The organism is Paenibacillus sp. MDV22-iso6, from assembly GCF_058408365.1.
Genome location: NZ_JBZVDZ010000014.1, coordinates 57672 through 115342, shown reverse-complemented (window position 1 = coordinate 115342; position 57671 = coordinate 57672). Strand labels below are relative to the sequence as shown.

At 46.2% G+C, this 57671-nt stretch carries 49 protein-coding genes (2 of these 49 cut by a window edge); 11 read left to right on the top strand and 38 right to left on the bottom strand.

Annotation, left to right across the window (positions count from 1 at the left end; all coding sequences use genetic code 11):
- The 5 genes from AC4PM4_RS28620 to AC4PM4_RS28600 all read right to left on the bottom strand — a co-directional run.
- Window positions 1–1385, bottom strand: partial view of a histidine kinase N-terminal 7TM domain-containing diguanylate cyclase gene (locus AC4PM4_RS28620; RefSeq protein ID WP_491615133.1) — the 5' portion only. Its footprint begins 310 nt before the window's first position; only the first 1385 of its 1695 coding nucleotides appear in the window; it begins with the start codon at window positions 1383–1385; its stop codon lies beyond the left edge, outside the window.
- Window positions 1386–1716: 331 nt separating this feature from the next.
- Window positions 1717–2490 carry an AAC(3) family N-acetyltransferase gene (locus tag AC4PM4_RS28615; protein ID WP_063565795.1) on the bottom strand — a complete coding sequence of 258 codons (774 nt, stop codon included), beginning with the start codon at window positions 2488–2490 and terminating at the stop codon, window positions 1717–1719.
- A gap of 190 nt (window positions 2491–2680) precedes the next feature.
- A complete protein-coding gene (gene araA, locus AC4PM4_RS28610) occupies window positions 2681–4105 on the bottom strand; it encodes an L-arabinose isomerase (protein ID WP_491615132.1) in 1425 nt (474 codons plus the stop codon).
- 271 nt (window positions 4106–4376) lie between these two features.
- Window positions 4377–5072 (bottom strand): L-ribulose-5-phosphate 4-epimerase, encoded by a 696-nt coding sequence (locus AC4PM4_RS28605; protein ID WP_063565793.1) that lies wholly within the window; start codon window positions 5070–5072, stop codon window positions 4377–4379.
- A gap of 175 nt (window positions 5073–5247) precedes the next feature.
- A complete protein-coding gene (locus AC4PM4_RS28600) occupies window positions 5248–6873 on the bottom strand; it encodes a xylulokinase (RefSeq protein ID WP_491615130.1) in 1626 nt (541 codons plus the stop codon).
- A gap of 395 nt (window positions 6874–7268) precedes the next feature.
- Between AC4PM4_RS28600 and AC4PM4_RS28595 the strand changes: the two genes are divergently transcribed.
- Complete coding sequence (locus AC4PM4_RS28595) at window positions 7269–8360, top strand: GntR family transcriptional regulator (protein WP_274570444.1); 1092 nt, start codon at window positions 7269–7271, stop codon at window positions 8358–8360.
- 97 nt (window positions 8361–8457) lie between these two features.
- On the opposite strand, the gene AC4PM4_RS28590 is transcribed toward AC4PM4_RS28595, so the two are convergent.
- Entirely contained in the window at window positions 8458–9219 is a 762-nt protein-coding gene (locus AC4PM4_RS28590; protein ID WP_491615128.1) for a leucine-rich repeat domain-containing protein, read from the bottom strand.
- Between the two features lie 223 nt (window positions 9220–9442).
- Between AC4PM4_RS28590 and AC4PM4_RS28585 the strand changes: the two genes are divergently transcribed.
- Window positions 9443–9652, top strand: coding sequence for a hypothetical protein (locus tag AC4PM4_RS28585; RefSeq protein WP_491615127.1), 210 nt, complete (start codon window positions 9443–9445; stop codon window positions 9650–9652).
- 113 nt (window positions 9653–9765) lie between these two features.
- On the opposite strand, the gene AC4PM4_RS28580 is transcribed toward AC4PM4_RS28585, so the two are convergent.
- From AC4PM4_RS28580 to AC4PM4_RS28570, 3 genes are all read right to left on the bottom strand, one after another.
- Window positions 9766–10575 carry a GNAT family N-acetyltransferase gene (locus tag AC4PM4_RS28580; RefSeq protein ID WP_491615126.1) on the bottom strand — a complete coding sequence of 270 codons (810 nt, stop codon included), beginning with the start codon at window positions 10573–10575 and terminating at the stop codon, window positions 9766–9768.
- A 17-nt stretch (window positions 10576–10592) separates the two neighbouring features.
- A complete protein-coding gene (locus AC4PM4_RS28575; protein WP_491615125.1) occupies window positions 10593–11804 on the bottom strand; it encodes an ATP-binding protein in 1212 nt (403 codons plus the stop codon).
- 293 nt (window positions 11805–12097) lie between these two features.
- On the bottom strand, window positions 12098–13237 hold the full coding sequence (locus AC4PM4_RS28570; protein WP_090809370.1) for a 5-methyltetrahydropteroyltriglutamate--homocysteine S-methyltransferase: 1140 nt from the start codon (window positions 13235–13237) through the stop codon (window positions 12098–12100).
- A gap of 241 nt (window positions 13238–13478) precedes the next feature.
- Between AC4PM4_RS28570 and AC4PM4_RS28565 the strand changes: the two genes are divergently transcribed.
- Both AC4PM4_RS28565 and AC4PM4_RS28560 read left to right on the top strand, forming a co-directional pair.
- Window positions 13479–13865, top strand: a complete 387-nt coding sequence (locus AC4PM4_RS28565; protein ID WP_072733908.1) for a MerR family transcriptional regulator — start codon at window positions 13479–13481, stop codon at window positions 13863–13865.
- A 16-nt stretch (window positions 13866–13881) separates the two neighbouring features.
- Window positions 13882–14643, top strand: a complete 762-nt coding sequence (locus AC4PM4_RS28560) for an SDR family oxidoreductase (RefSeq protein WP_491615124.1) — start codon at window positions 13882–13884, stop codon at window positions 14641–14643.
- Window positions 14644–14793: 150 nt separating this feature from the next.
- On the opposite strand, the gene AC4PM4_RS28555 is transcribed toward AC4PM4_RS28560, so the two are convergent.
- The 4 genes from AC4PM4_RS28555 to AC4PM4_RS28540 all read right to left on the bottom strand — a co-directional run bounded on the left by AC4PM4_RS28555 (window position 14794) and on the right by AC4PM4_RS28540 (window position 20813).
- Complete coding sequence (locus AC4PM4_RS28555; RefSeq protein ID WP_491615123.1) at window positions 14794–16647, bottom strand: hypothetical protein; 1854 nt, start codon at window positions 16645–16647, stop codon at window positions 14794–14796.
- Window positions 16648–16658: 11 nt separating this feature from the next.
- Window positions 16659–18950 carry a glycosyltransferase family 2 protein gene (locus AC4PM4_RS28550; RefSeq protein ID WP_491615121.1) on the bottom strand — a complete coding sequence of 764 codons (2292 nt, stop codon included), beginning with the start codon at window positions 18948–18950 and terminating at the stop codon, window positions 16659–16661.
- A complete protein-coding gene (locus AC4PM4_RS28545; protein ID WP_491615119.1) occupies window positions 18950–20047 on the bottom strand; it encodes a glycosyltransferase in 1098 nt (365 codons plus the stop codon). The genes AC4PM4_RS28550 and AC4PM4_RS28545 overlap by 1 nt, the downstream gene beginning before the upstream one ends.
- Before the next feature lie 232 nt (window positions 20048–20279).
- Window positions 20280–20813, bottom strand: a complete 534-nt coding sequence (locus AC4PM4_RS28540) for a YceI family protein (protein ID WP_090952605.1) — start codon at window positions 20811–20813, stop codon at window positions 20280–20282.
- 226 nt (window positions 20814–21039) lie between these two features.
- On the opposite strand from AC4PM4_RS28540, the gene AC4PM4_RS28535 reads away from it, so the two are divergent.
- Window positions 21040–21762: a YheC/YheD family protein gene (locus AC4PM4_RS28535; protein WP_491615117.1), complete on the top strand. Its 723-nt coding sequence runs from the start codon at window positions 21040–21042 to the stop codon at window positions 21760–21762.
- A 91-nt stretch (window positions 21763–21853) separates the two neighbouring features.
- Here the strand turns inward: AC4PM4_RS28535 and AC4PM4_RS28530 are convergent, their stop codons facing one another.
- Both AC4PM4_RS28530 and AC4PM4_RS28525 read right to left on the bottom strand, forming a co-directional pair.
- Complete coding sequence (locus AC4PM4_RS28530) at window positions 21854–22192, bottom strand: hypothetical protein (protein WP_491615116.1); 339 nt, start codon at window positions 22190–22192, stop codon at window positions 21854–21856.
- Window positions 22193–22387: 195 nt separating this feature from the next.
- Window positions 22388–24511, bottom strand: a complete 2124-nt coding sequence (locus AC4PM4_RS28525; protein WP_491615115.1) for a 5'-nucleotidase C-terminal domain-containing protein — start codon at window positions 24509–24511, stop codon at window positions 22388–22390.
- A gap of 257 nt (window positions 24512–24768) precedes the next feature.
- Here AC4PM4_RS28525 and AC4PM4_RS28520 point away from each other — a divergent pair, with 257 nt between their 5' ends.
- The 5 genes from AC4PM4_RS28520 to AC4PM4_RS28500 all read left to right on the top strand — a co-directional run bounded on the left by AC4PM4_RS28520 (window position 24769) and on the right by AC4PM4_RS28500 (window position 29587).
- Window positions 24769–25512: a GntR family transcriptional regulator gene (locus AC4PM4_RS28520; RefSeq protein WP_063565776.1), complete on the top strand. Its 744-nt coding sequence runs from the start codon at window positions 24769–24771 to the stop codon at window positions 25510–25512.
- Between the two features lie 209 nt (window positions 25513–25721).
- Window positions 25722–26438: a purine-nucleoside phosphorylase gene (gene deoD, locus AC4PM4_RS28515; RefSeq protein WP_063565775.1), complete on the top strand. Its 717-nt coding sequence runs from the start codon at window positions 25722–25724 to the stop codon at window positions 26436–26438.
- A 29-nt stretch (window positions 26439–26467) separates the two neighbouring features.
- Window positions 26468–27805: an MFS transporter gene (locus AC4PM4_RS28510; protein ID WP_064641472.1), complete on the top strand. Its 1338-nt coding sequence runs from the start codon at window positions 26468–26470 to the stop codon at window positions 27803–27805.
- 214 nt (window positions 27806–28019) lie between these two features.
- Complete coding sequence (locus tag AC4PM4_RS28505) at window positions 28020–28823, top strand: AAC(3) family N-acetyltransferase (RefSeq protein WP_488731726.1); 804 nt, start codon at window positions 28020–28022, stop codon at window positions 28821–28823.
- A gap of 311 nt (window positions 28824–29134) precedes the next feature.
- Window positions 29135–29587, top strand: a complete 453-nt coding sequence (locus tag AC4PM4_RS28500; RefSeq protein WP_063565772.1) for a HEAT repeat domain-containing protein — start codon at window positions 29135–29137, stop codon at window positions 29585–29587.
- A 196-nt stretch (window positions 29588–29783) separates the two neighbouring features.
- Here AC4PM4_RS28500 and rlmH read toward each other — a convergent pair whose 3' ends face one another.
- The 4 genes from rlmH to AC4PM4_RS28480 form a co-directional block, all read right to left on the bottom strand.
- Window positions 29784–30263 carry a 23S rRNA (pseudouridine(1915)-N(3))-methyltransferase RlmH gene (gene rlmH / locus AC4PM4_RS28495; RefSeq protein ID WP_072733920.1) on the bottom strand — a complete coding sequence of 160 codons (480 nt, stop codon included), beginning with the start codon at window positions 30261–30263 and terminating at the stop codon, window positions 29784–29786.
- Window positions 30264–30559: 296 nt separating this feature from the next.
- Window positions 30560–30727 carry a CxxH/CxxC protein gene (locus AC4PM4_RS28490; RefSeq protein WP_063870633.1) on the bottom strand — a complete coding sequence of 56 codons (168 nt, stop codon included), beginning with the start codon at window positions 30725–30727 and terminating at the stop codon, window positions 30560–30562.
- 325 nt (window positions 30728–31052) lie between these two features.
- Window positions 31053–31574 carry a hypothetical protein gene (locus tag AC4PM4_RS28485; protein ID WP_244552137.1) on the bottom strand — a complete coding sequence of 174 codons (522 nt, stop codon included), beginning with the start codon at window positions 31572–31574 and terminating at the stop codon, window positions 31053–31055.
- Window positions 31575–31872: 298 nt separating this feature from the next.
- Window positions 31873–33150, bottom strand: coding sequence for a S1C family serine protease (locus AC4PM4_RS28480; RefSeq protein ID WP_063567361.1), 1278 nt, complete (start codon window positions 33148–33150; stop codon window positions 31873–31875).
- A 737-nt stretch (window positions 33151–33887) separates the two neighbouring features.
- Between AC4PM4_RS28480 and AC4PM4_RS28475 the strand changes: the two genes are divergently transcribed.
- Entirely contained in the window at window positions 33888–34100 is a 213-nt protein-coding gene (locus AC4PM4_RS28475; RefSeq protein ID WP_053781978.1) for a hypothetical protein, read from the top strand.
- On the opposite strand, the gene AC4PM4_RS28470 is transcribed toward AC4PM4_RS28475, so the two are convergent.
- From AC4PM4_RS28470 to AC4PM4_RS28380, 19 genes are all read right to left on the bottom strand, one after another.
- On the bottom strand, window positions 34069–34875 hold the full coding sequence (locus AC4PM4_RS28470; protein WP_062327768.1) for an MBL fold metallo-hydrolase: 807 nt from the start codon (window positions 34873–34875) through the stop codon (window positions 34069–34071). The two genes, AC4PM4_RS28475 and AC4PM4_RS28470, sit on opposite strands and share 32 nt — an antisense overlap.
- A gap of 6 nt (window positions 34876–34881) precedes the next feature.
- Window positions 34882–35625, bottom strand: coding sequence for a two-component system regulatory protein YycI (gene yycI / locus AC4PM4_RS28465; protein ID WP_063567362.1), 744 nt, complete (start codon window positions 35623–35625; stop codon window positions 34882–34884).
- Window positions 35626–35857: 232 nt separating this feature from the next.
- Complete coding sequence (locus AC4PM4_RS28460; RefSeq protein WP_491615110.1) at window positions 35858–37138, bottom strand: YycH family regulatory protein; 1281 nt, start codon at window positions 37136–37138, stop codon at window positions 35858–35860.
- Window positions 37122–38972, bottom strand: a complete 1851-nt coding sequence (gene walK, locus AC4PM4_RS28455) for a cell wall metabolism sensor histidine kinase WalK (RefSeq protein WP_063567364.1) — start codon at window positions 38970–38972, stop codon at window positions 37122–37124. Before walK ends, AC4PM4_RS28460 begins: the two co-directional genes overlap by 17 nt.
- Window positions 38972–39694 carry a response regulator YycF gene (gene yycF, locus AC4PM4_RS28450; RefSeq protein WP_062327757.1) on the bottom strand — a complete coding sequence of 241 codons (723 nt, stop codon included), beginning with the start codon at window positions 39692–39694 and terminating at the stop codon, window positions 38972–38974. The genes walK and yycF overlap by 1 nt, the downstream gene beginning before the upstream one ends.
- 263 nt (window positions 39695–39957) lie before the next feature.
- Window positions 39958–41490: a peptidoglycan DD-metalloendopeptidase family protein gene (locus AC4PM4_RS28445; RefSeq protein WP_491615109.1), complete on the bottom strand. Its 1533-nt coding sequence runs from the start codon at window positions 41488–41490 to the stop codon at window positions 39958–39960.
- 606 nt (window positions 41491–42096) lie between these two features.
- A complete protein-coding gene (locus tag AC4PM4_RS28440; protein ID WP_072733924.1) occupies window positions 42097–42882 on the bottom strand; it encodes a dermokine domain-containing protein in 786 nt (261 codons plus the stop codon).
- Window positions 42883–43107: 225 nt separating this feature from the next.
- Window positions 43108–44394: an adenylosuccinate synthase gene (locus AC4PM4_RS28435; protein ID WP_063567367.1), complete on the bottom strand. Its 1287-nt coding sequence runs from the start codon at window positions 44392–44394 to the stop codon at window positions 43108–43110.
- A gap of 444 nt (window positions 44395–44838) precedes the next feature.
- Window positions 44839–46200, bottom strand: a complete 1362-nt coding sequence (dnaB, locus tag AC4PM4_RS28430; RefSeq protein WP_024629551.1) for a replicative DNA helicase — start codon at window positions 46198–46200, stop codon at window positions 44839–44841.
- Between the two features lies 1 nt (window position 46201).
- Window positions 46202–46645 carry a 50S ribosomal protein L9 gene (gene rplI, locus AC4PM4_RS28425; protein ID WP_024629550.1) on the bottom strand — a complete coding sequence of 148 codons (444 nt, stop codon included), beginning with the start codon at window positions 46643–46645 and terminating at the stop codon, window positions 46202–46204.
- Complete coding sequence (locus AC4PM4_RS28420; protein ID WP_063567368.1) at window positions 46642–48630, bottom strand: DHH family phosphoesterase; 1989 nt, start codon at window positions 48628–48630, stop codon at window positions 46642–46644. The genes rplI and AC4PM4_RS28420 overlap by 4 nt, the downstream gene beginning before the upstream one ends.
- An 11-nt stretch (window positions 48631–48641) precedes the next feature.
- Window positions 48642–49562 carry a DUF2232 domain-containing protein gene (locus AC4PM4_RS28415; RefSeq protein ID WP_231952824.1) on the bottom strand — a complete coding sequence of 307 codons (921 nt, stop codon included), beginning with the start codon at window positions 49560–49562 and terminating at the stop codon, window positions 48642–48644.
- A complete protein-coding gene (locus AC4PM4_RS28410; protein WP_024629547.1) occupies window positions 49559–49861 on the bottom strand; it encodes a MazG-like family protein in 303 nt (100 codons plus the stop codon). Before AC4PM4_RS28410 ends, AC4PM4_RS28415 begins: the two co-directional genes overlap by 4 nt.
- Before the next feature lie 264 nt (window positions 49862–50125).
- Complete coding sequence (locus tag AC4PM4_RS28405) at window positions 50126–50551, bottom strand: CBS domain-containing protein (protein ID WP_063567369.1); 426 nt, start codon at window positions 50549–50551, stop codon at window positions 50126–50128.
- A gap of 185 nt (window positions 50552–50736) precedes the next feature.
- Entirely contained in the window at window positions 50737–51771 is a 1035-nt protein-coding gene (locus AC4PM4_RS28400; RefSeq protein ID WP_063567370.1) for an LCP family protein, read from the bottom strand.
- A gap of 299 nt (window positions 51772–52070) precedes the next feature.
- Window positions 52071–53684, bottom strand: coding sequence for an MFS transporter (locus tag AC4PM4_RS28395; protein ID WP_491615105.1), 1614 nt, complete (start codon window positions 53682–53684; stop codon window positions 52071–52073).
- 234 nt (window positions 53685–53918) lie between these two features.
- Window positions 53919–56339, bottom strand: coding sequence for a S9 family peptidase (locus AC4PM4_RS28390; RefSeq protein WP_491615159.1), 2421 nt, complete (start codon window positions 56337–56339; stop codon window positions 53919–53921).
- Between the two features lie 165 nt (window positions 56340–56504).
- Window positions 56505–57395: a D-alanyl-D-alanine carboxypeptidase family protein gene (locus tag AC4PM4_RS28385; RefSeq protein WP_090809400.1), complete on the bottom strand. Its 891-nt coding sequence runs from the start codon at window positions 57393–57395 to the stop codon at window positions 56505–56507.
- Between the two features lie 274 nt (window positions 57396–57669).
- Window positions 57670–57671 carry a 2-nt sliver of an MFS transporter gene (locus AC4PM4_RS28380; RefSeq protein ID WP_491615104.1) on the bottom strand. The gene runs 1252 nt beyond the window's last position, so only 2 of the gene's 1254 nt are visible here; its start codon lies beyond the right edge, outside the window — the gene reads right to left on this strand; only part of the stop codon is in view: it crosses the right edge, with 2 bases visible at window positions 57670–57671.

Here is a 57671-nt window from a genome sequence, read left to right as displayed (position 1 = left end):
CGGGTTAGAATATCGGTGCTCCGAATGGATTCTTTGACAGCCTGAGCCGTGCGATGCAGCACTTCATCCCCGATGACATGTCCGTAGCGATCATTGATCGCTTTGAAGTAATCAATATCCAACAGTATGAGTGAAAACGGCGTTTTATATTGAATGTTGGTGATAACCTCGTGATTCAGATGTTGGGTCAGATAACGACGGTTGTAGCAGTTCGTCAGACTGTCCGTCAGGGCGAGTTCTTCCAGCTTGCGATTGGCCTCGGACAACTCCAGACGAATGCGATCCAGGGCATGATTACGCTCCTGAAGCGTCTCATTCTGCCTATTCATTTCTTTGACATAGAAGCGCTCTTGAGAGACATCCTGGAACGTAAGGATATGACCCCTGGGTGCGCGCGCAGCATCCACAATGGGAGACGCTTGGAGGATATAATGACGGATGTCATCCCGCCCCACGAGTACTTCAATTTGAGACAAGGTATTGTCTTTTTGCTTATACTCCTCCAGGAACTTCTGGCGGCTACCCTCTACACGAACAAAACCCAGAAATGCCTCCATATCAAAAGAATCCCCCACATGCAGATCCATGAAGGATCGGGAGGCTTTGTTCAATTCAATAATCATCTCATTCTCATCCAGTACAAGGATGCCGTAAGGAATGGTATTGATTACATCCTCATGGGCGATGGAAACCAGATCAAACACATTGTACCTTTTTATGACATAGACGAAGAAAAGGTCGGACACGAAAATCCCCAGCGAAGTCAGTCCGGGAATGATGAACGGTAAATACGCTCTTAGAACCACATTAAGCAGAGCGTCGATTGTTGCAAAAGCAGCCAGCACGAATATGCCCCATAGCGTAACTTTCACCTGATTTTTAATCATGGAGGACGTTCGAGAAGAATAAAGTGCCCGGAACAAAATAAAGAGGGACGTTACAAAGTAACTCACGAGTATAGCCATGACAACCCAGAACCAGTGTCCATATTCCCGCTCGATATAACCGCCTTCCAGCGGAGTTACAAACCAGCCCCACGGGTTCAGGATCACGCCAACCGCTCCAATAACCGCAGGGATGAACAATAGTAAGGATTTTTTTTGGCCTATTCGCTCCGCTTCACCCGTAATGAAGATCGTAAGCAGCAACCAACCACTCCCTAGTAAGGAAACGGCGACAAAAGATAACGTAACATAGAACAACTGCAAGCCGGGGTCCTTCGTCAACGTACTCGCAAATTGACAGAATGGCCAGAGCATCATCAACCCATGAAACAAAAAGTAAACCTTATGTAAGTTCGTAATTCTAACCGTTGCAAAAACATATACGTATACACCAAACAATAGGACGAATAGAAAGAGATCATACCATACTAATGGGCTCACGAATCTTCTCCTTTTTGCATGCGACAACGAGGATAGTATTGAACTGGGTTATTCCTTAACGCTATGTGAATCTTCGATAAACCTATAAAAGATATTCCTATATTATTGCTATTGGTTAATTTAACCACATCTTATCACACCGCTAATGGGGTGAGTAGCCCATACAATGGCAAACCAACCAACCTCTGTTTGAATTTTGCGCAATTTTTGCGTTTTTGTGAATGAAATTGAACGTTTAGATGTAAACCGGGAGGAAAGAAGACCTTGTTAGCTGTCGTAAGAAGCAAGCAGGTACATATGTAGAGCCCTCCGTCACCGGACGGCCCTCTCCTCATTCGTGTACAGTAGTCAAAGGCAAATTGTCCGAGAACAAATCCGGATTATCTTGGAGCATGCTCGTGATTACTTCCGTCAACAAGGCCGCATCACACACTCTGACAACCGCATCGCCAAGCTGCCCCTTACGCATCGCACCTTTACGTTCAAGAACGTCATCCACTTTCCAAAAATGCTCCGACCACGACAATCCGCAATGTCTCCGAGAAGGCACCGAAATTTCGGTTCCATCGGGTAAAACCGTGCGTAACATCTCAGGCTCATCCGTTAATCTGCCTGGGATGTCGACCCATTCTTCGATACCATGGATAAACGTATTCCGTTTCAGATCAACGCCCACCAAAAGGATGGTTGCCTTCCGATCGAGCAGCTTCCCCCAGGCCGAGCCTCTAGCACAAGGTGTATCGAAAAGATGATCGTCCTTCGTAAATGCTTCGGCGTCGCGTCCCAGAGCAGCTACCGAATGTGTAGGGTGCCAAGAACGTACTACTTCAGGTCGTTTGCGAAATAGCTCAGGCAGAATACCGACACAGCATGGTGAGGATTCCACGTGGAACATCGGATTGTCCGCATTGATCGTGGACCATGTATGCGTTGGCAATACCAGCAGTCCGTCCTTCATATACTCGGTCAATGCATCCAACACCGTATCCGCACCGCCTTCGACTTCGCCCATGCTTTTCATGGAAGAGTGAACGAGCAGCGTCCCTTGATCGTCAATGCCAAGCTGGCGCAGTTGGTGGAGCAAACTTTCTTGGGTATGTATCATTAATAGATAACCTCCTTTGGGCTATTATAGCAAAATAGAACGTAGACGACGGTACTAACGTTATCCTTTGTATTGGAGAGAGCATGAGACCCGTTTCAGGCCATACACCATGCGCCTCACGGCAAGACAAAGGGCCGGGGAACCCCCCGGCCATAAGGAAAGAATTTGTATAAGTTCATGATTAACAAAACTATTTAATCACAACGTACTCCAGGTTCACCAATTTCGCATAGGTCACGATTTGATCCGTAGTCAGGTTCAAAGATACTACGGTATGGTGACCGCCGCCATTCTCGATCCAAGCTCTAACCCCATCCTGGAAGTTAGGCTTCACATTCCACAATACACGGGCTACCGGCAGATTAGGTGCTGGAACGGTCGGTTCAAATGCAGATACTTCGTTGATCAGCAGTTTGTAATGTGTACCGAAGTCTGCCATGGATACCACGACACCTTCGCCTGCTTTGCCATCAAATACAAGACGAGCCGGATCTTCGCGATCGCCAATACCCAGTGGGGACACAATGATTCTCGGTTTGGTGCTGGCAAGTGTCGGATCTACTTCAAGCATGTGAGATTGCAGGATCGCTTCCTGTCCAGCAGCCATCTCGTATGTGTAATCTTCCATGAAGCCCGTATTCTCGTTATGGGCCATGATTTTCAGTAAACGATCCAGCGCAGCTGTTTTCCAGTCACCCTCACCGGCAAATCCGTACCCTTGAGCCATCAGGCGTTGGACAGCCAGACCCGGAAGTTGCTTCATGCCATGCAGATCTTCGAAGTTCGTGGTGAAGGCACTGTATCCACCCTCGTCCAGGAAACGTTTGATCGCAATTTCATAACTTGCTTGTACACGTACGCTAGCTTCCCAAGCTTCTTTACTGTTCGTGCCATAATCGAATTCATACAACTCTGCATACTGAGCGATCAAATCATCGATTTCTTGCTCCGTTACGGCATTCACGTATTGCACGAGGTCGCCGATACCGAAATAATCGACAGTCCATCCGAATTGGATCTGTGCTTCTACTTTATCGCCTTCGGTTACGCCCACATTGCGCATGTTATCACCGAAGCGAGCAACTTTGATGTTAAAGCTTTCATTATAAGCTACCGCTACGTCCATCCAATCCGCAACCTGCTGCTGCACTTCTGGACGCTCCCAGTAGCCAACGACGATTTTATTTTGTTTTCTCAGGCGTGCATTGATGAAGCCATACTCACGGTCACCGTGAGCGGCTTGGTTCAAGTTCATGAAGTCCATGTCGATTGTCGCCCATGGAATACTTTCATTGAATTGTGTTGCGAGATGAAGCAACGGTTTTTGCAGTAATTTCGTACCCCGAATCCACATTTTTGCAGGCGAGAACGTATGCATCCAAGTGATTACACCCGCTACCTCGTCGCGATAGTTCACTTCTTTCATGATGCTCGTGATTTTATCTGCGCTTACCGCCAAATCCTGCAATACGAGCGGGTATGGCAGAACGCCGCTTGCATTGAGGGCATCCGTAATTTTCTGTGCGTTGGCTTTAACCTCACCCAGTGCTTCTTCCCCGTACAGATGCTGCGAACCTACGACGAACCAAAACTGTTTAGCTGCTGTTGCTGACATGTAATCATCCTCTTTTCATTTTTATAGTTGAACAAATGGGTTACACTTACCACTCCGATTGCAGTACCATCTTCCGATCGCTGGTTATCCCCGGATTTCTTTGATCAATTTTAATAAGGATGATATCCGGTTATAAAGGCGAGCGCTTCGCTTCTACAGATTGGTACTGCACTCTCCGTTATCGTGTAAAAGTTTGATACAACTTCATTGGTAGTAGTAACAAACAACTTATTCGCTTGAATTATTATCAACCGATCGCTACATAACCAAATTACTTCTGTCCGTAGTAGGCGTCTTTTCCGTGTTTCCGCAGATAGTGTTTATCCAAAATGCCTTGCGGCAGTTCTTTTGCAAAGTTATTCAATTGCCGCGCATACAGGTTCATTTTGCATACTTCCTCCAGCACGACGCTGTTTACAACCGCCGACTTGGCGTCTTTCCCCCATGTAAACGGTGCATGTCCATGAAGCAGAACTGCCGGGATTGCCATCACATCCAGCCCGCGCTGTTCAAATGTTTCAATAATGAGACGGCCCGTCTCCGCTTCGTATCCGCGATCAACTTCATCCTGGTTCAAGAAACGGGCACAAGGTACGGCACCATAGAAGGTGTCAGCATGCGTCGTCCCCATCACGGGTACGTCCAGACCAGCTTGCGCCCAGATGGTCGCCCAAGTGGAATGAGTATGCACAATGCCGCCGATTTCCGGGTAATGTTTGTATAGCACCGCATGTGTCGCAGTATCCGAAGAAGGCCTCATGTCCCCCTCTACTACATTGCCGTCCAAATCCACCACTACCATGTCGCTCGCTTTCATCTTGTCATAGCTGACACCGCTCGGTTTGATGACAAACAGACCACTTTCCCGATCCATCGCGCTGACATTACCCCATGTGAACTTCACAAGTCCGTGCTTCGGCAGCTCGAGATTCGCCTCATAGACCTCTTCTTTCAGTTGTTCTAACATGTTATTCCCTCCCGTTCTCTAATAGTGCGTGTTCAAAAAGTCGGTTTTCAGTACCGAGAAGATGGGATGAAGCTAGAAATGGAGTAGCGGAGCGTAGATAGAGCTACGTGAGCAACGGACATTTCGGCTGAATTCCATATTCGATGTTGATGATGCCACTAGGCATCCTTCGTAATCAAAAGCGGTCTTTTTGAACAACCTCTACCAGATGATCTACCGCCGCCTGCTCAATCGCGAGGCCCTTCCGATAGCGTTCGATAAATGCTTCAAACCCTTTGACATCCGATGCATCCGGTACAACTTCCTCACCCTGAACATCGCTGAAGACCTTCTGTTCCAGGAACACATCCAGACTCTCCCGCTGATCCTTGTTGATCATATACGAAGCCAGAAGCGCCATACCCCATGCGCCGCCTTCACCCGCTGTAGACATGACTGACACCGGCACGTTCATCGCTGCGGCTACAATCCGCTGACCGACGACAGGGGTCTTGAACAGACCACCATGAGCCAAAATGCTGTCAATCGCCACATGCTCGTTCTTCGTCAAAATGTCCATGCCAAGCTTGAGGGCACCAAAAGCTGTGAACAGATGTGTACGCATGAAGTTCGCCAGATTGAAGTTGCTTTCCGGTGAGCGGACGAACAATGGACGGCCTTTATCGATGCCCGTAATGTTTTCACCCGAGTAATAACCGTAACTCAGCAAACCGCCACCATCCGGGTCAGCCTCCAACGCCTTATTGAACATCACGCTGAACAATTTGCCGGTGTCGACTTCGTATCCCATCGCCTCGGAAAATTCACGGAATAATCCAAGCCAGGCGTTGATATCGCTGGAGCAGTTATTGGCATGCACCATGCCTACCGGACTACCGTCCGGCGTCGTAACCATATCGATCTCGGGATACACTTTGGACAATTCCTTCTCCAAAACGATCATCGCGAATACGGATGTGCCGACGGAGATGTTGCCCGTACGCTTCCTCACGCTATTCGTTGCTACCATGCCCGTTCCGGCATCGCCTTCTGGCGGACACAGTGGAATGCCTGACTGCAAATCATTCGAAGGGTCGAGTAGCTTGGCTCCCGCTTCGGTTAACTCACCAGCATTCTCACCAGCGAGGTAAACCTTGGGAAGAAGGTCCTCGACCTTCCACGGATAACCTTTACTTGCGATCAGTTCATCGAACTGCTTGATCATGGATGGGTGATAGTTATGCGTAGACTCGTCGATTGGGAAAATGCCCGAAGCATCGCCGATACCGATGGCTTTATTGCCCGTCAGCAGCAAGTGTATGTAACCAGCCAGAGTTGTCAGGTGATCGATGCGAGGCACATGGGTCTCTTCGTTCAAGATCGCTTGGTACAAATGAGCGATGCTCCAACGTTCCGGGATATTGAACTGTAGAAGATCCGTCAGCTCCCTCGCAGCCCTCCCGGTGGTCGCATTACGCCACGTCCGGAACGGTACCAGCAGTTCTCCCGCGCTATCCAAAGCGATATATCCATGCATCATGGCGGAGAATCCGATGGAACCTACCGTTTGCAACGTGATTCCGTATTTCCGCTCTACGTCTTGCTTCATCTCACGATACGCAGTCTGAAGACCTGTGATAATATCCTCTTGGTTGTACGTCCAATATCCGTCTTTCAGGAGGTTCTCCCATTCATAACTGCCTGACGCGATGGTCTCAAAACGTTCGTCAATCAGCACCGCCTTGATCCGCGTCGATCCAAATTCGATGCCTAGTGAAGTGGCTCCCTTGGTAATCGCTTCTTTCATATCCACATGACTCATGATCACGTAGTCCCCTCTCTGACCACATTAGGTAAAAGTAAAAATATAATTGGCTTAAAGATGATTGAATTGGATTCATATTTCGGTTTATTGAAAAGAATGCGCTTTCCTTTTCTGACAGCCTTAGTATATTTTTTGTACGTACATTTGTCAATAATATATAATAGTTATACTTACATTAGTTGAGATATAACGTCTAAACGATCTCATTTCTGTGCTTAAAAGGTTATTTTGTAGGGTACACATTTCTGTTTAAGGATGGGAATTGTACGGTTTATTTTGTAAAACTGGCTGTTACATAGCCATTCCATTCGAATCATGATAAAATATGTACGTACAACTATGAATATGACGATGTTTTTTATAGATAAGTAACGATGAAAGAAGTGGACTGTGTGAAGCCAAAGTATCAGGTCATCATTGACGATATCAAAAGCAATATCCTATCGGGAACCTATAGCGTAGGCGAACAAATCCCTACCGAATCCGCACTGCAGGACAGCTACAACGTGAGCCGCCAGACGGTGCGCAAGGCCATTTTGGAGCTATCGAACGAGGGCTTTTTGAGAAGTGAGAAAGGTTCCGGCACCTATGTAAGCAATCTGTATCGATCCAGAACCGGCGGGAACACGATGAAAAAAACAATCGGCGTCATCACGACGTATATCTCCGATTACATCTTCCCCTCCATTATCCGCGGTATTGAAGGCCGATTGAATGAGGACAATTATTCGTTGCTGTTAGCCAGCACCAATAACGATGTTGAACAAGAGAAAAAGGCGCTCGAGATGATGCTGTCCTACGGTGTGGATGGCCTGATCGTCGAACCGACCAAGAGCAACTTGTACAACCCCAACATAGCGTACTACCTTTCCTTTAAAGAGCAGGATGTACCGTTTACAATGATCAATGCCTTTTATGAAGAGCTGGAGGTGCCTTTCTTCTGTCTGGATGACGTGCAGTCCAGCTACCTAGCTACCCGGGAACTGATCGCCAAGGGACATAGCCAGATCGGCATTATCGCGAAAATGGATGATTTACAAGGGAAGTATCGGATGAAGGGATATATCAAAGCGCTGGGCGAAGCCAAGTTACGGTTTCATCCCGAGCAAGTGCTTTCGTTCGATACGGCATCGAAGCCAGACCTCTCCACCAATTTGGAGGTGTTCCTGGAGGAAAACAGAGATGCGCTGACATCCCTTGTCTGTTACAACGATGAGGTGGGGCTAGAAGTCGTACATGCATGTAGAAAGCTGGGGATTTCCATTCCTGACGAGTTATCCATTATCGGCCAGGACAATTCTTATATCGCCAAGAACGCAAACATCAAACTCACGACATTAACTCATCCCCAAGAACAAATGGGCCGTGACGCAGCGGATTGGGTCATCAAAAAGCTGCAAGGCAAAAAGGATCTGCCCACCAACACCTATTACCAGCCAGTGCTGGTTGAGGGCGAGACAGTAAAAGAGATTGAGTTGGAATAGTATTGGGACTAAGCATGAAAAAAGGGCCGTTGAATTATTCAACGGCCCTTTTTTATATATAAGTAATTAACTTACTCCCACCGAGTAGAAACCGAATCTACTTCGTTTCAGCTTCATCGTCATATTCCAAACTTACAATGACACCTTTCTTCTCCAGTTTTTTTATAACCTGCTCCGCCTGTTCATTCAACGGATTGCCGGCCAACGATACCTCTATTAAATGGGGTATGGTGTCGAGCACTGCAATATCTTGAATGAGGTTATCCTCCACATAAAGATACTCCAACGTCGGATGGTTCTTTAACGGACTTAAATCTTGAATTTTATTTCCACCCATAATAATCCACTCTAGATTTATTTTCTGAAGAGGACTTAGGTCTGCTACCTGATTGCCGCTGGCAAGCAAACTGGTCAACTTATGTAAATTTTTCAATGGTGTTAGATTTTTAATTTGATTACCACTAATCAAGAGACTTTCTAGATTACTTAACCCGGAGAGTGGGGATAGATCTGAGATCTGATTCCCTTCAAGAACTAAGAACTCTAGTTTTTTCAACTTGCTGAGCGATGTAATATTTTTTATTTTATGACCGGGCATAATTAGATCCACCAGGTTAACGGCATGTTCAAGTCCTTGCAAATTGGAAATCTTGTTTTTGGTATCCTCGGCATATAACGATTTTAATTTCTTCAGATCGCTCGTCTTGACTTCTTTTTTAGATGATATCTTCAATGTTGCCCGAATAACTTTTGCCAGAGCCACATCTTTAATAACAGGTGCAGCCGACATGGTTGTTGCCGGTAATAATATGAGAACCAAACAAAATACAATCATATTTTTTACGAATTGAGTAGGCATTTCAGTCTCCTTTAAGCATCTTAGATTATGTGTGATATGTATATATAAAATTTCCAGAAAAGTACATATTTTACGATGGTACTTCCTTTCTACAACTTTGTCCATGATGAAGAAATTTGAACCCAAAACGCTGGATAAGCTCCAGGATGCAATTGTGAACGGAAAAGACTAGAACAGCATTCTTCAAAGCTTCGCCAAAAATGTATCGACTAATCAGGACTGGTTGAAGGAATACAAAGAGGACGTAGCCAAATCTACGGGGAATATCGCTGGGGAGAACAGATTCGAAAAAGCCTCTACTTCCAGCTTGTCTGAGTTTGCCCAAGATATCAAGAACATGATCGCCCATACTGGATTAGAAAATAACGCTTTTCTTACAGACAATATAGAAGCATTTATGCGAACCTTGGCAATCCCGAAATCCAATGGATAATGGAGAAGATTCTCCAACATGAGTGATAAGCATGCCACTGAGAATCAAGATAAGAATGTTATACATACCTACAATTGATTCTCAGTGATGCCATGCTCTAGACCACTTTTCTCCTATTTGAATTTAATATCAGCCACTTGACCACTTTTAACAAAACCTATGTTTTGATAAACCTTATTCGCATCAGGGTTCTTCAAATCAGCATATAGCATCGGATCTAAACCCTCTGATATGAGGATAGAACATAATTCTGCTACAACTGCACTTGCATATCCTTTCTTACGAAAGGCAGATGGTGTATATACTGCATTAATTCTCGCATGTCTTGGAGAGCGATGTGCAATATTAGCCATGGACACAGGGTGACCATCTACCAGCCATAGATACAGATTACCTGTTTCTATAGCCGACTCTGCTGCTGAGAGTTGACTAGATGGTTCAACTTTAACTCCATAAGCCCCTTCTGAGAAACCAGCTAAAAATTCCGCAACTGTCTCCAAATGCTGTCTTGTAGCTAGGTGCAGTGTCCCTTCTACATGAACTGGTTTCCTTACCTCTGAACAAACGTAGGATTCCATCATCATATAAGGAACACATTGAACCTCGTTAGCCTCTGAGTATACCTCAGAAAAGTGTTCAACAGTCGCCTGATCTCCTGGTATCCCCGGAAGCTCATTTCCCTTGAGAAACTCTAAAAGTTCTTGCAAGAGCTTGTTCTTTGGTTCAGCTGCAAGTTCTTTGGAAATCCACAACCAAGCGTTGTGCCCTTCGGTCTGGGCAAAGATCATTGTTTCATTAGATGCTTTTAGACAGGTTGAACGCTCTGACTCGCATATACGATGAATAAGATTGTACTGGACTTCATGGGGCATAAACATATTCTGATGCAGCACTTGATCGTTTACACCAAACTTCTGCAACATACCCATTCCTCCTCTATTCATGTAGAAGACACAAAAGCCCCATCCGTAGCCAAGAAGCGTACCGTAACGGTCGTTCCAACACCTTTTATACTTTCATAATTAATTTCCCCGTCATATTTTTCTACAATATTAAAACAGATCATTAATCCTAGTCCGGTGCCATTACTTTTTAATGAATAAAACGGCGTCCCGAGCGACTTCACCTCATCCTCTGACATTCCGCTCCCTTCATCCATAATTTTGATCTCAATATAATGTTGATTCCTCTTGGCAATCACAGTGACGGGTTTCCCCATATTCGATGCTTCCAATGCGTTTTTAATTAAATTCATCATCAGCTGCTTAAACTCAATGGGATTAATAAAAATGAAGCAATCCTCTTCTGCCTCGATATGCATCTGATTATCAGATAACATCGCATAGGAACGAACCAGACCTGTTACACTCTGAAGAGCATCGTTCACATTCACTTTTTCTGGCTTCTGATCTTTATTCGGCTTGGAAAGGGTTAGAAACTGAGAGGTAATCTGTTCAACGGTATTCAACTCATCAATCATCAATTTGAACTTGTTTTTGACTGGATCATCAAATGCAGGATCTTCTCTGTATAACTGCAAAAAACCTCGAACAACGGTGACTGGATTTCTAATCTCATGCGCCACAGCAGCCGTCAAATGGGCTATCATCTTTAAACGCTCCGATTGTTGTAATTGTTCATGATAGAGCTGTTGCTTTTTCATACGACTAAAGGACAGATGGAAAATGAGAAATAATAATATCTGACTCGCTATAATATTAATGAGGTTCCCTAGGATGTCATGATGTAAATACGAATATATATTACCTTGATCGATCAGGATGATGTAGCCAAACGTGATCAAAATTAAAAATCCATTCAGAATGATGGAGAAATAAAACAATTTTAAATCAAAAAACAAAATGGCAAGTGAGGGAATCAGACAAATGAGAATGTACGTAGTCCAGGTCTCTGGATATAAGAAGAACAGGGTATAGAAATAAGCAAAACCAAACAGGATGATGATCTTTCTGAAAACATAGGTTTCATGCTTCGGGTAGATCAACAAACAAACCGCTAGAATGGCCACACACAAAAAATGGATAACATACCCCACTGTAATTCCGCTTAATTCTGTCGTCGATAGGATTAATCCAGATAACATAAGAGCAATGAGAGTTAACATGGAAATATAATATGTTTTTCGGTTCACCTGACTGTACAATTCTTTCATCCACTCACCACTTTAAATTAATGTCGACACCTCGGTATGTATGTAGCCCTTTTCATTCCTATATTTAAAGGCATCCAACTGGATGCCCTTATCTATAATAGCATTGTATCTCATTTAACTAGCTATACAATATGAAAATTTGAAATAAATGATTCCCAACAACATAAACCCAACATTGGTCAAACTAAGGCAAGGCCTAGAATGCCAAGTAGCCGTACGGATCACTGTCCGTACGGCTAATCTTGGCTAAAAATATGCTATTAGCTTATGAACTATTTCCAGAGCTCTTCAGCAATTTCTTTGATAAAAGCAAGCTTCTGCCATTGCTGCTCTTCTGTCAGATGATTGCCTTCTTCCGTGGAAGCGAATCCGCATTGCGGGCTCAGGCAAATCCGGTCCAGATCCACATATTGCTTCGCTTCTTCGATACGCTTCAGAATATCTTCCTTGCTTTCAAGCTCACCAAATTTGGAAGAGAACAAACCAAGCACGACCTGTTGGTTATCTTTCAGGAAACGAAGTGGCTTGAAATCGCCTGCCCGCTCGGTATCAAACTCCAGATAGTAGCCGGAGTAGTTATCAATGTTCAAGAGCGTTTGCGCAATCGGCTCATAACCTCCACCGACACCAGCATATGTTGATACGTAATTCCCACGGCATACATGTGTCGTTACCACGAGGTCCTCCGGCAAACCGGATATAACTTCCTCGTTCAACTTCGCAAGTTCGTTCGCATAATCGGCTACATTTACGCCAATCTGCTCCATGAATGCCATGAACTGCTGATCGCACAATGCGCCCCACGTGCAATCGTCAATTTGAACGCTTCGGCAGCCCGCTTCATACAAGGCCAAGATCGCCTCTTTGTACGCTTTGGCAATATCCGAAAGAAGCTCTCCCCGGTTCGGGTAAATGGCTTGCGTACTTTCTTTATTTTCTGCCCGGTCCAATTCAAACAGGAACTGTGCAGCAGCAGGAATGGATTGACGCGCAACGACGTCATCGCCAGCAACACCTTTTAAGAATGCATAATGTGAAACGAACGGATGAGTGCTGAAACTTACTTTGCCCGTCAGACGTGCTGTTTCGGGTCTGGATTTGGCACCGTTAAACTCATAGCCTTGATCAATGATGGTCCGGTCAACACCGTCAAGTCCCCAGAAGAAGTCCAGATGCCACCAAGAGCGACGGAATTCCCCGTCCGTTACAGCTTGAAGGCCAACTTCTTTTTGTTTTTGCACGAGCTTCACAATTTCAGCGTTTTCTACTTCCTCTAGTTGCCCAGAAGTAATTTCACCGTTTTGGTATTTCGCTCTGGCCTCTTTCAACGCGCTTGGGCGCAAGAAACTGCCCACAATATCATATCGAAATGGAGTGACGGTCCGCTGTTTAGGTTCTGTTTGAATGCTCATCGTTTAATCTCCCCGTAAATTAATTATAAGATTAAATATAACATGTCCGATCGGATTTACTGTTCTATGAAAGAGCTATAGCAGGTTATAGTTATAAGCTATAGCTGAGTCCAACTTTCCTTTACCCGTGAGGTATCTCCCATCCAAAAGATAAATTTATTTACCTTATTGACTTAAACCATAGTTTAAGTCGTATGCTATTCCTGTCGACAGAGTTAACACCTATTTGGAGGTCTCCAACATGAAGTATTTTTCCATTAGCGAAGCTTCAGCCCAATTGAATATCCCAGATTCAACGTTACGTTTTTATGAGAAAAAAGGACTTCTACCCATGATGGAGCGTGATGATGCTGGCAGGAGATTATTTTCAGAAGTTCAGATGGCTTTACTGGAAACCCTTGTTTGTTTAAAAAACACGCATATGCCCATTAGTCAGATTAAGCAATATATGGACTGGATCATCCAAGGGAACTGTACGCTTGAAGCAAGGCTTGAAATGATGCAAAATCACAAGCAGGCAGTGCTGGATGAAATTTCGTTGATGCAGGAATCCCTAAAGGGCATTGATTTTAAAATTACACGTTACACCCGTCAAATAGAGGAAAGAAACGAACAAAAAGATACCTAAGAGGAGAGATACTATAATGAAACTTTCAGGAAATACAGTACTCATCACCGGTGGAGGCTCTGGGATCGGATTAGCATTTGCAGAACGTTTCTTAAGAGCAGGAAATACTGTCATTGTTACTGGACGACGTGAAGCAGTACTTCAACATGCAAAAGAAACACACCCGGACCTTATTACGTATGTGAATGATCTGAATATTGAATCCGAGCGTGTAGCGTTGTTAGATTGGGTAACCGTAAACTATCCAGAAGTGAATGTGTTAGTAAACAATGCCGGTATCCAACAACGGTTTAATATGCTGATAGCGGATGCGAAGAACGATTGGAGTTATTTTGCCAAAGAAATTATAACGAATATTGAGGCTCCTTTTCATCTGTCCATGCTGTTCGCTCCTTACCTTGCAACCAAAGAAGAAGCCACAATTATTAACGTTACCTCTGGATTAGCCTTCACACCGTTTGCCATTGCTCCGATATATTCAGCAACCAAAGCCGCACTTCACTCCTTTACAATCAGCCTGAGACACCAGCTTTCGGATACGTCTGTAGAGGTCATTGAAGTTGCTCCTCCGGCAGTAAGTACAGATCTGGGTGGAGCAGGCCTGCATACGCATGGAGAGCCATTGGATGCCTTTGCAGATGGAATTTTCGAAGGATTACAAGAAGGTCATAAAGAAATTGGATACGGTACCTCTGTTGCCCGCCTACGCATGTCCCGAGATGAAGTCGACAAATATGCAGAAAGCATGTATCACGCAACGAAAAACCTTATTGAATAACTCACCTACGAGCTATGTGCTGCTATTGAATTTGGTTCATCACACACATTCGTGTGCTTCAAATAAAAGAGGCAGATGCAAGCTAAACGCCGCATCTGCCTCTTTATCATTCTATCCATGACCCGTGAACAGCCCACTATAAATGTCGATCTAAGTCAGCGTAAGAATGATCTGTTCTCCGGAACGGGTAATCTTGTAGATACCTTCCTTCATGTCAATACCATAGTGCTTTTTCAGCAACCACTTTGCGTTACGATCCGTCTCCACGACGACCAGATAATCGTATCCACTCAGGAGGTTGTCCATATTATCCTCATAGAACAACACAATCCCGTCCACATGCGGAGCATACAAGAAATACTTCCCGACATACTGCATGTAATAATTCGTGACCTGCTGGTCCCTATCCGAGGCGTAGAACAGATATCTGTTGTTGTCCTCCTGACCACCTTTATACCAGCGATCACCGGTAACCGCATGGATTTTGTAAGGGAGCGTTGTATCGTAGGTTTTGGCAATCGAGACGATCCCGTTGTATTCCGATAAAAGGATGGTCGCCGCAATCGCCATACAGCCGATGATTCCTTTTTGATAATGCCCCTTCGTCTCGACCGTCTTGAAGGCTTGATAATCAGGCACTTCACCAATCCGATAGTGGAATGAACGCTCCAGGTCGATTGCAGCGCATAGCACCAGCCCACCGGCGAACAGCACCACAATACTCGAGGCATAACGCTCGAAGCCTGCCAGCACGATCGCCTCATCCATCGGCATGGAGAAGAGATACAACGCCAGAATGCCTGCATAATACAGCAGCAATACAACATCCAGTGCGATGAGTGCTTTCCACAAGTTCCACTTCTTCTTGAGTACTACATAGGCAAATACCGAAGCCGCAATCGCTACAATCTCGAAAATGACAATACCGATGACCGGCCGTGTCGTAATATCCGTACTTGATTTTAAGAACAGCCACAGAATCTCATGCATCTGCTCCGCCGTTTTGCCGGATTGAATTCCGGAAGTGGCCACATCGAATTTGTTATCGACGCCCTGAAACACCGTTGCCATTCGCCAGCTCCAGCCGAAGTATGGAATCAGTGAACCGCAGATGGTGCCAATAACAGCCAGCGCAGTTTTCCAACTGAACTTTTGTTTGTGTTTTAGCCATGTATACACCAGGAAGATCAGGCCGATGGCTGCGAAAATAATGCCTGTGCTTTTGATGACTGTCAGCACACCTGCAAGCGGGAGCATGATTATGCATGCTCGCTTGATATCATGACGATATTGGTATACGACCGCCAGGATGGCGAGCGCATAGATAGGAAGCAAGAAATCCACGAGCAGGTTGGTAATCCGAATCGTAAGATTGAAGAAAGACAGTGTAGATAACCCGAGTCCGAGAAACGCATACAGCAGAAAACGTTTCTTCTCGGAAACGATGCCAAACATAGCGTAAAAACAGGAAAAGATCAGCAAACCTTGTGCCAAGAGCATCACGGACTGGTCATGCCCCATAAATCGACAGACGTAATAAATAAATGACGAAGTCCCTAGCGGATAATTTTTAAAATCAATTAGGTTTGAATCCGGTATCGGAAAAGTATCAGTGCTGAGCATCTGCTTCAAGACAATCGCCCAGTGGGAGAAATTATCGTAGTGCGTTAGTTGATTTTGGAAGAGTACCAGCAAGAAAATGAACGTCCCTGCCAGGAATGAAAACTGGAATAAGGAAAAAGAAATGCGAAAGGCTGCTCCTCGGCGCATTCCGAGAAACACCATTCCTCCATACAATAGTAATCCGACGAGAAGAAGGACAAGGCTGCCAATGTAAAGTTGCCCAACCAAACCGCTAAGAAAGACAATACATGCTATGGAGGAAAACACAAATACAGGGATGAACTCCCAACGTATAGATAGTGCCTTTCGAACAAACTGCATGTAACCCATAAAGGAGAATATCAATAAAACTCCCATCACAAATTGAAGCAAATACAGCATATCTATCTCTCCTAACCCTCTCTGGTGAAACGCTCGGCATGTGGATGGGTCAAATCACTCAGCAATTGATCAATCAAACCGCGCTCCACGATATCATCAATATTCTCCACCGAGAGAAGTACTTCGCGACGATTCGCTGTTGTTTTCCCTGTGTGCAGCAAGATGACTTCAATATTACTCTTCGTATAAAAAGTAACGACCTCTCCTGCCGTAATATCACCATGAAGACCCGTAGCGGAAAAGAAACGATAATTAAAGCTGCGCAGCGTACATCCAGCATGATTGGTGAAATGAACTGGAAGCTGAAGGGAAAGCCTCGGCATTTTTCGTTGATCCGATCTAGGTTGAACAATACGTTTTTTTACATTGCGAAGCATATCGTCGTAAGCCGTATCCCACCGATTCATCTTCTCTGGCAATGAGTGTTTACGATCGTAGATGATTTGCATGTATTGACGGTTATCCGTCTCATCAATCGGCTGAACCGTCGCGGAATAACGCCAGCCTTCTCCATCCTGTTTCACATAAACGATGACCGCTTGAAGATTGGCCTCATACCGCTCGGATTTTACGACCAGAGAGATCGTCTTCTGTTCAGGTAGATAAATGGGATAGGGGACATAAAAAGCAATACCTTGTTCAGATACATCTACTGTCTTGGCCTCATAGCGCACATTCGTGTCCTGATCGTGGATCATGACATCCTCCTGCGCCCGAATCCGCTCTGTCTCCCGATATGCACGACGGCCGATCATGAAGAACAGGGCATAACACAGCGCAATCATATTATGAATGAGCCAGAAAATAATGATACTGCTGAAGAACAGCGCGATGCCATATTTACCGTTAACGTACCGAATCACAGCCGCAATCGAAAGCAAAAGCAGGAAGATATGCGGAAGTGCATATAACAGAGCAGACATCCATTTCCGACCGTTCGCTCTGCTTTTATTCGTAACCTTGAATTTTTTCTCGCGGATGCCCAGCGTTTCAAGGAGAACCGGCCATATCAGATAAGGCATAAATATCGTATCAATAACCTGACTCCAGCGCTGATTCCGAATATTGCTCGACAGATAACGCATCGATACACTGTAGAAGAAATAGGACGGAAGCCAGAATATTAAGATTTGCCAGAAGGTTGTGTTTACAATCTTGAAATCGAATAGTGCAAACAAAATGGGTGCCAAAATGAAAATCAACCGGTTAAAGAAGGACCACCAGTATAAGAAACTGCTTAAATAGGTTACCCTCGTCCAGAAAGGAAGCTTCTCTGATATAGGAGCACGTGTATTCTGCAGGCTCTGAATAATACCCCTTGCCCAACGAATTCGCTGCTTGATCATGCTCGGAACAGTTGTTGTCGTCTGCCCGGCAGCTTGAACCTCTTGAGTCGCATAGGTAATATAGCCTTCTTGCTGTAAGCGGATGCTTGTCTCAAAGTCCTCGGTGATTGTATTCAGCGGAAAACCGCCGATGTCTTCCATACCTTGCCGGGAAATGATCGTATTACTTCCGGTATAGGCTACCGCATTGGAGGCATTACGCAGGATGTTCACTTCTCTGGAGAAGAAATCCTGTTCATTCGGAATTCCTTGCTCTGCATACAAGTTAAACTGGAACAGATCCGGATTATAGAAGCTTTGAGGGGTCTGTACCAACCCCAGCTTGAACTTTTTATCTATTTCATCCTCACGGCGAAGCCGCCATCTCCCGTTCTCTTCTATAAACGTGGAGAGCAGGAAATACGGGACTGTTTTCATCAAAAAGGTATGTTGCGGGATCATATCTGCATCAAAGGTTGCAATGAGTGGAGAAGAGCTTTTGCTCAGGGCATTATTCAGGTTACCTGATTTGGCATGCTTGTTGCCGGGAAAACCCAGATATCCTACGCCAAACTGCTTCGCAAGCTCCTCCACCTCAGGTCGTGCTCCATCGTCACACAGATAGATGTGAACCTTCTGCTTGTCAGGGTAATCCATGAACGTACAAGCATTGACGGTTTTATACAAAAGATCAACCGGCTCGTTATGGGTGGCAATGAACACATCCACATGAGGATAAAAATCGGGAGGGACGATGGGAAAGTCGAGCTGCGTACGTTCCTTTTGCATCTTTTGAAAAAACAATTCAAAGGTGGTCAGTACGGTTACCGTCTCAGCCACAATTAAGAGCATGCCGAAGATGACGTTCAGAACGCCTTCGCCCCATGGCAGTGTAAAGAACATCCGCCATAGCAAATAAATCGACATCAAGATCATGGTGATGACAAAGAAAATATGTTGCCTTTTTTCGTTTTGCACTACAGCTGCTTCCTCCTTGCTGCAAATACCCATCTTCGCTGCAATTGAAAACTGAGCAGGAACAGCAAGGCATCACAGACAAATTTCGCGATTTTCTCATCCACGAAGAAAACCGTATGGAACAAATATACCCCCGTACTGGAAAGCACAATCACGAATCCGCACAACGTCAAATAGCGCCATAGACTGCCCTGACTATCCTCTTTACGGAATACAAAGTGCCTATTCAGTACATAGTTGACGACAATAGAAATAATTCTCGCAATCACGGTTGCGAGCAGAATTCTTAGATAATCCTGCTGACCCAATATAGGCCGCAAAAAGTCGATCAAAAACCATGCAATTCCCAAATCAACGACAGAACTCGCAACGGAAGAGGAAATAAACCGCAGGAAGTTGGAGAACAGCACACCCATCACCCGAGCGCTGTCCTGAATCGCTTTAAAATGTGTCCCTGCATTTCCATTCTCATAGATGACTTGAATCGGCATGGTATGAATCGGGATACCGGACTGAATACACGAGATGAGCATCTGCAGCTCATATTCAAACCGGATACCGCGAACATCTTGCATGAAAGCAAGTAGTCCGGGGCCAAAAGCTCGCAGTCCGGTCTGGGTATCTGACAGCTTTTTACCGTAAAGCAAAGCAAAAATAAAGGACGTCATCCGATTGCCCAGCAAAGATTTCGGCGGTATGCCTCCCTCGCTGAAGTTCCTTACCCCGAGAACCAATGCATCAGGATGCTGCCTGGCTTCTTTCGCAAGTCTGTATACATCCTCTGCTGCATGCTGCCCATCTGAATCCGCAGTGACGACGAACGAAGATGCATCGAACTGCTGTCCGATATACTTAAATCCGGTTTTAAGTGCAGCACCCTTTCCTAGATTTTCCGCATGCCGAAGCAAGACACACCCGTCCTCACTCAGCTCTTCGAAAATCGACTGATACGCCTCACCAGATCCGTCGTCTACAATGACAATATGGGTCAAGCCATATTCTCGCAATTGCCGTACATAGGCTAGAAGTCTCTCATCTGGCTCAAGCGATGGAATAAGGATGATCGTTTTGCCGTCTTCACTTTTATCTATAATCATCCTAGTTAAGCCTCAATTCGACATATTTTCACAAATTCTTTTTGAATACTGTGAGTATAACATCGAAAGAGTATACAGTAAACGAACAACTTGTATATATTTTGGTAAAAAAGTTGTATACACATTCGCATTAATGTATAGGCAAATAATACTAGAAATAGGACTGTGGTATACACAACGAAAAACTCGCCATAATTATGGCGAGTGCATGTTCAGATATCATGTAACAATGCTATTCTATTCGAATTGCTTCGATATAAAGCTCGATGCTTACTTCATTTCCGACGACAATTCCACCCGTTTCCAGAGGCGAGTTAAAGCTCAAACCAAATTCATTACGATCGATACTGGCAGTCGAATGAAATCCCACACGTTCCCGGCCTCGAGGGTCTTTATTAAACCCTTCAAAAACGGTATGAAAAGTAATAGGTTTTGTTACGCCATGCAGCGTTAAATTGCCTGCAAGTTCATATTGCCGTTCGCCAGTAAGAACGCAGTTGGTACTTTGAAACGTAATCGCTGGATACTGGGCAGTATGAAAGAATTCATCGCTCCTCAGGTGTTCATCTCGTTGCCGCTGGCGAGTAGTAATACTATTTGCGTCGATGGAAGCTTGAATACCCAGGGTTGTTACATCGTTGGGGTCAAAACTTAAAACCGCTTCGAACTGCTCGAATACACCTTTGATTTTATTAATCATTAAATGCGTCACCGAAAACTCAACAGAGCTGTGATCCGGATCCACTTCCCATTTGACATTGCTCATAAATAAATTCCACCTCTATAATCATATGATGAGAAAGGTCGCCCTATCTCCAAAGCACTGCGCTATTCGCATGCTCTTAATATACAAAAAGGCTACTGACAACGTGATGTCAGTAGCCTTTTAACGTTCTAGCATTTTCTCATAAATATAGACGAATGGCCGCTTATGCTGATCCCTAATTTGAATTAGAATTACCGTAGAAGTCTGGAAAAAGGCTGTGATTCCAATGTTAATCAAAAGAGATAAGTGGCTGCAGTATCGCATTCTCCGCAATGCATCCTCTCTCGCCGGACGGTTACCCGAAACACAGTTACTTAAAAAGGACACTTTAACGAAGATGCTGCTTCAATATCAAAGCATCGTACTGAAACCTCGTAACGGAAGTTATGGAAGGGATATCATTTTTATCAAACGTAACGGTGGGAAATCCTATCGTATTCAAAATGAAAATAATGTGGTCATCATGAGAGACACCGATAAGGTATTCCAATGGCTCCACAAAAGAAACAAAAGTGATAGATACATTGTCCAAAAACGTCTGTATCTCGCCCAAATTGGGCACAAGCCGTTCGACATTCGAATCATTGTTCAGCGCAAAAAAGGCTCTTCAGCCAATTGGAACGTTACCGGCTCCTACGCTAAAGTTGCGGCGCAGGGATATCTAGTCACGAATGTGACTAGCCGCACCATTCCAGTGCTGGAGGCTCTCAAATTAGCTCGAATCGAAGATCCGAGCTTGCTTGTCAAAGCGGAACACATTGCACTATCTTCTGCCAAACGACTGGGAGAGCATTACCCTACGCTTAGACAAGTCGGGTTCGATATAGGTATCGACAGGAAACATCGAATCTGGATCATCGAAGGTAATTATAAACCGGACCTACGGCCTTTCCGGCTTTTGAAAGATTCCTCAATGCATCGCAAAATATTATGGTACAAGAAACATTAAAGCAAAAAAGAGACGACCAGCCTTTTTCTACGGCCAGTCGTCTCTTTAGGTTAAATTTTGATGCTTATGATGATCATGATCGCTTCAGTTATTACTTGAGGCGTCTCGCAGCACTTGTAACACGTGTCACTTGGAATTTATTTACCCCTACCTGTATAATGGCAAACTGGCTGTAAGAAGTACCGGAAGAAGTATACGGCTCGGCTTCAATATTCCCACTTGGCGTTCTAACCGTTGCAGTGATTCTAGTTACCAAGCAGACTCCACGGCTGGAAGCTCTCCAAGTCTCGTCACGCAGAACACTATAGTTGTCGTCACTACAAAAGATGGATGCATATTCAACTTTTCCAGATGCATTAAACGAAGTAGAGTTATAGATCTGAACGGGGTCATAACCACCTCTTGGTCCTCCTGGTCTTCTATTTCCCATTATCAAAACCTCCTTATTATTGATAGTTTTATTAAATGCATTTCAATTGTTTTGGTAAGGTATAAATGTGGACAAGGAACAAAAAGTGCGTTTGTCCAGTGGCCTGGGGAGCCTTATATTGATGTTCCTCAAAACAAAAAAAGAACCACCTGTGTTGTTACACAGGTGGTTCGAGAATGATAGATTCTTTTTAAATTATGAAGCTTTTGCTGCAACAGCTTTTTGAATTAAAGCTTTTGCATCGTTAGTAGAAAGACCTTGTTTAGGTTGAAGCAGATTTTTCTCTGCTGCACTAAGAATACCTTTGTCAATCAGTTTTGCCATAGGTTTCACCGCATAGGTAGAAACGGTTTTGCCATCTTCAAAACCTGCAATAATCGTAGCCGCATTTTTGTCAGAAGCTTGATCTTTCACCAATTTAGCAAGAATGGTAGCTGCTTCTTCACGAGTGATATCACGATCAGGATTGAAATTACCACCGTAGCCTTGAATGAATCCAGCATGAGTCGCTTCAGCGATTGCATCTGCATATGAAGCGTTAGCAGCAACATCCTTGAATGCAGGTGCTGCAGCTACTTCGTTCAGTTTCAACAGGTCTACTAGAGCACTAACAAATTCAGCACGGGAAATAAATTCTGTTGTTGCAGGTGTTTCTGTTTCTTCTTTAGATGCAGCTAGATTCGTGATACGTCCTTCCGTTTTAGCCACAATGTCAGCGCCTTTATACGTATCTACAATGTACTGGTAGAATACATCCAGATCGATAGGACCAGCCAAGGATGATTTAGCATCTACCAGCACTTTATAGTTATCTCCACCTGCAGCCATAAAGTTGTTAACTACAGCCGTATATGTTTTTGCAGGATCAATAGGTGAGCCATCTTCAAGACTAAGACTAGTAACACGTTCCGCTACTGGTTTATTGAAATCTGCAGTATATTTCAAGCCAGAGATCTGTAGAGTTTTGGTGTTTGGTGTACCGTCAGCGTTGGTACCCCATTGTTGCTGCAACAACGTTTTAATTTGTTCGCCAGTCAACTCCAGTTTCACTAGAGTATTACCAAACGGTTGGATTTTAGCAAGATCAGCAAAGGTCACATCGCCTTTTGGCAGATCCGCACGAATACCACCTGGATTCATAAATGCAAAGTCAGCAGCACTTGCCTTATCCCCAAAGTCTGCTTCACGCATTGAATCTGCAATGAGGTTGCCCAGAGCGGCTTCGTTATTATAAGCATCTGTACGGGTAACAGAACCATCCGTTGTACCTACTGGCTTAGTCAGCTCAGGATGCTTGTCTAATGATTTTTTAATAATAGCTAAAGATTCAGGGTCTTCTTTTACACCCTCTTGGAAAGTCGATGTAACTGTAGCTGATTTCTCAGTTACATCCCCAGTTGCAGGGTCAATCATCAATTTAATATCTTCAAATGCCGTACCATACGAATACGCTTGAACGATCAATTTTCCATTCACTTCACCGTTAGCTAAGGCATGATTGTCACCTGCAACGATAACGTCAACAGGGGAATCTGCTGGCAAAGCTTTTGCTAAATCAGCCGCTTCTCCAGTGGTTACGCCTTCTTTGGTTGTTGCTGGATCATGCGCCAAAACGATGATCGTTTCTACACCTTGATCTTGCAATTCTTTTGCATATTTATTAACGGCTTCAACTTCTTCTTCTGCGCTTAAGAAACGCACACCAGCTGTCCCAGATGGGGATACTTTGGCAGGTGTGGATTTCGTCACTAATCCGATGAATCCGATTTTGACTCCGCCTACTTCTTTAATAACATACGGCTTAATCAATGTTTTGCCAGTGGCAGTTTCAATGACGTTTGCATTGACGTAATCAAATTTTGCACCAGCATGAGTTACTTTTCCTTCTTTTGGATCAAGGCCACCAAAGATTTGTGCCTTCAAAGCAGCGACACCTTGGTCGAATTCATGATTGCCTAGAGAAGCTACATCAAAGCCCATCATATTCATCCATTCCATGGTAGGCTCGTCACGATCGAGAGATGAGACTGGAGCAGATGCACCCACAGAGTCTCCATTATGGAAGAGTAGGGAATGCTCATATTTTGCTTGAGCTTCTTTTAAGTAGGTTGCTAAAATTGGAGCCGTTCCTGCCTTTTTATCGCTAACGATCGATGTGGTATCTAACTGACCGTGGAAGTCATTGATACCAATCAAGTGTACTTCTACATCTTTGCCTGCGGCAGAGACAGAACCTGCTGCGCCCAATAGTTGGGTAAGTAGTAGTGCAGCAGTTGCCACACGAATTGTGCTTTGGCCCAGAACTTTTTTCCAATACATGAATTAACAAAACCCCTCTCCAATTATAGATCCTGAAATATTTTACCATAGTTCAATTCATAAAAGTCGTAGAATATATCAAATGGATGTAAAAAATTTAAAGATTGATAGAGAAAGGAACGTAGTTTTATCTGTTACTACTTCGTAAGAAGCGGATTAAACAAAAGTTCAGACCTAAGATTCGCCCAAACTCAACGATTACAGGTGTGCTATAATATGCTCTAACTGATGAATTAAGAGAATAGGTGTGTGAACCGATGGAAATAAAGCCGGGACATCTACCCAAAGAAAAAAAACCGCTATACCTCACCGTATACGATGAACTATTCAAAAAGATCATGAGTGGTGTGTTCCCCTCCAATAGTCAATTGCCTGCTGAACCTGAACTTGCCAAAATGTTCGACGTAAGCAGAATGACGTTGAGACAAGCATTAGCTCTATTGCAAGATGACGGACTGGTGACGAGTATTCATGGTAAAGGGAACTTTGTTACCCGAACTCGAATGGTGCAGAGGAATGTTGGGCTGGAGAAAATCGGAAATCCTATTTATAAGTGCCATACAGAGGACATTGATCATGTCGACATCCAGTTCAGACTGGACCTTGAGAGTGACTACACGAAAGAGGTTCTGAAAAGAAAAGCCACAGCTGTAGTAGCCATTGAACGTTGGTATATGAGTAAAGGACAAGCGGTGGCTTACGGATTTACCTTTATGGCCATTGAGGCCGTAACAGAATTGAACCTGGATCTCCAGAATGAAGAGCAATTGCTGGACATGCTTGAGAACAAGGTATATGAGCTGGCTAACTCTGCAACGGTAGAGGTCAGACATTCCACCGTGATGAATGCCTCATCTCAAAAATATAAACTGGATGCCGGCGAGGGGTGCGATTTGCTGCTGGAAAGTCTATATGTAAATGAACAGTACCCTATTGTATACAATAAATATTATATTCCTAAAGAATTTAGCCAGATTGTAATTAATGCTTCGAAACCATAGGACTTATTATCATTGCAGGGCAGTGACTTCTCCATATAGGAGAGGTCACTGCCCTTTTGCATACAAGATCGACTACCAGGAAAGAATGCGGGAATTTATTCCATAAAAAATTAGTTGATAGAGAATGCGATGTGTGGTACTTTATTCTCATACCAATTAGACAACTTTTTATACAACTATACCAATTTATAAAGAAGAGGAGATTTGAAATGAGCACATCCCCTAAAGAAACGCCGCATATTCAACCTGGAGGAGTAGAAATCGCAGAGACGATTCTATTGCCAGGCGATCCCTTAAGAGCAAAGTTTATTGCAGAGAACTATTTGGAAAATGTCGTCCAGTTCAATAATGTTCGCGGTATGCTGGGCTATACGGGAACTTTCAAGGATAGAAAAATATCAGTGATGGGTACCGGAATGGGAACACCAAGCATGAGTCTGTACTCATGGGAGCTGATTCATGTATTCGGTGTGAAGAATCTCATTCGTATTGGTTCCGCAGGGGCGATTCAAGATCATTTGAACCTGTATGACATTGTTTTCGCGATGGGTTCTGCAACCGATTCCAATTATGGACACCAGTACAACCTTCCGGGTCACTATTCGATTACGGCATCATTCGAACTTTTGGAAAAAGCCAAGAAAATAGCCGATGCGCAGGGGCAGAAGGTTCATGTAGGCAATGTGCTCTCCAGTGACATCTTCTATAATGCGGACCCAACGGCGCTGAAGAGATGGAGCGAGATGGGAATTCTATGCGCCGAGATGGAATCTGCTGGCCTGTATATGAACGCAGCACATGCGGGCGTTAACGCCCTGTGTATTTTGACGATCAGCGATCATATTTTCAGACATGAATCCACGACCTCGGAAGAGAGACAGACCGCTTTTACTAAAATGATGGAAATTGCACTGGAACTTGCTTGATCATCTGATTCCGGAAAGGAATGTGGCGAATGGCTACAATAACTGAACATACACCGCAAAATACCCCGCCCTTTCAAGCGAAAAGGGCAGTCCCTGTCATTCTGCTCTTTTTCGTCTTTGCCTTAATCATCGATAACTCATTCAAGTTGGTTTCAGTAGCAATAGGCGATGATCTGGGAATCTCGGCAACCATGGTTAGCTTGCAAGCTTCATTAGCGGGACTTGTGATTGGGATTGGCGCCGTCATCTATGCCTCTTTGGCCGACTCCATCAGTATCAGAAAGCTGTTGGTTGCAGGGATTATATTAATCTGCATAGGTTCGATTATTGGGTATATTTTTCAAGACTCTTATCTAATCATTGTTATTGCTCGTATGATCCAGACTGCAGGTCTGGCCGCAGCTGAAACTTTATATGTTATCTATGTAATGAAACACCTACCCAAAGATGAACAGAAGAAGTTCCTGGGTCTCAGCACAAGCAGCTATTCACTTTCTCTTGTTATCGGTTCCATTACTGGGGGGTACGTGTCCACCTATTTAAGTTGGTCAACATTATTTTTAATTCCGCTGCTGTCCTTAATCCTAATTCCCTTCATTCTTAAATATTTGCCAAAGGAACGATCTCGGAAGAGCCATGTTGATCTCATCGGTCTGATTCTCATATCGGCCATTACTACTTCTGTGTTGATGTATTTGACGGATTTCAACTGGATCTTTATTATGAGTTTCGTAGCCACTGCAGCACTTTTTCTTGGCTATATCAGTAAAAGTAAGAAGGCGTTCATTGGGATTTCCTTTTTTCAAAATAAACGGTTTGCATCCGTACTTGCCATAGCCTTTGTGATTTATTCCGTTCAACTGGGCTACATCTTTATTTTCCCATTCCTGCTTCAAAAGTTGTATGATCTTCAGCTCGATACGATCTCACTGCTGCTGATACCAGGCTATGTAACGGCGATAATAGTCGGTTCGCTGTCTGGAAAAATAGCAAAAGTATTGACCAATAAGCAAGCCGTTTCCATTGCTATGGGCATAATCGTATTCAGCTTGGCTTTACCCGGCCTTATTGGAGGCTCGATTCCTGTATATGTTCTCTCCATGCTGCTGTTCTCGGGGTCATTCGCATTCATGTACGCGCCTTTGCTTGAATCCTGTGTACGCTCCATCCCTGCAGAAAAGTCAGGAACAGCCATTGGATTCTACAACTTGGTGTTAAATGTATCCGCTTCCATAGGCATCACCTATACCGCATCTCTTATGGATGTAGTATCTTTTGGAACGGTATTATGGATCCTTTCAATCATTACCTTGTTCGCACTAGTGATGTACGGATTGCTTGTGGGCCGACTCACTGAGTCGAAGTAATTAAAGGTATCCATAGATTAAAACGCTCAAAACCACCATAAACACTCTCAGCCTTCCAGAAACAAAGTAAAAGTTATTGCCGCATAAATAAAGGATTGGTACAATATAATGAAATATTAGGGCACTGCTTCACTAGCATTGCTAGAGACAACCCCGCTACTTGTAGCCGGGTTGTTTTTTGTTTTTTTATTAAAATCACAAGGTGGAGATTCCAATGATGATCATGAAGGAAACAAGAGCGATCCTAACCAAAGAAGACCTCATTCACAAGTTCAAAAGCTGCGGACTCATGGAGGGACAAACCATCATGGTTCATACTTCGTTAAGCAAGCTCGGTTTTGTTGTAGGCGGAGCAGAGACGTTCATTCGATCCCTTCTTGAAATCATTGGAGAAAAAGGAACTCTGATCATGCCATCCCAAACATGGAAAAATCTCGACCCTTCCACAGGTGTGCATTGGGAGGAGCCCGTAGAGTGGTGGCCTACCATTAGAGAACACTGGCCCGCTTATGATAAGGAGGTTACCCCCGCAATCGGTATGGGTGTCGTAGCCGAGATGTTTCGCAAGTGGCCGGGAGCTCATAGGTCACACCATCCTGCGCGTTCCATAGCAGCGGTGGGCAATCATGCGTCATATATAACGGAAAATCATGATTTAAGCAACATTTTTGGAGATGGCTCCCCGTTGGATAAGCTGTACCAGTTAAACGGCCATGTGCTTTTGGTTGGCGTCGGCTACGAAAAAAACACGTCGCTGCATTTGGCGGAAACAAGGGCAAATTTCCCTGGCAAGAAGTACTCCGAGGAAAGTAGCGCCATGATGATTAACGGCAAGCGCGAATGGGTCACTTACAAGACCCAAGCCGTAAACGACGAAGATTTTATTGAATTAGGGCAGCACTACGATACCGAAAAAAACGTGAAGATTCATAAAGTTGGAGACGCTGATGTCCGGTTCTTGGAACAACGACCGTTGATCGATTGGGCAACAGCATGGATGGAGCGCACTAGGGTGTGACGATTGCATTTATTACTAACTATTCCCCCTTATCTACTTCTATATTTGGAACAGCATCAAGGTTGTATGCTGACATAGAAAATAGTGGATACTAATGTTTTGGCAAAAAGTGATCTAATTCTGGGCTAAGCTGGATGGAATACAAAAATTTTTGTTCTGTTACCCTTGCAAAAACATGAATTGGTGAATGTGATGTATAGGCTGTCAATCGGCTTCATAGGAGTAGTTTAGTCAGGTTCGTGCTATAATAGTGTTCACATAAATAACATTCATCATTCTGCCGAGATGGCGATGATTAAGGAGATTGAATTTTGACGAACAACCATGATATTGGAGCAGTTAACGAACTACCGGAAAACCTTGAAGAGCTCAAACGGGCAAGCAAAGGGACAGCAAACTGGAGAGAAAGACTAAATGCGGTGAATGAATTGGGGAACTGGGATACAGCCCCTACCATTAAATTGCTGCAAAATGTTTTGACAAATGACCAAGTGTTCCAAGTGCGCGAAGCCGCATATCTCAAGCTCAAGCAATTGGATGAAGATGTACAAATGCCTGCTAAAAATAAGGGCGAGCTGTTTAAGGGCCTTAACAAAATTTTACTACGGATTAAAAAAAGCCTTCCTGAAGGTCACACATTTGAGCAATTTAAGGAAAAACTGCAAAAGACACGTCTGGATATCTATGATACTTACGAGGGCGACAGAGATGCTGAGTTCGATTCCTGGCTCCATGAAATTTGGGAGACACTAGGTAGAAAATAGCCGCCGAAGCCGATTAGCGTTCCGTGGAACAATGAAAAAAACCGTGTTTTGGCTAACAAGCCAAACATGGTTTTTCTTCGATTTATTTCTTTTCTCGGGGTCATCAAATAATATGTTCCTTTATGACTGGCACAGTGAAAAATAATAAGCTGAAAAATGAGTATTGGGAACGAGTGGCTGCTTAGAATTTTTCGTCCTACTTGTGGTACGGTTCATTCCGGTTAATCTTCACTGCGCGATAAATCTGCTCCACCAGCACCAGCCGCATGAGCTGATGCGGCAGGGTCATGCGCCCGAAGCTCAAGCGCTGCTTCGCGCGGCGCAGCACCTCATCGGAGAGCCCATGGCTTCCTCCGATGACAAACACGACATGGCTCGTCCCATAGGTGCCGAGCTTGTCGATCTCTGTTGCCAGCTCCTCGGAACTCCAGAGCTGGCCGTCCAATGCGAGCGCAACCACATGCGCCTCGCTCTTCACATGCGCGAGGATGCGTTCACCCTCGCGCTCCTTCACCGCCCGCACCTCAGCTTCGCTCAGGGTGTCGGGCGCCTTTTCGTCTGCGACCTCGATCATCTGAAACTTGATGTACGGGGCGAGCCGCTTGGCATATTCCTGAATGCCCAGCGTCAAATATTTTTCCTTCAGTTTGCCTACGCCAATAATCTGAATCAACATGAAGATTCATTCCTCCTAATCGTCCTGCGAGATAATCTATAAGTAAGATGCTTCAACACATCGTTTGTTCCAATATTTAAAGCTAACGAACTCCACACACCTTATCTAGCCCAATTTCGGCTCCTTTAAAATCTAAAGAATCTGAGAAACGCTATTTCAGGCAAAACACGCCAAAAACACAAAAAGAGCGCTCCGACACGCTCTCTTTGCTTCTTGCCTGTGATGTTCATACCGGATGGCAGGCGAGCGAGTGCATCCATGACAGACGCACCAACTGCGGATGCCTACACAGTACGCTAGACGACTAGATACTCGGCCTTTTGTTCGCACTCGGCGCACTTCGCAGGCGGGTCCCAATCGGCAAATTCCGTCTCCTTCAGATCAACGATATCTGGAGCGTCCTCATACTCATCAACAAACATGTCGATGGCGATGTCCACGTGTTCTTTGCATACAACGTACATCCGTTCAAGCATCCTTTCTGTATCCAGCTATGCTCCCGATTCACAACCGCTTATCCATACAGGATAGCCACTTCTCTGTTCTATCACACCTGCCGCGGAAAAGAAACCCCTAGCCCCCATTTATCGTGTCCAACTTCCACCAGTCCTCTCATTTCAGCACAAAAAAAAACAAAAAAGCGTCACTTCTCGACACCCCGTTGGCATCCCAAAGTAACACTTCTCCCAATTCCGAATCTATCCCACTCATTCGTTACTATTCAGATTACCGCACATATGAAAGCCATCGTCCTATTGTATTCGAATCCATACTCAATGGATATCGATCTTACTCCAGCCCCAACTGCGCCTTCGTCAGCAGCTTGCCACCCTGGAACGCAATTACTGCATTGGCTCCCGAACCCCCGGTGCCCTTATAGTTGTAGACCACCATATTTTCCGCTTCGCTCAATGCTTCGCCTTCACCGCCAAGGATATCGATAACTTCCTCTACCGCCATGCCAACCTCTAGCTTTTCATACTGGGCAAACGTAATCAGCACCCCATCTCCCTTTCCAGCCGATCCGTTGTTTCCCGAGCCAACAGGTGCTTTACCTCCAGGCTCATTCACCGCAATCACGGTGGTGCTCAGCTCCTCCAGCTTTTTCTCCAGATCCGCGATCTTCTTGTTCTGTTGACTATTCTTCTCGCTCTGGTCCGCAAGCTTCTTCTCCAGACCTGTAATCTGCTCCTGTAAACCACTAACATCAGCAGTCCCTGACGGGGACACCTCAGAAGTACATGCGGACAAAACAAACAGTGCAGATACCAGACTTGTTCCCCCCACCATGGTTTTCGTCAACCGTTTCATTGAATTAACCCCTTCCACTCCAGATTGAGAATACAGATCGACAAACAGATGTTACTCGCACAGCCGCCCATCACCAACACATTCCCAACAGTTTACCATAACTGGAACCCTTTATAACAGAGACTTTGGCTCTGGTCCTAACCTATCATTGGGAAACGACAAAATCCCCACTGTAACCTCATGAATGTGGTTTATATGTAAATCAAGATTAGTGCAATAAAAAAGAGCGGATCAACAAGTTGATCGACTCTCCTTTATTACCCTATTTCTGTGTGCCATGTACATGAAAGCAATTCTCTTACTCCGGTTTATCCGTCAGCTTCACCGACACCTTCTCGGCGTTGCCATCCCGGTAAAAGGTGATTTCAATCGTATCGCCGATCTTCTTCTTATCGTACAGATATTTCCGCAGATCAAGCGTAGAGGTAATTTTTTGCCCATCAAATTCCGTAATGACATCATTCAGCTTCATGCCCGCTTCGGACGCCGGACCGGACGCTTCCAGTACAACCACACCGCTGTCCACGTGGGATGGCAGCTTGAGGTCTTTACGCTGCTCGTCATCCAGCGGAGCATATGGATTGCTCAGATCGACAGTATATACGCCCAGATATGGACGAGATACTTTGCCGTTCAGCAGCAAGGAATCCACCGTTTTCATCACTTCGTTCATCGGAATCGCAAAGCCGAGGCCTTCAACGCCTGTATCCGAGATCTTCATCGTGTTGATGCCGACCAGTTTGCCGTTCAGATCGGCCAGTGCCCCGCCACTGTTGCCTTCGTTAATCGCCGCATCCGTCTGGATCACGTTTTGTTCCCAGTCATACACACCGTCCTGATTAATGGATACCGGCAGAATCCGATCTGTGTAACTGACAATACCGGATGTTAGCGTACCGCCCAGACCGAGCGGATTCCCGATCGCCAGCACCGTTTGACCGCGCTGAAGTTTGCTGGAATCACCAAGCTCTGCGGCTGGACCGATGCCCTTATCATCTTGCACAGACAATACCGCAATGTCACTAACCCGGTCTTTGCCCACCAGCTTCGCTTTATGCGTTTCCCCGTCCACCGTAACAATCTCCAGATCACTCGCACCCTCCACGACGTGATGGTTGGTCATGATGTAGGCTTTGCCATCTTCCTTTTTGAAAATGACCCCTGATCCCAACGCAGAATCTTCCATCGACAGGCTGCTGCCCGTTTTATGGTTCACGATGCTCACCACGGAAGGGCGAACCTTCGCAGCTGCCTGGATAATCCGGTCGTACGGATCAGCCGCCTGCGCTGTCTGTGTACCGCCTCCGCCGTTCCCTGCAGCGTTCGCTAGAGGTAATGATGCAGGCTGCATAATAAAGCTGAACAGCGTAACGGTCACGATGGAGCTGATTACCGAACTGATCACGGCTACCTTGACCGTGGAGCTAAAACCCGAGCGTGACTTGCGTGGATTCTGCCAGCGGTCCCGTCCCCTGCCCCTGCCTCCAGGGCGAATGATCTGAAGTTTACCTTTCTGTTCAGGTTCGGCGCGTCTTGATACTTTGGTTGAATAAAAATCGTCTCCAAACAATCCCATCGTGATCCTCTCCCCTTCGTTGTCACGCATCAAGACCCTGACTGCCGCCCGATCGTTGTCGCATGGCCAACGACTGTGTCCTTACGTTACCCCACTCCGGCCACAGCCGAGCTTCCGATCGCTGTTACTCACAAATTTTATTAATTACCCTCTAAATAAGGTGAAAATTTGTTCATAAAGGCGAACGCTTCGCTTCTCCAGCTTCGTTCTGTGTCCTCCGTTACGCGTGTACCGTAAATACCAACTCATTCTTCCATGCGTTCCTGCATAAAAAATCGTTAAGCATATCGCTGCCATTCCCATTAACGCGGAATGAAGCGTCTATGTACAACAGAACGAATATCCCATTCTGTCTGTGACTCTATCAGAAATGCTCTCGCATTCTACGACATGCCTTTTTGCGCGCAAAACAGCCTCTACTATAAAAGCTCCTTATATACTAAACACGCCAAATCTTAAAAAGTTGCATATTTACGAAGATTAACGGAAATTTCCGCTATAACGCGCTTAACAATAAAGGTCCCTAGTATCTATCACCACAAAATCCAGTTGGCTAAGCGCAATTTTGCCTATTCCCGTGAACTTTTTCATCTTTTTAAGCAAAATGCAGCCCCTGGTTCAGCATACACGTCCCTTACGTGTAATTATAGCGGCAAAAAGAGGAATGTTTTCCATCAAGCCTGACTACAATAATAGTAAAAGACAATTCGAAGCTTCATAGAAGGAGGATTCACATTATGGATCGCACGCGTACACTCACAGCCATGGATGAAGTTCATATGGCGGCCAAGCTGGCCGATCTCAAGGAAGAGCATTACCGCAACACCCTTGCCCTAAGCACGATTATTGAACTGCTCGTCGACAAAGGCATTCTGACCCGCGAAGAAGTAGAGCGCAAAGCTACCGAACTCGACAGCTTTATGGCTCACCCACCCTATCCCATGGCGTAGGCCGATCATAATACGTATCACAGAGCTTGAACTCATGATCCCGATAAAAGCAACCACGGCTCTCCATCGCATCACGCACGGTCATTTTCGCCAAGTCCATCATATTATGATCCCGGCTCAAATGTGCCAGATACGTGCGCTTGATGCGTCCGTTCATCAGTTCACTAAGCGCAGCTCCCGCCGCTTCGTTCGACAAATGCCCAATGTCGCTCAGAATGCGGCGCTTGGTGTTCCATGGATACCGCCCCATGCGCAGCAATTCGACATCATGATTCGCCTCCAGCACAAGTACATCCGAATCCGAGATCGCATCGCGAACCTTGTCGCTCATATATCCGAGATCCGTCGCAACGGACAGCTTCTCACTGCCATCATCGAATGTGTACCCTACCGGTTCCGCTGCATCATGGGAGATGCCGAACGATTCCACGCGAAGGGAGCCAAAATCATGCTTTTCACCCGTCTCAAATACCCTCCGGTTTTCCTCTGGAATCGCCCCAACGGACTTCTCCAGTGCCGCCCACGTATTCGTATTTGCATAGATTGGTAAATTATATTTCCGAGACATCGCGCCTAGTCCTTTAATGTGATCGGAATGTTCATGTGTAACCAGAATCCCGTCCAGCTCCGTTCCCGAAATCTCCCGTTCCAGAAACAGTGCCTCCAGCCGCTTCGCACTGAGACCTGCATCAATCATGAGGGATGTGCCCCCATGCTGTATAACCGTGGCATTCCCTGTCGAACCGCTGGATAACACGGTAAAATAAATCCCCATAACGCATTACTCCCCTGGTTTGTCTGTCTTGGGACTGAATACATCCCCACTGATGCCCTGCACGTACAACACTTCGCCACTTTCCAGCACGAACCGCCATGCCGGCATCGCCACCTGCATATCTGAATTGAACAACTGGCCGTAATAGCCCAACTGAATATCTTTAACAATCGCATCATTTGGCAAAAAGTTCTCGATCAGCGTACCCAGCGCCTTCGACGCCGGAAGCACCTGCTGATCGCTTTCCTCCGCTGTCGTAATCCGCACCGGAGTCTGACGGTAACCCGTAATTTTCTGATCGCTGTAGAATAGCTCCAGACTAACATTGAAGAGCGGCCATTTGCCATCCACCAACGGATGAAGCACAAATGCCCCATCCTCCGCCATCAGCTGATCCCATCGATACGTACCAATCTGGGGAATCTCGTCCTGTAGTGCATCCTCCAGCTCGCTTTGCGAGAAGATCAGCTTGCTGTCCACTTTATTTTCCAGTTCAACCTCAATGCCTGTCTTGTTATCTTCAATGAACTCATACGACAGCTTCGGCAGCTTCGGCGTCTCATTCGGAATAGGAGCCAGCACTTGAATGCCCTTCTCCTCCATTGCCTGTTGTGTATTATCCGCCAGCGAGGTGAAGTCCAGATTGGCTCCGGCCGTCTCCCGCGCATCCATCCAGATCTGGTATCCCAGCACCAGATTGAGCAGCAGGAAGGCATAGATCAATACATTTTTCGCCCGTCCCCAATCCAAAACATCCACCTCCATCATTTGATAAATACGACTACTATCACACTTACCACTCCGTGGTCAGAACAACCTTCCGATCGCTGTTATCCCCAGATTTCTTGATTCCCTTTTCCCAAGGGAGAAATCCTGGGATAAAGGCGAGCGCTTCGCTTCTTCAGGTTATTTCTGCCCCCTCCGTTAACGTGTAATTCTAAACCTCGCCCGGATATCAAATGACTTCATATCCTATAACCCATCAAGAAACGGTGGTTTCCTCCCCGTTCCCAAAGCGGATTACCCATACCGGGATGAGCTTCAGTCCATCCTCAATGCTGGATGGACGGTACGCCGGATACACGTCTACGACCTTACGGTTGGTGCCCGCCACCTTCTGGATGAGCGCCTTCAGCTTGTCCCCACCGGGCAGGGTGACCGATTTCTTCGTCTCCGCGCCTTCGTTCAGATATTCGAGCGAACGTTCATAGCTGGATACCGTCTCCTGCTGCATCTCCATGCTGATCGTGCCGAACCTGAACTGCATCGAGTCCATAATCGGGAAGCTGCTGTAATATTGCTGGAACTGAAGCTTCGTCTTCGTATCGGTTGTATCCAGCATCATGCGGGAACGACCTTTCCAGCCGCCATGCTGATTCACAAAATCAACCGCGGACAGCGCATCCTTCGCTGCGTCAATCTGTCCCGCAGGTGGTGCCGCCGGATCGGTGTAGCTAATCCAGCGCTGCTCTTGCTTCACTTGCAGACTGCGCTTGCTGTCTGTATAGATCTCCGATCCATCTTTTTCCCGAATGTTTCGGGTCATGCTTGGATCAAAGAATAGGCTGCGCTGCATTTGTTCGACAGTGAACTGGCCTGTAGGCACGTCAGCCTCAATCGTTTCCAGTGCTTCAGCCGGGATATAATAACCGCCGTCCATCAGCGTATAAGGTGTCCAGCTGCTGCCGAAGTCGACATGCTGTTGCACGTCCTGTACTGTCAGATCCGCCTGCGTCGCCTCGTAGACCACGTCGCCTTTGGCGCTGAAGAACAGTGCGTGTGCCTTTGTTTCATTTTTGGCCGTATAGATCGAGATCCGGTTAATCGTTTCCCCCTGGAAGAGAGAGTCTGTCCCGAGTCGCATCACGCGCTGTAACAACGCTACAGGGATGCCTTCCTTGAACGACAGCTCAAAGCCAGGATTCTCCTTACGAGTCTGATTCCAGTTGACCGACTGCACACTCCGACGCTGGAAATCATCAAACGTACGTCCCTGCAACCGTGAATAGATCAACTGATAGAACGTATTGCCCGGATAAAACACCGTATGTTTGTCCTCTCCCAGATGAATAACCATCTGATCAGGGAAAATTAAATTTTCAATATTGCGCTCCTGGCCCATATTCTCGGTTTTCACATAGTTCGTCTCTGACGTCACAATCGAATCGCCCCCACCGGGCAAACGATAGATCAAGAAGTAACTTTGTACCAAACTGGCAACGACGAGGGAAGCAAGCACCAGAGATTTAATCCGCTCTTTCAAGGTGCTCACCTCCTTCCTCACGCATGGGCAGTGTGAACGTTACCGTCGTCCCCACGTCCACCTCGGACTCCAGTGAGATATTGCCATCATGGGCCTTCACAATTTCCCGGGCAATGGACAATCCGAGCCCTGTACCGCCCATACTGCGGGAGCGAGCCTTGTCTACCCGATAAAACCGTTCAAAAATGCGGTCCAGATCCCGCTGTGGAATCCCCATCCCCGTATCGGTCACTGATATGGCGAGAGTATGATCATCATTGCGTCTGGCTGCGATTGTAATCGTGCCACCTTCAAGCGTGTATTTCAGCGCATTGGACACAACATTATCAAGCACCTGATCAATTTGGTCGCGATCCAATGGAACCGCTGGAATCCCGTTCTCTACAGAAAGCACAGATTGAATATCCTTCTGATGCATCTGGAACGAAAAACGATCCGACACTTCTTCCAACATCTCCATGATGTCGGTTGGCTGTTTGCGCAGCATCGCTTCCTTGGAATCGAGCCTGGACAGATGCAGCAAATCCGTAACTAATCGAATCATACGCTCCGTCTCATTCTGGATTACCCCAACGAATCGTCCAGCGAGCTGGGGATCTTCGAGAGCTCCATCATCCAGCGCTTCTGCGTAGCTCTTAATGGTAGTCAGCGGTGTACGCAGCTCATGAGAGACATTCGCCACGAATTCACGCCGTGAAGCTTCCAGTTCTTCCTGCTCTGTAACGTCCTGAAGCACAGCAATCGTACCTGTAATGCCTAGCTCGCGACGATGGACCGGTGTAAACGTCATGCGGATGACAACGGGATCTTCCTGTCCCGCAGGCGCAATCTGGAGCAGCGTCGAGCCTGTAAAACCACTGGCTAACGCTTCAGCATCTTCCGGATCAATGCCCAGCAATACGGCAAAGTGCCTTCCTTCAATGTCCGCCGGACGCATGCCCAGAATGCTGCTAGCACGGCGGTTCACCAGAATGACTTTGCCATATTCGTCCGTTGCGACCACGCCATCACTCATATTGGTCAGAATGGACGTCAGCTTCTCCTTCTCCTCTTCGTTCTGGGAGAGCGCATCCCGCAATCTGCTAGTCATATAGTTGAACGCCCGACTGAGCTGCCCAATCTCATCCGTTCCGAATACAGGCGTCTGCTGATCGAAGTTGCCTTCCGCGACCGCCGTCGCCCTTCGGGTAACTTCCTTGATAGGCTGCGTAATCGTATGTGACAGAATGACACCAAGCACTGCGGTTAATACCAAGGCAATCAAAATGCCTGAGATAAAAATCTTGTTAATGCCCTCCATTGTGGCATATAACTCATTCATCGAGGCGGCGATGTAGACCGCGCCGATAATCTTGCCGCCGGACAGCACCGGCTTGGCAACGACCTTTTTGCGAACATTATCCTCGTCCACGATATATTCCTCATTGTCCCGAATGCCTTGAAGCGCACGGCTGACAACGGTCTGGGTGTTTTTGCGTCCAACATAGTCTGAATGGGAACTTAGCGAGGTGGTCAGCACTTTGCCGCTGGCATCCAGCACCTGAATCTCCGCTCCGTTGATGTTGAACAGGTTGTTTACCAACACACGCAGGTTTTCCGTTTTATCCTCGCCAGCCTCGGCTTCTCCACCAGCCATCGTCTCTCCCACAAGCACAGACAGCATCTCAGCCCGTGCCTGCAAATCCTCAGTGAAGTTGCTGGTCAGCGAGTTCTTCATCGCACTCACAAAATAAACGCCGATCAATTGCATCGCAATCAGAATCAGCAGTACATAGATAATAATCAGTTTCGCCTGAATCGTTCGAAAGAACGAAAATCGCGAGAAACGCCCCATTATATCCCCACGCTTTTGGGACTGCGCACGAGATAACCCAGCCCGCGGCGAGTCAGAATCGTTTCCGGTTTGCTCGGGTTCTCCTCAATCTTCTCACGCAGACGACGAATCGTAACATCAACGGTACGTACATCCCCGAAATATTCATATCCCCATACAGCTTGCAGCAGATGTTCACGTGTCATTACCTTGCCGGAATGCTTCGCCATATAATAGAGAAGTTCGTACTCACGGTGAGTCAGATCCAGCGGTTCGCCGCCTTTGTAAGCTGTATACATGTCCATATCAAACGCCAGATCAAATAAACGCATGACCTGTTTCTCTTCGTCTTCCGGCGCTTCAGCCGTAATGGCAGGCTTCTGCCGTCTGCGCATCTGTGCTTTCACCCGGGCGAGCAGCTCGCGCGTACTGAAAGGCTTCGTCACGTAATCATCCGCACCTAGCTCCAAACCGAGCACCTTGTCGATCTCCCCATCCTTTGCAGTCAGCATAATGATCGGCATCTCCAGATGGGCACGCACCTCGCGGCACACATCCATACCATCCTTACCTGGCAGCATCAGGTCCAGCAGCATCAGATCCGGCTTCTCGGATAACGCCAATTCAACCGCACGAATGCCATCAAATGCGCAGATGACCTCGTACCCCTCTTTTTCCAAATTAAACTTCAGAATGTCCGCAATGGGCTGTTCATCGTCCACCACCAAAATCTTCCCCTGCATCGGCTGTCTTCACCCCTATATCCTGCTTAATCCGCCTTAGCGGTCTATCTCTCTTAATCAACTTATATAAATTGTGTTTCCTACGTTTTCATTGAATATAGTTCATATCATATGGCTTGTTGCCTATAGTCTATAGTTTAACATACCTGAAGCACCGTCACATCCCGATCAGGGCCAATGTGCAGCCCAGACTGAAAAATTTTTAAAGCAGCAAAAAACAAGGCCAGCATCAACTGCCAACCTTGCCCTGGATTGCGATATAACTAGTTCAAGTATGTCAACGGATTTTCCACCGTTCCGTTCTTGATAATCTCGAAATGCAGATGCGTTCCGGTCGAACGGCCCGTGTTGCCCATTACGCCGATGCTCTCACCTTTTTCAACGACTTGTCCAACCTTAACACCAATGCTGTTCAAGTGCCCATAAAGTGTTTCGTATCCATTACGATGGTTAATAATAATAACATTGCCATAACCACTCTTCTGTCCTGCAAAAGTAATCACGCCCTCATCAGACGCTTTCACGTCACGGTTACCGACAAGATCGACACCTTTGTGCTGGCGACCCCAGCGTTGTCCAAAGCTGCTGCTCATCGTAGCGTTTGATACCGGCCAAGCAAATTCACCTGTACCTTCACCGACCACTTTGGTTCCACTCAGAACCACTTCAGTAACTGCTGACTTGATGACTTCCTGGCCAAGCCATTCCTCCTGAACGACCTCACCATTTTCCTTCGTTATCCGATATTGCATGCTTTTCAGACCGCTTTGACCTGGACGCACCACTTTGGTTGTGCCTGCTTTGAGCTCAGCACTTTTGCGTACTTCCACCTGCGGTTTAATCTCAATCTGTTCAACCACCTGCTCAACTGATTTAACGGTAACAGCTGGTTTTGGCACCGTCAGTGTAAGCTCGTCCCCAATTTGCAGTGACGTTTCTTTGATGCCCGGATTATGTTTGCGAATCTCACTTTGCGTAATTTCGTATTTGGCAGCAATGGAAGAGATCGTATCTCCTTCACGCACGACATAAGTTACAGGCGCGTCTTTACCAACGGTTAAAGCTTCAACCGCCTCGGATACATCCCATATTTTGTTTGGGTCAGCCTTCACCACATCTGTCGCTACATCTTCCTTGATGCCCACCGACTTCAGCGTAGTACTCGGCCCCTCGGCTTTCTTCGATGAGTTTGCCGATACCGACTTCGTCTTGAGCGAACTGCGCACAGCCGATGCCGATATGTACTTGTTCTGCACTTGTTCCAGAATCGCGTCTGCTGTTGCCTGATCCTTCACAATGCCGATTACTTCACCGTCTACCTTGAGCTCTACACCCTTGGCATAGGCGGTAAGCATGTCGCCGAGCTTGTCCAGCGTCTCATCGCTGTTCACTACGGGTTTGTATGCTTTAATGGTTTCGGTCGTGATGCCATCTGTGTTCAGCACCATTTCCGCTTCTGGATATTTATTTTGGAATTCCTCAGTTTTGTCTGCAAATAATTTCTGTAATTGCGTCTCATCCGTGATGGTGCCAATCTCATTTCCTTTAACCATCACTTTATAATATGGGACGGTGTTTGCAGCAACGTATTGTTTGCCTGCGAATCCGATCGATGCAGCGATAAATAAACCACATGCTGCTGTAATGATCCATTTGCGCGAGGCCAGAACGCGCTTTTTATTACTACTGATGTTGGACATGCTCATGTTGTTTTTGTCTTCGGCCGTCCGGTGTTCCCCGGATTGTTCGTGTTCCCGGTTCTTGCCCGGTTGGCGTATGCCTCTGAAACCTTTCATGATTCTCTCCTTTTCAGCACTTCTCAGTTCGCATTTCTGTCAAGACATCACCCACTGTGTCTGTCCCATGCTTGTCGATATTTGTATTCGGGTGTCCGCAAATCAGGACTTTAGCTGCGCTCGTAAAAGTGTCAAAATTTTAACCTTTTATCACACCCGTATACTTTAACACAGGTTTTACACTCATTTCAACTGTACACGTCACAGCGCAAAGCCGCGCCACGCTTGGTTTCCCTGTATTATCCATAAGATGGCAGATCAATATTCTTCCCCATATCGCCTCTACTTCAGGTATACTATGTACTTTTGATCATTTTTTAAGACTAGGTTCTAAGACCCACCGATATGTGTTTTCTTTTTCATAAAAATACAAACTGAAATCCCTCGTCAGATCATCTCTGGTGAGGGATTTCGTTAAACTCTTGCTATAGAGTGCCTCATATTGGCTGGATTGTATGCTAACCAATTTCTGCTTTTATTTCATTGCCCGAATGGCCTCATAAATTAAATTTCTCTAATTTATCGCTCAGGATTCGATTTTCTGATTCCTTTATGAATATTCAGCAAAGGGTCGCAGATTTACGGAATTCCCTATATGAACTTAGTTTATTCCGCCTGAAGGACTTCCATTAGATTATCGTATTCTTCGCTCGTCAGATACTTGGAGATCACCTGCTCAATATCCCGCAACTCCTGCTCAGTCAGGCCGCCTTCCATGGCGCCTGAGATTTGCTGCATCTCTTTCTGGGGCAGCTTGTTCATCAGCAGACTGAAAATCTTTTCTTTTTCCTCCAACGGCAGCTTGTCCTTCTTGCCTGTGATGTCATCCGGAGATACTACAATCTCATCATTCCCTGAAGAAGGCGTGCCATTGGAATTCGTACCTGATCCGTTGCCCGATGCTGTACTGTTGCCAGGCGTTGTCCCAGAATCACTACCCGCATTTGTGCCAGCATCTGCGTCTGTTCCCGTGCCTGAGCTGCCCCCTGGGCTAGATCCCGTAGCAGAAGAATCCGTTCCTGAGCCTGCTCCTTGACCATCGTCTGTTCCCGTACCCTGTTCAGAGCTGTTGCCTGTATTCGCGCCTGTTTCTCCACTTTCTGTTCCATTGCCCATGACAGATATCGCATCTTCTGGAACGTGTTCCTCCTCCGCTCCTGCCGGCTGATCTGTCGTGCCCGTTCCTGGCTTCTTCTCTTCACCGGACTTACCACCTAATGCACCCTGAAACATGGCCGTTAACCCCATGGGCTGGCCTTCCCACTGAATATTGAAACTCGCCAGCAGCGATTTTACATATGACTGAACGATTAATCCGGTTGTCAGCAGGGTCAGTGAACTGACCAGCATCACGGTAAGCAATATTTTAATGAACCATTGAAGCAACTTCATTCCCGTTCTCTCCCTCCGTTTTCCGACCCCATATCACATTCGATGTTTCAGGATCTATGAGTCTACTGTTAACCAGTATTGACGGAAATCCGGGGATTATATCAGGAAGGCGTGCGAAAAACCCCAGCCATCGCTATTTAAGCGATAACTGGGGCTCTATGATGCCTATATAGGCATATCATTTGGATGAACGTTTACTTCGTATTGCCGAGTTAACCTAGCTGCTTATTCGTAGATAGGAAGAACCTGATTCGTTTGCTCACGGTTACGACCTACAGAGAAGATGGCAATTGGAATGCCTGTCAGTTCGGAAACACGTTTCACGTAATTCTGTGTGTTCACAGGCAGGTCTTCCAGTTTCTTCGCCGCAGTGATATCTTCGCTCCAGCCCGGAAGCTCTTCGTATACCGCTTCACATTCTGCCAGCATTTTCAGGCTTGCTGGATAGTGAGTGATAACCTCGCCGCGGAATTTGTAGCCTGTGCAGATTTTCACCGTTTCCAGACCTGTCATTACATCCAGGGAGTTCAGGGACAGACCCGTGATTCCGCTAACACGACGAGCGTGGCGAACAACAACACTGTCGAACCAGCCGACACGACGCGGACGTCCAGTTACAGTACCGTACTCATGTCCGGTCTCACGAATTTGGTCACCAATTGCATCATGCAGTTCTGTCGGGAAAGGACCATCTCCTACACGTGTTGTGTAGGCTTTAGCCACACCGATAACCTGCTGAATACGGGCTGGGCCAACGCCCGAACCGATACATACGCCGCCTGCTGACGGATTGGATGAAGTAACAAATGGATAAGTTCCTTGATCAAGATCCAACATAACGCCTTGTGCGCCTTCGAACAATACTTTTTTGTCCTCATCGATGTATTCGTTGAGCACAACTGATGTATCACGCACATAAGGACGCAGAATTTCTGCGTATCCCAGGTAATCTTTCAGAATTTCTTCTACATCTACAGGCTCGCCGCCATAGACCTGCTCGATTACACGGTTTTTTTCTTTTACCAAATGACGCAGTTTCAGTTCGAACTCTTCCGCATCAAGCAGATCAACCATACGAATACCGATACGAGCTGATTTGTCCATGTAACATGGGCCAATTCCTTTACCTGTTGTACCGATTTTGTTCGGGCCTTTGCTCTCTTCTTCCAATGCATCCAATACCATGTGATATGGCAGGATGATGTGTGCGCGTTCGCTGATGGACAGGTTTTTGGTCGTAAAGTCATTGTCATGAATATAGTTAATTTCTTCGATGAGTGCCTTCGGGTTGATAACCATACCGTTACCAATTACACATGCTTTGTCTGTGTAGAAGATACCCGATGGAATCATCGTCAATTTATATTTTTTGTTATCGATCAGAATCGTGTGTCCTGCATTGTTACCACCTTGGTAACGAGCAACCACGTCTGCGGATTCCGCCAAATAATCCGTAATCTTGCCTTTACCTTCGTCTCCCCATTGCGTTCCCACTACAACTACCGTTGACATAGTACATACCTCCGTGGGTGCCTTGCGCACCTTTGTATTGGTCTGTCCGTCCTCTATCTCGGCAGGAATTTGAAGTGAAATTACCAGCGGAGAAGCGTGCTAACGGACAGTGAAAATCCCCCTCGGTTTACATCCAAGGGAAGGTTTTCGCTGCTTTAACGCAGCAGTACTAGTGTACCAGTCCCTTTTTTCAAAGTCAAATCAAATGGCGAACAATTAGATATAGTCAAACTATAATGTTCGGAATTGACTCCATATTGCGACGCAAAAAACCGGCGAAGCCAGTCAAATCTTGCTTGACAGCTAACCCCGGTTACTCGCTACGCGTTTAAATCCAACGCTATATGTCGTATTCACAACGTATTTATGAGTTCATATGATCTAATGGTTGATGTCGGGGACAGACGATTTCACTTCCCTATCGAAGCAGTCTGTGCCTGTCCCCTACATGGCAAAGGCATCATTATGTGCCCGCTCGTAGTTAACGAATTTATTAAAGTTTTTCAGGAAGACCAGTTCCACCGTACCCACCGGACCATTACGCTGTTTGGCGATAATAATCTCGATAATGTTTTTCTTCTCGGTTTCCTGGTTATAGTAGTCATCCCGGTACAGGAACGCAACGATGTCGGCATCTTGCTCGATCGAACCCGATTCCCGCAAGTCACTCATCATCGGACGTTTATCCTGACGTTGCTCTACACCCCGGCTCAGCTGAGACAGGGCAATAACCGGAACTTCCAGTTCCCGGCCAATCTGTTTCAGGGTACGTGAGATCTCGGATACCTCTTGTTGACGGTTCTCGCCGGCTTTACCACGTCCACTAATCAGTTGAAGGTAGTCGATCAGAATCATGCCAAGGCCTTTCTCTTTCTTGAGACGACGGCATTTAGCACGAATGTCAGCTACGGTGATCCCTGGTGTATCGTCAATGTAGATATTAGCTTCGTTCAAGGCTGCAATGCCCATCGTCAGCTTTTGCCAATCTTCATCACCTTTAAAGTCACCCATACGCATGACACCCGCATCCAGATTGGCCTCTGCACAGATCATACGCTGTACGAGCTGTGCGGCTGACATCTCCAGACTGAATATCGCAACTGTCTCCTGCGCCCGAATGGCTACATTCTGAGCGATATTCAGGGCGAAGGCGGTCTTACCTACAGATGGACGTGCCGCTACAATAATCAAGTCACTCCGCTGGAATCCGGCGGTCATCTTGTCCAGATCGATGAACCCGGACGGAATGCCCGTTGTGGTGCCCTTGTTCTGATGCAACGTCTCCACACGGTCGAATACTTCCATCAGAACATCCTGAATGGCTATAAAACCGCTACTGGAACGTCGGTTGGAAATCTCCAGAATGCGCCGCTCTGCTTCTCCAAGCATAGCCGCGACATCCTCACCGCCCGTGTATCCTTCACTCACAATTTGCGTAGCTGTACGAATCAGGCGACGCAGCATGGATTTCTCTTCGATAATCTGAGCGTAATAATCCACGTTCGCGGCAGTCGGAACACCATGAGCCAGCTTCGCCAGATAACTGACGCCGCCGATGTCCTCAAGCTCGCCTTTATCCTTCAGTAGCGAAGTCAGTGTCACGAGGTCAATCGGTTGATTTCCCTCGCCAAGCTGGATCATCGCTTCAAAAATTAATTGATGGGGTTTATCATAGAAATCCTCGGTTTGCACCCGTTCCATCGCTGTAATCAGGGCTTCGCCCTGCAACAGGATTGCACCCAGCACGGCCTGTTCGGCTTCCAGGTTCTGTGGGGGAATCCGGTCGAATAACATTTCGCCGCCCATCTTACTCCTCCGTTACCTGTACCTTCAAGGTAGCCTTCACTTCAGGGTGAACCTTGACGGTGACTTGCGTTACGCCGAGTGTGCGGATAGGCTCGTCCAGTTCAATTTTGCGTTTGTCGACTTTCAGACCTTTCGCTGCCAGAGCTTCTGCGATTTGTTTGCTCGTGATTGCACCGAACAGACGGCCGCCTTCGCCGGATTTTGCTTTCAGTTCAGTCACTTCAGCTTCAAGCTTTTTAGCCAGAGCTTCCGCTTCTGCTTTCTCTTCCTGCTTACGTCTGTCTTCCGCTGCCTTCTGGTTGTCCAGTGTTTTCATGTTTCCGTCTGTTGCTGGACGTGCGATTCCCCGTGGCAGAAGAAAGTTCTGTGCGTATCCCTCGGACACTTCCTTCACTTGTCCTTTTTTGCCTTGACCCTTCATATCTTTTATAAAAATGACTTTCATTCGAACAAACCCTCTTCCTTTTCGATTTCAGCCAGTACGTTCGTCAGCCGTTTTTCCGCCTCTCCAAGCGTTCCTTCAAGCTGCACGGCAGCATTCGTTAAATGTCCGCCACCGCCCAGTCGTTCCATGACCACCTGAACATTCATGCGCCCCAGCGATCTCGCGCTGATGCCAATCAGTCCATCCGGGCGTTCACTAATGACAAATGAAGCGACCACGTCGGTCATATTAAGCAATGTGTCCGCCACTTGGGCGATCATCATCTGTGGAATCTTGTTGCCAGGGTCCGTGACCGCCAGCGCAATGTTCCCGTATACCATTTTAGCATGCTTTATGATTTCTGCCTTAGCAATATATTCTGACAGATCTTCTTTCATAAGCCGCTGGATCATAATGGTGTCTGCACCACTGCGACGCAGGAAGCCTGCCGCTTCAAACGTTCTCGATCCCGTATGGAGTGCAAAATGCTTCGTATCCACCGTAATCCCGGCTAATAACGCCGTCGCTTCCAGTGGAGTGAATTGTACCTTGTCATGAATATATTGGAGAAGCTCAGTCACCAATTCTGCTGCCGAAGAAGCATATGGTTCCAGATAGATCAGAACTGCATCGTTAATGAATTCTTCACCCCGACGGTGGTGATCCACAACCACGACACGCGTAGCGGATTGAACCAGCTTCGGCTCCATTGTCATGGATGCCTTATGTGTATCGACAACAACAAGCAGCGTATGCTCCGTCATCATCTGGGTTGCCTGTTCCGGCGACACAAAGGCTTTGGACAGCTTCTCATCCTTATTCACCTGTTCCATCATGCGTTCAATGGAAGGGTTGGGTCCATCCAGTACAATTCGTGCCTCCACATTGTACAGACTCGCCGCTTTCCATACCCCAATAGACGCGCCAATCGCATCCATATCAGGCATTTTGTGACCCATGATAATCACTCGGTCACTCTCCTGCATCAGATCACGCAATGCATGTGCGATAACCCGAGCTCTTACCCGAGTACGTTTCTCCACCGCGTTGGACTTTCCACCGTAAAAGGACAACCGCTGTCCAGATTTTACGGCAGCCTGATCACCACCACGGCCAAGTGCCATATCCAAACTGGACTGAGCCAATTCTCCCATCTCACTGATGGTATCCGAGCCAAATGCCAGTCCAACACTTAGTGTCATCGGCACCTTAAGATCAGCCGTCATCTCCCGGACTTCATCCAGGATGACAAATCGGCTCTGCTCCAGTTCCTGCAAAGACTTATAATTCAACATCATGAGATAACGATCAGAAGAGAGGCGGCGCAGGTATACCTCATACCGTTTCGCCCAAGACGTAATCTCGCTTGTTACACGGGCAATCAGCGCAGTCCGCTGCTGGTCGTCCATGCCCTGGGCTGCTTCGTCCAGGTTGTCGAGAACCAGAATGCCCAGTGCCATGCGTTCATTCTCATATTTATCACGAAGAATGGCTAGCTCCGTAATCTCGTAAACATATACATACCGCTCTTGCGGATTATGAATAACTCCATAATATCGATCATCCAATTGGAATTCGTCGTGAAGCTCCTTAGACGGCTCCTTGGTCCCATCCTTTTTTTCCTTCGGTTGAGGAAGTTTGGGAAACAAATTTTGCAGCGGATTACCTACCATCGTCTTCTCTTGGAACATGTCCGCGACGAAGCGATTATGCCACTCTACGGTACGATCTTCGCTGTACAGCACAATACCGAATGGGAGCATGCTGACCGCTTCCCCCTCCATTCGTTTGATCCGAATGGAAAGGCCATTAATGTAGTCGTTAAGCTCACGACGGAACGCGAGCTCCGCCTTAATCATGACGATTCCCAGCGCCGAAGCCAGTATCAGACTAATCAAACCAAGCGTCCAGTTGTAGATGGTCACGAACATAACAAGCAGAAGCAGCAGTATGAACGCCCATACGGTATAGTAGCCGTGCCAGCGTTTCTTCAGAAATTTAGGCATGACTCATCACCCTATCGTTTTGGTTTCGATATTGCCTCGCGAAGCGGGAACGCCAGATCGATAATCCCGATAATCCGCAGCGGTCCAATGAAGAAGACTGCTGCCGCCAGCAAATACGGTACAACCGGATTCCATTTCTTTGCATGTGAGAGAAAGAAGAAGAATCCGATGGCTTGAATCATGAAGCCCAAATTGATTAGAGGCGACAAGTTCATGGCGATCATGGTCCAGTACGTTCCGTCACTCTGCCTGGATATCACTTCGAACAACAATGCCAGGAAGTAATACCAGATCAGGGCACGCGGCATACGCCATTCACGCGCAGGTGGAAATTTCGGTACAACCACGCCCATTACGTTTAGAATCGGACGTGCAATGAGATGTGTGATTAGAGCCATGACCAGAGACGTGACCACCAAGGCGAATGGAATCATAAGCTGCGTCTGTCTTGCGACATCCTGAGTCATTTCAGGTGTCCATACAAACCCATTTACCATCTGACTGGATGTATTCGTCAGGGGTTCAATCGTCAATCTGACCACATCATCAATATAACTCGACAAATCAAATTGGAAGATTACACTTCCAATCAACAGGAGCAACAGATACTCGGCCAGCATGGCTCCACTTCCTGCCATTAGGGCGAACAGGGCCGATTTCTTTTTCTTGTAAGCATTGCCCATAACAATGGCGGGCAGGGTGAACAAAAGCAGTAATAACAAATAAATCGGACTAAATATGACCAAAATGATCGCCACTGGGACGAGATGCCATATAAATGATTTTACCGGTAATGAAGCAAACAAAATAACTCCAGGTATCATCATGAAAAATATGGCCAAAACCGATAAAGGAGTTAACAGCGAAAGTAGCAAGAGCAGATAAACTACGCTCCAGACAGCTGATTTAAAGCTAAATTTCAACAAATTCACCTCTTACGCATGTGATCTTCTAGCGCGGAAATATCTTGGTACCAATCTTCCAACTGGTGACCTTCCTGTTTATGCTTTTTCAATTTCTCAACAAGCAGTGCATCCAGATCCTTGAAAGGAATACCGAGCCTGCGGCCCAATATGTAACTACTCATCATCAAACTGGCGAGACTGTCCCCGATTCGGGTTGTACTGCCTTCCCATAACGCTTTGAATAATCGGGATACCTGATCAAGCACTTCGGTTTTAAGCCATTCAATCACTTTAGCGCGTTTGGCTACATCCAGTTCTTTAGGCATATTGGCGAAAGTCACTCTCCCCCGAAAAAGCTTTATTCTCCATTATAGCATAAAAAGGGGGGCCGCAAAATTACCCCAAAAAGCGGAGAAGTCCTCCGAAACTTATCTCAGGTACTTTGCGGGGACCCCGTACAACGAATTCGTATTTTATCTTGTCGAAAATTCATTTAAGTTCGCTCTTGTTCAGCTCTTCTTAAGTTTAACATGATACCGGACGGCTGTGATTATCCACGCAGTTGCAACAATATCGAAATTGGTTGCGACTTACTTCACTTTCATGGATTCCTTGGCTACAATACCCTCGCAATACTCAATAATCTGACTCCGTCTTACGATCCCAATGAAGCGCTCCATATCATCGACAACCGGCACAAAGTTCTGCACTTTCGCGAGATTAATCAAATCCTCCATGTTGGCTTCGATGGATACCGGTTTGATATCCAGCCGAAGTGGAACGTCCTTAAGCAGGAATTTTGAAGCGTTTTCAAATGTAATCTTTCCCTCGGCGTTCTTCATATACCACAGCAGATCACCTTCGGTAACCGTGCCGATATACTTGCCTTCCTTATTCAAAATGGGCACCGCCGTGAACCGATGATATTCCATCCGTTCCAACGTTTGCCGCAGAGTAGAATCCGACGTTACGCACGTAACTTCTTGTTTGGGCAGCAAAAAAAATGCGATGTTCATACCCTTACGTATCCTCCTTGTGAAATTTCATCAGTCAGCTTATTACATTCAACTTACATAGTACGCATTAGAACGCAAGATGTTCCAAAAGGACATGATTCCTTCTACAAAGTAAAAAAAACAGCAGCCCGCCAATAAACGCACTGCTGATCGTTGTCTAAAACATAACGTCTGTATGGAATTGGTTACTCGATCTTCTGCCGGTCAGGAATCATCACTTCACCGGCTGGGGTCGACTCATCCATCCAGTTGTTAATCAGCTCTTTGGCATATTGGACGTCTTTCTCATCTGCCTTGCCATAATAAATTCCGTTTTTCCGCATTCCTTCGCCCAAAATAGTGAAGCTTGAGATTTGCGGTTTTTCCTGAGTCAGTACCTGTTTGGCCAGATCAATAATGAAGGAAGGCTGCATATCCGTCTGGAAGCTGTCTCCCATAATCTGAATCAATTCTGGAATTTTGCTGATGGCGTTCAGATTAAGCATCTCATTCGCCATGGCATTCAGGAAAATCTGCTGCCGCTTGGTGCGATTAAAATCGCTATCCTCACGGTATCTTACATAGTAAAGTGCTTCCTGCCCGTCATAGATCGGCTTACCGCCTTCTATTGTGAACTGCACATGTTCAGGGTTCTTGTTCACTATGTCCTCATCAATCGGCAGCTTCACGCCACCAAGCGCATCAACGACTTTTTTGATCCCGTCAAAGTTAATTGTTGCATAATAACCTACATCCGCATCGAGAAATTTCTCCACCGTATTGATAGACATATTCTCCCCACCGAAGGCGTAGGCATGCGCGAGCTTGTCATAATCATCCTCACCATCCTTGTTAGCATCACGTCCAACAATCTGCACATAGGTGTCACGAGGAATGGATACCAGGAGTACGCGGGATTCTTTCGGACGAACAACGGCATAGATAACCGTGTCTGAGCGCCCACGTGTTTTCTCATAGGCACGTTTGTCTGAGCCTAGCAGCAATACCGAGAACGGTTCTTTGCGATATACTGTTGGGTCAGGCGTATTGTTGCCCTCCTGAGGGACATAGGAACGAGACAATTGGTCTTCAACTGAACCAGCGAGAAACAGATCGAAGGCCGCTACAGCAAGCTGCTGACGAAACAAATAGCCCCCGATTAACAAAACAACGAGCGATACGAGCGTTATATATAGACCTTTTCTTCTTTTCTTCTTCTTATCTTTAGTTCTGCTTGTCATCCATCGATTCCTTCTTCACTGTCAAAATGAAATTCGATACTACTACTATATAAGTTGAATTTAACTTATCCTGACCCCGCAACGGTACAGTGTTAATGATCCGTTCAACTTATATAATTACCATTAAACGTGCGCAATGGCTTGTGACACGGTGTTCTCTGAAGTTTTCTCTATCTCAAAAGAAAACGCCGCTCACGCTCGTTCTATTGTAATCATTGCTGGATGATGAAAAGTTACAATACGGTTAAATTGAAAAGAACAGTGCTCCTTTTTTACTGGCAAAAGGTGCACTGTTCTCTTCATGTGGAATGTCCATCCATTCCATTTGTTGATGCTGTCTCCACCCGATTCCTCTTCTCTTTATGACGCTGTCGCCCTGTAATAAACGCAGCGACCAGCGTGAGTACACTGAAAATAACCGCAGACCAGAACAGTCCACTATAACCCTCGCCGATTGTCTGATGAAGAGCCTGTAGCAACACATCTCGAATGCCCGGATCAGGAATTTGGGATAGTCCTTCGGTTAAGCTGGAAATATCGCTTCCTGAAGCTGCACCGCCGACAGACGCATATTGTTGAAGCGCTTCGGGCGGAACCTGGATGCCCTGATCCGTGAGACCCTGCTGAATATTGGAGCCCAGGTTGGAGAAGGCACGAGCCAGGAAACCGGCAAAAATGGTTGGCGCGATCGCCATAGCCATCTGACGGAACAAGGAACTGGTCGCTACCGCAATGCCCTTGTTGTTCTCACCCGCTTGCTCAGTAACGAGCACGTTCACTGGAGCTCCCAGCATCATACCGAAGCCAATCCCCACAAGTACACTCGCAATCACGAATTGCCAGATATGCTCTACCCACAGCGGGAAGAGCAGGAAGCCGATAGCCGACAGCAATCCGGCTACAGATAACGTCCAGATTGGCCCTTTGCGGTCAACCAGATAACCGCCACCACCTGCACCAATGCCTGAAGCCAGAGCAAGCGGTGTAAACCAGTAGCCGGAGGCTGTGTTGGATACCCCGAGGTATTGCTCAACAAAACCTGGAATGAAGATCACGGATGCCAGAATGGCTCCTGAGAAAAAGGCAATCAGCAGCGTCCAACGAAAGGACGCAATGCCCAGAAGCTGTGTAGATACAACAGGTTCACGTTGTGATCCTTCCAGCCTTTTTTCAAGAAAGTAGAAGAGAACCAGAATGACCACACCTGCCAGGAAGAAGCCATAGAACATCGGTGAGCCAAGACTTTGCAGCATATTTACGCCATCCAGATTGCTAAAGCTGTACATCAGACTGAGCACACCCAGCGTCATGACCGCGATACCACTCCAGTCCACCGCCTTACGACTCAGTTCCTGTTCTTCATGAATATAACGGATGCCTGCAATAAACAACAAAATGGCGATCGGTACATTGATCAAGAACAACCAATGCCAATTCCCCGTAATGTCCAGGATAAAAGCACCGATATTCGGCCCTAGAATCGCCGCAACCCCGTTCATACCTCCCAGAAGACCCAAGGCTGTGCCCTGACGCTCCGCTGGGAACTTGCTTAATACATAAGAGCTCGCAATGATAAAGATCCCGCCACCACCCAACGCCTGGACGACACGAGCAATCAGGAAAAACGTAAACGATGTGCTTAGTGCAACGAGTAAAGACCCAATTCCGAACAAAGCCACTTCAATAAGAAACAGCTTCTTGCGTCCATAACGGTCGGAGAGCTTACCCGCAATCGGCACACTCACCGCAAGTCCGAGCGTATAAAGCGTGATTGTCCATGCTCCCCACGTCGGCGACACGCCAAATGACGCATTTAAAGTCGTCAGGGACGACGTAATAATCCCGTTATCCAGCGCAGCCATAAACACCCCGATAGCAAATAGGATAAGCGGCCATTTCATTTGTTTTTGCATTACATGTTTCCTCCCCGATCAGATTGCAATCCAGTAGCTTAAGGCTGTAATGATACATATATATTAAACCGAACCGAACAATAATGACTCACTGGTCATTTTAAATCAGAATGATTACATATGTCAATTTGTTAATATGCTTGGATACCTAATTCAATTCCCTGCTCCACCAAATAAAACCGTCCCTCAGGTTCGATGGAACCCGTGGGACGGTTTTATTGTTGAACTTAACTACTATTGCTGCATCAAGTGGCGATTCAGGAATTTCTCAATTGCACGATACAAATCCAATTGATTTTCAACATTGCCGAAGCCATGTCCCTCATTGGCTTTTAACATATATGGCACATCTACTCCACGTTTGCGCAGAGCCTCCACGATCTGATCAGACTCAGCCTGTTTCACACGCGGATCATTTGCGCCCTGGACCACGAACAATGGGGCTTTCATCTGGTCGATATGGAACAGTGGTGAGACAGCTGTCAGCAGCTCCTTGTCTTTCTCCGGATCACCCATACGTTCATAGAACATGTTGCGCTCCGACTCCCAGTAAGGTGGCAGTGAATCCAGCAGCGTGAACAGATTGGATGGTCCAACATAGCTAATTCCTGCTGCATAGACTTCTGGTGTGAATGCCAGTCCTGCCAGAGCTGCATATCCACCATAAGATCCACCGTAGATAGCTACACGCTTCGCATCAACCGTTCCCTCTTCAACCAGCCAATTTACGCCGTCTGTGAGATCGTCCTGCATCGCTTTACCCCACTCTTTGTTGCCCGCATCCAGGAATTCCTTACCGTATCCAGTAGAGCCACGGAAATTCACCTGTAGTACGGCATAACCACGGCTTGCGAGAAATTGAATTTCGGGATTGAAGCCCCATGAGTCTCGGGCCCATGGTCCACCATGCGGAACAACAACCAGTGGCAATTTGGAAGCCTCGGCTCCTTGTGGGAGCGTCAGATAACCATGAAGGGTTAAACCATCACGTGACTTGTACGTAATGGGTTTTACATCCGACATTTTACTCTCATCAATCCAAGGTGCGGCGTCAGCTAATTTATCCAGCTTACCTGTCTTGGAATCGTAGAAGTAATACGTACCCATGGATTTGTCGCTATACGCAACGAACAGAACCTGACCTTCTTCACTTATGTTTGAAATGCTTACTTCTTTACCCGGAACTTTCGCCTGGATATCCTGCATCAACTTTTTGAAATCATTGTCGAAGTATTCATAGTTAACCTTGTCCGTCTCATAGACAGCTGCAAGGATTGTGCCTTTTTCTTTAGAAGGAACGAAACTGGATACATCCACATCCTTGTTTTCATAGACGGTTTTCGTTACTTTTTTGCTGCTTGGGCTGTATTCGACAATCGCTGTTTTATCCCGCTCTAAATTGGATACAGCATAGATGTTTTTGTTATCATACGTGAACATCACCGGCGCAAAAGTTTCTCCGAGCTTGGTGGTCATCAAATTCTCAAATGGTTTATCTTCTGATTCACGATACATTAACGAAGAGACATTACCATCACTCGATATGGCCACACGAATTTTACCCTCATGGTCCGTAAGCCATCCAGTAATATTGCCCGGGTTCTCTGCAGCAAGTACAGCCTCACCTGTCTTGATGTTAATCCGGTACACGTCAAAGATCCGTGGATCACGTTTGTTCATACCTACTAGAATTTCATCCGGAATATTCTCCAGGGAGTCTACCAGGATCGCTCTTGTATTCGGGTATGGCGTCAGATCCTTGCTGTTCTTACCATCAATATCCGTTACATAAATATGATAGTTCTCATCCCCTGCTTCATCCTTTACATACAACAGCTTATCCTTTGTCGCCCATACAAATCCCGCTATACTGCGTTCAGTCTCACTCGTGATACGTACCGACTTGTCCTGACCATTCTGTTTCACCACGATATTCATTCGGTTGTTCCAAGGCTCCATGTAAGCCAGATGTTTACCATCCGGAGACATCTGGAATCCTGCTTGAGCCGGCTGTTTGAAGAAGTCTTCCAGAGGTGTTAGACCTTCTGACTGCACATCAAGTCCAAGAGCGAGGTACAGCGCATCAGCAAACTCACCATGGGTCACTGAATTTTTGGCGTTAAACGCACTGCCTTCAATAATAAAATGCTGCTTCAGACGAATCGCATCCTCCGTATGTACCTTCGGAATTTGCGCCATATCACTGTATACAACCTGAATGCCATTATCCTTTAGTTCAAATGCCCGAGTAAACAACGATGCCATCTGTGCTCTTGTGAGAGGTGCATCTGGTGCATATCCTTTGGCTTGCCCTTGAATAAGACCACTTTGCTTCAGTGCGTAAATGGCAGGAGCAGCTTCATCCTTAGCCAATACATCTGCAAAACCTGTAAGAGACGCTGGAGCATCCAGTTTAAGTACACGCTGCAGGATGATTGCGGCCTGAGCACGAGTAATTGGCGTTTGTGACTCTTTCATTCCATCTCTTGTGCCATCTATGTATCCCAGTTGCTGTAGTGTCTGTGTTGCCTTCGAAGCAATGGATTCAGCGACTGTCGCCGTAGGCTTCACCGCTTCTGCTGCCTGGACCGCTGGTTGAATCAGAGCGATTGACATCGCCATGGTAAGCGTGAGAGCATATACTTTTTTACTCACTACGTTCAAGTTATTTCCCCCTTTAAAGTGAATTACACGATAATTTGGAATTATACGTAAATCATTTTACCATGATCCACCATAGGTTAACAGCGTAGAACACCCCTCGAATTTCCCTCTCAGAGCATTGATTGTGTAACATGTCATGTAAATTTCAAATAACCCTTACTTTGAACTGGAAAAACCATAATTGAATAGCTTTCGTGTCTCGATAAAACGTCCCTCACGACTATCCGAACCCAGTACAACGGAGATCAGTCGCTTGCCATTTCGCTCAGCCGTTCCAACGAAGTGATAGCCGGAATCCTCATCATATCCGGTCTTCAATCCATCGTTTCCATCGTAAGCATAGGGTCCGCCAATAGAGGACAGCATCCAGTTGGTGTTGCTCATGTACATTCCTTTTTGGTGCATCGACACCTGCATTTGGCTGGAAACTCTCAATATTTCGGGGTAGTTATTCAGCAGATAACGTGCAAGTTTGCATGCATCTACGGCAGTCATTACGGTCTGCCCTTGTATTTCCTTCGGATGACTCGGACCAAGTAGTTTTTCACTTAAACCTGTTGCATTCGTAAACACCGTCTTATCAGACAGTCCGATCTCGGTTGCCTTCTCATTCATCTTTTGTGCAAAAGTCTGCTCTGTCCCACTGATATGTTCAGCCAGAGCAATAGCGGCATCATTCGCGGAATAGACGGCTACAATCTGGAATAGCTCCTGCACAGTGAATTGCTCCCCTTGTTTCAAACCCAGGTGGCTGCCACCTACTGAGCTTGCATACAAGCTGATATTAACAGGGTCGTCCCAACGCAACTCTCCGTTGATCACAGCCTCCATTACTAGTAGTTCTGTCATCAATTTGCTAATCCCTGCCGTTGCAATTTCTTCGGAACCGTTAAAGTTGATTAAAATCTGCTCAGAGTTCATATCCATTAATACAGCCGATTCAGCCTTAATCCCCGGTTTGCCCACCAGCATGTCCGGTTTTACACCCAAATATATAATAACCAGTAGAGCCAGCAGCATTCCTGCCCGTATCCACCATTTTTTCATCGGAAAATCACCTCTTACAGATATAGACGAAGTGAAGAGGCATTTTGTCTGCAATTTTTATAAAAAAAGTTAAATTTTTTTTATTTTTTTGTTACCAAAAAAAACATGGACCCCATACCCCCATGCCAGAGTGTACGGAATCCATATATTTAAGGAATTATTCTAAGGGTATAACTTTAAATATCGCTGTATTCTATCGCCTATTTTCCAGCTAAAAACTCGATTTATACAACAAGTGAGTCACCCTAACATTAGTTTGCCTGTGTATCAGTAATT

Coding starts and splice junctions, on each gene's coding strand:
- AC4PM4_RS28615 (WP_063565795.1), bottom strand. CDS start 2,490: ATGATACATACCCAAGAAAGTTTGCTCCACCAACTGCGCCAGCTTGGC.
- araA (WP_491615132.1), bottom strand. CDS start 4,105: ATGTCAGCAACAGCAGCTAAACAGTTTTGGTTCGTCGTAGGTTCGCAG.
- AC4PM4_RS28605 (WP_063565793.1), bottom strand. CDS start 5,072: ATGTTAGAACAACTGAAAGAAGAGGTCTATGAGGCGAATCTCGAGCTG.
- AC4PM4_RS28600 (WP_491615130.1), bottom strand. CDS start 6,873: ATGAGTCATGTGGATATGAAAGAAGCGATTACCAAGGGAGCCACTTCA.
- AC4PM4_RS28590 (WP_491615128.1), bottom strand. CDS start 9,219: ATGCCTACTCAATTCGTAAAAAATATGATTGTATTTTGTTTGGTTCTC.
- AC4PM4_RS28580 (WP_491615126.1), bottom strand. CDS start 10,575: ATGTTGCAGAAGTTTGGTGTAAACGATCAAGTGCTGCATCAGAATATG.
- AC4PM4_RS28570 (WP_090809370.1), bottom strand. CDS start 13,237: ATGAGCATTCAAACAGAACCTAAACAGCGGACCGTCACTCCATTTCGA.
- AC4PM4_RS28565 (WP_072733908.1), top strand. CDS start 13,479: ATGAAGTATTTTTCCATTAGCGAAGCTTCAGCCCAATTGAATATCCCA.
- AC4PM4_RS28560 (WP_491615124.1), top strand. CDS start 13,882: ATGAAACTTTCAGGAAATACAGTACTCATCACCGGTGGAGGCTCTGGG.
- AC4PM4_RS28555 (WP_491615123.1), bottom strand. CDS start 16,647: ATGCTGTATTTGCTTCAATTTGTGATGGGAGTTTTATTGATATTCTCC.
- AC4PM4_RS28545 (WP_491615119.1), bottom strand. CDS start 20,047: ATGATTATAGATAAAAGTGAAGACGGCAAAACGATCATCCTTATTCCA.
- AC4PM4_RS28540 (WP_090952605.1), bottom strand. CDS start 20,813: ATGAGCAATGTCAAATGGGAAGTGGATCCGGATCACAGCTCTGTTGAG.
- AC4PM4_RS28535 (WP_491615117.1), top strand. CDS start 21,040: ATGTTAATCAAAAGAGATAAGTGGCTGCAGTATCGCATTCTCCGCAAT.
- AC4PM4_RS28530 (WP_491615116.1), bottom strand. CDS start 22,192: ATGGGAAATAGAAGACCAGGAGGACCAAGAGGTGGTTATGACCCCGTT.
- AC4PM4_RS28525 (WP_491615115.1), bottom strand. CDS start 24,511: ATGTATTGGAAAAAAGTTCTGGGCCAAAGCACAATTCGTGTGGCAACT.
- AC4PM4_RS28520 (WP_063565776.1), top strand. CDS start 24,769: ATGGAAATAAAGCCGGGACATCTACCCAAAGAAAAAAAACCGCTATAC.
- deoD (WP_063565775.1), top strand. CDS start 25,722: ATGAGCACATCCCCTAAAGAAACGCCGCATATTCAACCTGGAGGAGTA.
- AC4PM4_RS28510 (WP_064641472.1), top strand. CDS start 26,468: ATGGCTACAATAACTGAACATACACCGCAAAATACCCCGCCCTTTCAA.
- AC4PM4_RS28505 (WP_488731726.1), top strand. CDS start 28,020: ATGATGATCATGAAGGAAACAAGAGCGATCCTAACCAAAGAAGACCTC.
- rlmH (WP_072733920.1), bottom strand. CDS start 30,263: ATGTTGATTCAGATTATTGGCGTAGGCAAACTGAAGGAAAAATATTTG.
- AC4PM4_RS28490 (WP_063870633.1), bottom strand. CDS start 30,727: ATGTACGTTGTATGCAAAGAACACGTGGACATCGCCATCGACATGTTT.
- AC4PM4_RS28485 (WP_244552137.1), bottom strand. CDS start 31,574: ATGAAACGGTTGACGAAAACCATGGTGGGGGGAACAAGTCTGGTATCT.
- AC4PM4_RS28480 (WP_063567361.1), bottom strand. CDS start 33,150: ATGGGATTGTTTGGAGACGATTTTTATTCAACCAAAGTATCAAGACGC.
- AC4PM4_RS28475 (WP_053781978.1), top strand. CDS start 33,888: ATGGATCGCACGCGTACACTCACAGCCATGGATGAAGTTCATATGGCG.
- AC4PM4_RS28470 (WP_062327768.1), bottom strand. CDS start 34,875: ATGGGGATTTATTTTACCGTGTTATCCAGCGGTTCGACAGGGAATGCC.
- walK (WP_063567364.1), bottom strand. CDS start 38,972: ATGGGGCGTTTCTCGCGATTTTCGTTCTTTCGAACGATTCAGGCGAAA.
- yycF (WP_062327757.1), bottom strand. CDS start 39,694: ATGCAGGGGAAGATTTTGGTGGTGGACGATGAACAGCCCATTGCGGAC.
- AC4PM4_RS28445 (WP_491615109.1), bottom strand. CDS start 41,490: ATGAAAGGTTTCAGAGGCATACGCCAACCGGGCAAGAACCGGGAACAC.
- AC4PM4_RS28440 (WP_072733924.1), bottom strand. CDS start 42,882: ATGAAGTTGCTTCAATGGTTCATTAAAATATTGCTTACCGTGATGCTG.
- AC4PM4_RS28435 (WP_063567367.1), bottom strand. CDS start 44,394: ATGTCAACGGTAGTTGTAGTGGGAACGCAATGGGGAGACGAAGGTAAA.
- dnaB (WP_024629551.1), bottom strand. CDS start 46,200: ATGGGCGGCGAAATGTTATTCGACCGGATTCCCCCACAGAACCTGGAA.
- rplI (WP_024629550.1), bottom strand. CDS start 46,645: ATGAAAGTCATTTTTATAAAAGATATGAAGGGTCAAGGCAAAAAAGGA.
- AC4PM4_RS28420 (WP_063567368.1), bottom strand. CDS start 48,630: ATGCCTAAATTTCTGAAGAAACGCTGGCACGGCTACTATACCGTATGG.
- AC4PM4_RS28410 (WP_024629547.1), bottom strand. CDS start 49,861: ATGCCTAAAGAACTGGATGTAGCCAAACGCGCTAAAGTGATTGAATGG.
- AC4PM4_RS28405 (WP_063567369.1), bottom strand. CDS start 50,551: ATGAACATCGCATTTTTTTTGCTGCCCAAACAAGAAGTTACGTGCGTA.
- AC4PM4_RS28400 (WP_063567370.1), bottom strand. CDS start 51,771: ATGACAAGCAGAACTAAAGATAAGAAGAAGAAAAGAAGAAAAGGTCTA.
- AC4PM4_RS28395 (WP_491615105.1), bottom strand. CDS start 53,684: ATGCAAAAACAAATGAAATGGCCGCTTATCCTATTTGCTATCGGGGTG.
- AC4PM4_RS28385 (WP_090809400.1), bottom strand. CDS start 57,395: ATGAAAAAATGGTGGATACGGGCAGGAATGCTGCTGGCTCTACTGGTT.